General features: G+C 51.2%; 50 protein-coding genes (1 of these 50 running past the window's edge). 27 read left to right on the top strand and 23 right to left on the bottom strand.

Going from position 1 to position 57,671, the window contains the following annotated elements:
• Window positions 1-1,860 carry the 5' portion of a glycosyltransferase 87 family protein gene (locus JOD20_RS03280; RefSeq protein WP_204753890.1) on the bottom strand. It extends 249 nt beyond the left edge of the window, so the window shows 1,860 of its 2,109 coding nt (coding positions 1-1,860); it begins with the start codon at window positions 1,858-1,860; the stop codon falls past the left edge of the window.
• Between the two features lie 119 nt (window positions 1,861-1,979).
• On the opposite strand from JOD20_RS03280, the gene JOD20_RS03275 reads away from it, so the two are divergent.
• Window positions 1,980-2,687 (top strand): metallophosphoesterase, encoded by a 708-nt coding sequence (locus JOD20_RS03275; protein ID WP_204753889.1) that lies wholly within the window; start codon window positions 1,980-1,982, stop codon window positions 2,685-2,687.
• 152 nt (window positions 2,688-2,839) lie between these two features.
• On the top strand, window positions 2,840-4,696 hold the full coding sequence (locus JOD20_RS03270) for an endo-1,4-beta-xylanase (RefSeq protein WP_204753888.1): 1,857 nt from the start codon (window positions 2,840-2,842) through the stop codon (window positions 4,694-4,696).
• Window positions 4,697-5,045: 349 nt separating this feature from the next.
• Here JOD20_RS03270 and pfkB read toward each other — a convergent pair whose 3' ends face one another.
• Window positions 5,046-6,041: a 1-phosphofructokinase gene (pfkB, locus tag JOD20_RS03265; protein ID WP_204753887.1), complete on the bottom strand. Its 996-nt coding sequence runs from the start codon at window positions 6,039-6,041 to the stop codon at window positions 5,046-5,048.
• 323 nt (window positions 6,042-6,364) lie between these two features.
• On the opposite strand from pfkB, the gene JOD20_RS03260 reads away from it, so the two are divergent.
• Entirely contained in the window at window positions 6,365-7,369 is a 1,005-nt protein-coding gene (locus JOD20_RS03260; protein ID WP_204753886.1) for a LacI family DNA-binding transcriptional regulator, read from the top strand.
• A 357-nt stretch (window positions 7,370-7,726) separates the two neighbouring features.
• Window positions 7,727-8,863: an ADP-forming succinate--CoA ligase subunit beta gene (gene sucC / locus JOD20_RS03255; protein ID WP_054534862.1), complete on the top strand. Its 1,137-nt coding sequence runs from the start codon at window positions 7,727-7,729 to the stop codon at window positions 8,861-8,863.
• A gap of 1 nt (window position 8,864) precedes the next feature.
• Here the strand turns inward: sucC and JOD20_RS03250 are convergent, their stop codons facing one another.
• Window positions 8,865-9,296, bottom strand: a complete 432-nt coding sequence (locus tag JOD20_RS03250; protein WP_204753885.1) for a helix-turn-helix transcriptional regulator — start codon at window positions 9,294-9,296, stop codon at window positions 8,865-8,867.
• 140 nt (window positions 9,297-9,436) lie between these two features.
• Here JOD20_RS03250 and gmd point away from each other — a divergent pair, with 140 nt between their 5' ends.
• Complete coding sequence (gmd, locus tag JOD20_RS03245) at window positions 9,437-10,417, top strand: GDP-mannose 4,6-dehydratase (protein ID WP_204753884.1); 981 nt, start codon at window positions 9,437-9,439, stop codon at window positions 10,415-10,417.
• Window positions 10,418-10,519: 102 nt separating this feature from the next.
• Complete coding sequence (gene sucD, locus JOD20_RS03240) at window positions 10,520-11,401, top strand: succinate--CoA ligase subunit alpha (RefSeq protein WP_054534859.1); 882 nt, start codon at window positions 10,520-10,522, stop codon at window positions 11,399-11,401.
• 80 nt (window positions 11,402-11,481) lie between these two features.
• On the opposite strand, the gene JOD20_RS03235 is transcribed toward sucD, so the two are convergent.
• The 4 genes from JOD20_RS03235 to JOD20_RS03220 all read right to left on the bottom strand — a co-directional run bounded on the left by JOD20_RS03235 (window position 11,482) and on the right by JOD20_RS03220 (window position 16,487).
• A complete protein-coding gene (locus tag JOD20_RS03235; RefSeq protein ID WP_204753883.1) occupies window positions 11,482-12,615 on the bottom strand; it encodes an ABC transporter permease subunit in 1,134 nt (377 codons plus the stop codon).
• The gene (locus tag JOD20_RS03230; protein ID WP_204753882.1) at window positions 12,608-13,645 is read right to left on the bottom strand and encodes a carbohydrate ABC transporter permease; all 1,038 of its coding nucleotides are present in this window, start codon (window positions 13,643-13,645) and stop codon (window positions 12,608-12,610) included. Before JOD20_RS03230 ends, JOD20_RS03235 begins: the two co-directional genes overlap by 8 nt.
• 167 nt (window positions 13,646-13,812) lie before the next feature.
• Entirely contained in the window at window positions 13,813-15,135 is a 1,323-nt protein-coding gene (locus tag JOD20_RS03225; protein WP_204753881.1) for an extracellular solute-binding protein, read from the bottom strand.
• Between the two features lie 107 nt (window positions 15,136-15,242).
• Window positions 15,243-16,487, bottom strand: a complete 1,245-nt coding sequence (locus JOD20_RS03220) for an ROK family transcriptional regulator (RefSeq protein ID WP_054534856.1) — start codon at window positions 16,485-16,487, stop codon at window positions 15,243-15,245.
• Window positions 16,488-16,630: 143 nt separating this feature from the next.
• Here JOD20_RS03220 and JOD20_RS03215 point away from each other — a divergent pair, with 143 nt between their 5' ends.
• Window positions 16,631-17,995, top strand: coding sequence for an anaerobic glycerol-3-phosphate dehydrogenase subunit C (locus JOD20_RS03215; protein ID WP_204753880.1), 1,365 nt, complete (start codon window positions 16,631-16,633; stop codon window positions 17,993-17,995).
• Here JOD20_RS03215 and JOD20_RS03210 read toward each other — a convergent pair.
• Together JOD20_RS03210 and JOD20_RS03205 are read right to left on the bottom strand one after the other, a co-directional pair.
• The gene (locus JOD20_RS03210) at window positions 17,988-18,866 is read right to left on the bottom strand and encodes a tetratricopeptide repeat protein (RefSeq protein ID WP_054534854.1); all 879 of its coding nucleotides are present in this window, start codon (window positions 18,864-18,866) and stop codon (window positions 17,988-17,990) included. The genes JOD20_RS03215 and JOD20_RS03210 overlap by 8 nt on opposite strands.
• 89 nt (window positions 18,867-18,955) lie before the next feature.
• The gene (locus tag JOD20_RS03205) at window positions 18,956-19,651 is read right to left on the bottom strand and encodes an aspartate/glutamate racemase family protein (RefSeq protein WP_204753879.1); all 696 of its coding nucleotides are present in this window, start codon (window positions 19,649-19,651) and stop codon (window positions 18,956-18,958) included.
• Between the two features lie 200 nt (window positions 19,652-19,851).
• Between JOD20_RS03205 and JOD20_RS03200 the strand changes: the two genes are divergently transcribed.
• Window positions 19,852-20,706 carry a CPBP family glutamic-type intramembrane protease gene (locus tag JOD20_RS03200; RefSeq protein ID WP_204753878.1) on the top strand — a complete coding sequence of 285 codons (855 nt, stop codon included), beginning with the start codon at window positions 19,852-19,854 and terminating at the stop codon, window positions 20,704-20,706.
• Between the two features lie 74 nt (window positions 20,707-20,780).
• Entirely contained in the window at window positions 20,781-21,692 is a 912-nt protein-coding gene (locus tag JOD20_RS03195) for a hypothetical protein (protein WP_204753877.1), read from the top strand.
• A 38-nt stretch (window positions 21,693-21,730) separates the two neighbouring features.
• On the opposite strand, the gene JOD20_RS03190 is transcribed toward JOD20_RS03195, so the two are convergent.
• The 4 genes from JOD20_RS03190 to JOD20_RS03175 form a co-directional block, all read right to left on the bottom strand.
• On the bottom strand, window positions 21,731-22,141 hold the full coding sequence (locus JOD20_RS03190) for an ADP-ribosylation/crystallin J1 (RefSeq protein ID WP_110515570.1): 411 nt from the start codon (window positions 22,139-22,141) through the stop codon (window positions 21,731-21,733).
• Window positions 22,142-22,478: 337 nt separating this feature from the next.
• On the bottom strand, window positions 22,479-23,003 hold the full coding sequence (locus JOD20_RS03185; protein ID WP_204753876.1) for an O-acetyl-ADP-ribose deacetylase: 525 nt from the start codon (window positions 23,001-23,003) through the stop codon (window positions 22,479-22,481).
• Window positions 23,004-23,471: 468 nt separating this feature from the next.
• Window positions 23,472-24,731: a Glu/Leu/Phe/Val family dehydrogenase gene (locus JOD20_RS03180; RefSeq protein ID WP_054534845.1), complete on the bottom strand. Its 1,260-nt coding sequence runs from the start codon at window positions 24,729-24,731 to the stop codon at window positions 23,472-23,474.
• A 50-nt stretch (window positions 24,732-24,781) separates the two neighbouring features.
• Window positions 24,782-25,459, bottom strand: coding sequence for a GNAT family N-acetyltransferase (locus JOD20_RS03175; RefSeq protein WP_204753875.1), 678 nt, complete (start codon window positions 25,457-25,459; stop codon window positions 24,782-24,784).
• Window positions 25,460-25,667: 208 nt separating this feature from the next.
• On the opposite strand from JOD20_RS03175, the gene JOD20_RS03170 reads away from it, so the two are divergent.
• Window positions 25,668-25,844, top strand: coding sequence for a hypothetical protein (locus JOD20_RS03170; RefSeq protein WP_204753874.1), 177 nt, complete (start codon window positions 25,668-25,670; stop codon window positions 25,842-25,844).
• Window positions 25,845-25,912: 68 nt separating this feature from the next.
• Window positions 25,913-26,089: a hypothetical protein gene (locus tag JOD20_RS03165; RefSeq protein ID WP_204753873.1), complete on the top strand. Its 177-nt coding sequence runs from the start codon at window positions 25,913-25,915 to the stop codon at window positions 26,087-26,089.
• A gap of 196 nt (window positions 26,090-26,285) precedes the next feature.
• Here the strand turns inward: JOD20_RS03165 and JOD20_RS03160 are convergent, their stop codons facing one another.
• A complete protein-coding gene (locus JOD20_RS03160; RefSeq protein WP_204753872.1) occupies window positions 26,286-27,170 on the bottom strand; it encodes an MBL fold metallo-hydrolase in 885 nt (294 codons plus the stop codon).
• A 32-nt stretch (window positions 27,171-27,202) separates the two neighbouring features.
• On the opposite strand from JOD20_RS03160, the gene JOD20_RS03155 reads away from it, so the two are divergent.
• The gene (locus JOD20_RS03155) at window positions 27,203-27,691 is read left to right on the top strand and encodes a hypothetical protein (protein WP_204753871.1); all 489 of its coding nucleotides are present in this window, start codon (window positions 27,203-27,205) and stop codon (window positions 27,689-27,691) included.
• Here the strand turns inward: JOD20_RS03155 and JOD20_RS03150 are convergent.
• Window positions 27,672-28,100: a methyltransferase family protein gene (locus JOD20_RS03150; protein ID WP_204753870.1), complete on the bottom strand. Its 429-nt coding sequence runs from the start codon at window positions 28,098-28,100 to the stop codon at window positions 27,672-27,674. The two genes, JOD20_RS03155 and JOD20_RS03150, sit on opposite strands and share 20 nt — an antisense overlap.
• A 275-nt stretch (window positions 28,101-28,375) precedes the next feature.
• On the opposite strand from JOD20_RS03150, the gene JOD20_RS03145 reads away from it, so the two are divergent.
• Window positions 28,376-29,578, top strand: coding sequence for a hypothetical protein (locus JOD20_RS03145; protein ID WP_204753869.1), 1,203 nt, complete (start codon window positions 28,376-28,378; stop codon window positions 29,576-29,578).
• A gap of 100 nt (window positions 29,579-29,678) precedes the next feature.
• Here JOD20_RS03145 and JOD20_RS03140 read toward each other — a convergent pair whose 3' ends face one another.
• Both JOD20_RS03140 and JOD20_RS03135 read right to left on the bottom strand, forming a co-directional pair.
• The gene (locus JOD20_RS03140; protein WP_204753868.1) at window positions 29,679-30,389 is read right to left on the bottom strand and encodes a hypothetical protein; all 711 of its coding nucleotides are present in this window, start codon (window positions 30,387-30,389) and stop codon (window positions 29,679-29,681) included.
• Window positions 30,390-30,445: 56 nt separating this feature from the next.
• Window positions 30,446-30,649: a hypothetical protein gene (locus tag JOD20_RS03135; RefSeq protein WP_204753867.1), complete on the bottom strand. Its 204-nt coding sequence runs from the start codon at window positions 30,647-30,649 to the stop codon at window positions 30,446-30,448.
• Between the two features lie 211 nt (window positions 30,650-30,860).
• On the opposite strand from JOD20_RS03135, the gene JOD20_RS03130 reads away from it, so the two are divergent.
• From JOD20_RS03130 to JOD20_RS03120, 3 genes are all read left to right on the top strand, one after another.
• Complete coding sequence (locus tag JOD20_RS03130; RefSeq protein WP_204753866.1) at window positions 30,861-33,677, top strand: helix-turn-helix domain-containing protein; 2,817 nt, start codon at window positions 30,861-30,863, stop codon at window positions 33,675-33,677.
• A gap of 104 nt (window positions 33,678-33,781) precedes the next feature.
• Window positions 33,782-35,164 carry a glycogen synthase gene (locus JOD20_RS03125; protein ID WP_204753865.1) on the top strand — a complete coding sequence of 461 codons (1,383 nt, stop codon included), beginning with the start codon at window positions 33,782-33,784 and terminating at the stop codon, window positions 35,162-35,164.
• Window positions 35,165-35,181: 17 nt separating this feature from the next.
• Window positions 35,182-35,700, top strand: coding sequence for a GTP-binding protein (locus JOD20_RS03120; protein ID WP_204753864.1), 519 nt, complete (start codon window positions 35,182-35,184; stop codon window positions 35,698-35,700).
• A gap of 31 nt (window positions 35,701-35,731) precedes the next feature.
• Here the strand turns inward: JOD20_RS03120 and JOD20_RS03115 are convergent, their stop codons facing one another.
• Window positions 35,732-37,876, bottom strand: coding sequence for a hypothetical protein (locus tag JOD20_RS03115; RefSeq protein WP_204753863.1), 2,145 nt, complete (start codon window positions 37,874-37,876; stop codon window positions 35,732-35,734).
• A gap of 537 nt (window positions 37,877-38,413) precedes the next feature.
• Here JOD20_RS03115 and JOD20_RS03110 point away from each other — a divergent pair.
• The 5 genes from JOD20_RS03110 (at window position 38,414) to JOD20_RS03090 (ending at window position 44,628) form a co-directional block, all read left to right on the top strand.
• The gene (locus tag JOD20_RS03110) at window positions 38,414-39,763 is read left to right on the top strand and encodes a hypothetical protein (protein ID WP_204753862.1); all 1,350 of its coding nucleotides are present in this window, start codon (window positions 38,414-38,416) and stop codon (window positions 39,761-39,763) included.
• 104 nt (window positions 39,764-39,867) lie between these two features.
• Window positions 39,868-40,230 (top strand): DUF1294 domain-containing protein, encoded by a 363-nt coding sequence (locus JOD20_RS03105; RefSeq protein ID WP_204753861.1) that lies wholly within the window; start codon window positions 39,868-39,870, stop codon window positions 40,228-40,230.
• A gap of 454 nt (window positions 40,231-40,684) precedes the next feature.
• Window positions 40,685-41,758 (top strand): threonine synthase, encoded by a 1,074-nt coding sequence (gene thrC, locus JOD20_RS03100; protein WP_204753860.1) that lies wholly within the window; start codon window positions 40,685-40,687, stop codon window positions 41,756-41,758.
• Window positions 41,759-41,904: 146 nt separating this feature from the next.
• Window positions 41,905-43,341, top strand: a complete 1,437-nt coding sequence (locus tag JOD20_RS03095) for an aspartate kinase (RefSeq protein ID WP_204753859.1) — start codon at window positions 41,905-41,907, stop codon at window positions 43,339-43,341.
• Between the two features lie 195 nt (window positions 43,342-43,536).
• The gene (locus JOD20_RS03090; protein WP_204753858.1) at window positions 43,537-44,628 is read left to right on the top strand and encodes a prenyltransferase/squalene oxidase repeat-containing protein; all 1,092 of its coding nucleotides are present in this window, start codon (window positions 43,537-43,539) and stop codon (window positions 44,626-44,628) included.
• Window positions 44,629-44,691: 63 nt separating this feature from the next.
• On the opposite strand, the gene purQ is transcribed toward JOD20_RS03090, so the two are convergent.
• The 4 genes from purQ to purL form a co-directional block, all read right to left on the bottom strand.
• Window positions 44,692-45,462, bottom strand: a complete 771-nt coding sequence (gene purQ / locus JOD20_RS03085) for a phosphoribosylformylglycinamidine synthase I (protein ID WP_204753857.1) — start codon at window positions 45,460-45,462, stop codon at window positions 44,692-44,694.
• A 354-nt stretch (window positions 45,463-45,816) separates the two neighbouring features.
• Entirely contained in the window at window positions 45,817-46,533 is a 717-nt protein-coding gene (locus tag JOD20_RS03080; protein ID WP_204753856.1) for a hypothetical protein, read from the bottom strand.
• Between the two features lie 15 nt (window positions 46,534-46,548).
• On the bottom strand, window positions 46,549-47,382 hold the full coding sequence (locus tag JOD20_RS03075) for a DUF1444 family protein (RefSeq protein ID WP_204753855.1): 834 nt from the start codon (window positions 47,380-47,382) through the stop codon (window positions 46,549-46,551).
• A 241-nt stretch (window positions 47,383-47,623) separates the two neighbouring features.
• Window positions 47,624-50,503 carry a phosphoribosylformylglycinamidine synthase subunit PurL gene (gene purL, locus JOD20_RS03070; protein WP_204753854.1) on the bottom strand — a complete coding sequence of 960 codons (2,880 nt, stop codon included), beginning with the start codon at window positions 50,501-50,503 and terminating at the stop codon, window positions 47,624-47,626.
• A 676-nt stretch (window positions 50,504-51,179) separates the two neighbouring features.
• Between purL and JOD20_RS03065 the strand changes: the two genes are divergently transcribed.
• Window positions 51,180-52,412 (top strand): DUF11 domain-containing protein, encoded by a 1,233-nt coding sequence (locus tag JOD20_RS03065; protein ID WP_204753853.1) that lies wholly within the window; start codon window positions 51,180-51,182, stop codon window positions 52,410-52,412.
• A 7-nt stretch (window positions 52,413-52,419) separates the two neighbouring features.
• Window positions 52,420-53,460 (top strand): ABC transporter ATP-binding protein, encoded by a 1,041-nt coding sequence (locus JOD20_RS03060; protein WP_204753852.1) that lies wholly within the window; start codon window positions 52,420-52,422, stop codon window positions 53,458-53,460.
• On the opposite strand, the gene JOD20_RS03055 is transcribed toward JOD20_RS03060, so the two are convergent.
• Window positions 53,435-53,659: a hypothetical protein gene (locus JOD20_RS03055; RefSeq protein WP_204753851.1), complete on the bottom strand. Its 225-nt coding sequence runs from the start codon at window positions 53,657-53,659 to the stop codon at window positions 53,435-53,437. The genes JOD20_RS03060 and JOD20_RS03055 overlap by 26 nt on opposite strands.
• A 276-nt stretch (window positions 53,660-53,935) precedes the next feature.
• On the opposite strand from JOD20_RS03055, the gene JOD20_RS03050 reads away from it, so the two are divergent.
• The 4 genes from JOD20_RS03050 (at window position 53,936) to JOD20_RS03035 (ending at window position 57,552) form a co-directional block, all read left to right on the top strand.
• The gene (locus JOD20_RS03050; RefSeq protein WP_204753850.1) at window positions 53,936-54,439 is read left to right on the top strand and encodes a cyclic nucleotide-binding domain-containing protein; all 504 of its coding nucleotides are present in this window, start codon (window positions 53,936-53,938) and stop codon (window positions 54,437-54,439) included.
• A gap of 17 nt (window positions 54,440-54,456) precedes the next feature.
• Window positions 54,457-55,542, top strand: coding sequence for a hypothetical protein (locus tag JOD20_RS03045; protein WP_204753849.1), 1,086 nt, complete (start codon window positions 54,457-54,459; stop codon window positions 55,540-55,542).
• Window positions 55,543-55,618: 76 nt separating this feature from the next.
• On the top strand, window positions 55,619-56,590 hold the full coding sequence (locus JOD20_RS03040; RefSeq protein ID WP_204753848.1) for a type I phosphomannose isomerase catalytic subunit: 972 nt from the start codon (window positions 55,619-55,621) through the stop codon (window positions 56,588-56,590).
• Window positions 56,590-57,552 (top strand): GDP-mannose 4,6-dehydratase, encoded by a 963-nt coding sequence (locus JOD20_RS03035; RefSeq protein ID WP_204753847.1) that lies wholly within the window; start codon window positions 56,590-56,592, stop codon window positions 57,550-57,552. Before JOD20_RS03040 ends, JOD20_RS03035 begins: the two co-directional genes overlap by 1 nt.
• The last annotated feature ends 119 nt before the right edge of the window (window positions 57,553-57,671 follow it).

Below are 57,671 nucleotides of genomic sequence, written 5' to 3'. Positions count from 1 at the left end.
AAATAGCGGTATCAGCAATAGCACATGATAGTGAATCCACGTCGATGGCAAGACCATCAGCATGGTGATAATCCATAAGCCAAAGCCATTGGCCAAGGTCATTTTGCGACTAAACCACCAAGCCAAGCCGCTAAAGACCGCCGCAATCAGATAGGTCAGCAGTTTAACCGCTTGCGAGCTATCGGGAGTTAAGCCAATTGTTTGGTTGATGAGCCGATTGAGCCAGCCGTTCCAGGTTTGGTTTTCGACCCAGACCGTGCCGCCGCTGGTGGTTGGCAGCACATGCTGAACAAATTGGGCATGCACATCCCAACCTAAAACAAGCACGCTGAGAACCAGGATTGCGCTGCATGTCAGCCCGAAGGCTATGAGCGCGCGCCAACGCTTGGCAATAACTGCTTGGGCTAAGAGAAATGCAGGATACAGTTTCAGCATGGTCGGAATCGCCAGCATTGCCCCAAACCATTGCCAACGCTCCTTGAGCAACGCGACAGTCGCAATCGCCAAGGGCAAAAGCATCAGCATATCAACTTGGCCATAGCGCAGGCTATCGTTGATCGGTTGAAATACTAAGATCATCAGCCCAAGCCCGATCGCTGCCCACGAGCGCCATTGCTGACGATAACCACGTAACAACACTCCACTCGCAATCAGCATAATCACAAGGTTAAATACGCGCCACGATTGAATTGCAGGCGTAAATTTCAATAAGGTAAACGGAGCCATAAAAAAGACAAAAAATGGTGGATATTTGTAACTATTGCCAAATTGGTTGGCAGCAATTGCCGCAAAATCGTAAAGCCCAGTGCCTTGAAAATAATAGCTTGGGCCACGATATAAGGCTTTAAAATCATCAGCATAATCACGTTCAAAAACATAAATATACTTACGAATGCCATAGCCAATGATGCCAACAATTACGAAAAACGCAATAATTTTGCTATAGCGTTGCGGAATAAATGGCATGAGCAAACCAAATAGCGAACCAACAACCGCTAAATTCCACCAATCAAGCCAGTTTTCAACTCCATAAAACCACATCGAATAGCCAGATAGGATGAATATTCCAGCAATTAATAAAAAGACTATTTTCTTAACTGGTTCCCAATCTGTATCATATAGTTTCTGCATCCATGCAGTAAATACACAAAGAACAAAGCTGCCAATCGCGAGGCTCACTAAATGTGGCTCGATTAATCCCGCTTGCCAAATCCATAGGCTAATAATACTAATAATGCTGACAATACTTAGCCCTAGCATGAGATAAAATTTGCCTGAAAATAGTTTGGTTAATACATAGAGCCATAATAACGGTAATAGTAAGACAACACCAAGCAAACCCAATGGTGGTAATGACCACGCACTTTTGTTATTCCTAATCGTTAATTGATCGATCAATAAGCCCAATTCACGATTATCTGTTCGTTCTTCAGGAATTAAGCTCTTAATTCCGATGATAACATGACCCCAAGGATTTGTGTGTCGTGGAATGAGGATATGATAATTGCGAATTGCTAATGCTTCACTGCTAGAATTATTGATTTGGAGCTTTTGATTATTGGCAACCAGTAATTCAACTTGTTGCGCTTGCGGATTAACCGTGCCATTAAAGGTTAAAAGCGTTGAGCCATGCTGAAAAGGTATGGCAATTGTTGCATCGCTCTTCGTCCAACGATAAGTAAATTGCTCATTCTTTTCAGGATCATTGAAGCCGCTGAAGCCATCTTGCTGCTTGCTCGCTCCAACATCAATTACAACGTGGCTCGCTTGATTCCAGCCAATGATCATTAAGCCAATTAAGCTGCTCCAGATTGCAATTAATAGATAGCGTTGCTGTTTTTTCAGCACTGTACTCAACACGACACCATGCTCCGCTAAATCAATACTATTTGGGCTATGATACCACGTTGAATAGAATGCCTCGATCAAGCGAGCTATGCTACAATAGCTGCTTAGGACAATCTGCTAGGGCTGATATTATGCGAATCTGGGCTATTGCCGACTTGCACCTTGCTGGCGGGCAAGATAAACCAATGGATGTTTTTGGCGCTCATTGGCGCAATCATGCAGCAACCATTGCCAAGGCTTGGCACGAATGTGTTGCCGCCGATGATCTGGTCTTGATCGCTGGCGATATTTCATGGGCGATGCATCTCAACGATGTGCGCGCCGACCTCGCTTGGATCGACTCGCTGCCAGGCAAAAAAGTGCTCTGCAAGGGCAATCACGATTATTGGTGGAGCAGCAAAAATAAGGTGCGTGCAATCTTGCCTGCCTCGTTGCAGATTGTCGATTGTGATGCGGTGATCGTTGATGAGATTGTGGTTTGTGGCACGCGCGGTTGGGCCGTGCCCGGCGACCGTGATTTTGATAAAACCACCGATATGCGCATATATGAGCGCGAGCTTGGCCGCTTAGAACGTGCCTTGGCCGGAGCGCAAGTTTTGGCCGAGGATGTGCGTCCGATTTATGTGCTGCTGCATTTCCCCCCTTTCCGCGATGGCCAGCCTACCGAATTTGCCAAACGCATTGCTGCTGCCAACGCCCACGTTTGTGTTTATGGTCATTTGCATCAAGCAGAACAATGGGCCAACGCCACAACTGGCCACGTCGAGAGCGTGTTTTATCAATTAACTGCCTGTGATGCCCTCGGCTTTACCCCAATCTTGCTTAAGCCTAATCCTTAATTTCTCTAAAAATGCCTCTTGACAAGCTGATATTCCTTAACGTATCTTTACTTTGGGAGCGGTCTCAAATAAAGTTTTACCGTGATGCTGCTTAAACATTGTAGCCAAGCACCGAAGCAAAAGGCGCATCGCACCTTGATCAAGGAGGATCGATGAACAGCCGACGACGGTACTGGTGGATTGCAGTGATGCTCGGATTGATCCTTGGCCAATTCGCTTGGTCGCAATCAAGCAGTGGTCAAACGAGTGCCCAAACGCTGCGCGCAGCTGCTGGCTCATTTTTAATTGGCAGCGCTGCTGATAGCGATTTTTGGAATTTTAGCGATGCTGCGCAATATGAGGCAATTTTGGGCGGCCAGTTTAATATTTATACCCCAGGCAACCAACTCAAATGGGATGCGGTGCATCCGCAACGCACAAGCTACAATTTTACTCCGGTTGATCGCCATATTCAAATTGCCAAAAGCTATGGCCAGCAAATCCACGGCCATACGTTACTCTGGCATCAGCAAAACCCAGGTTGGGTTGCCAACCAAACCTGGACAGCCAGCGAGCTAACCAACATTTTGTATGATCATATCGACACGGTGGTTGGGCGCTACAAAAACGACATTGCAATTTGGGATGTAGCCAACGAAGTTTTTGATGATAGCGGCGTTTATCGGCGCTCGTTTTGGTATAACACCATCGGCCAAAGCTATGTAGAGTTGGCCTTCAAACGGGCGCGCCAAGTTGATTCCGATGTGGTGCTGATTTACAACGATTACAACATCGAAGAAATTAATGCCAAATCCAACGCTGTGTATGCCATGGCCAAAGACTTTTTGGCCCGTGGGATTCCGATCGATGGGATTGGTTTTCAGATGCACTTGCTTGGCTCTGGGATTAATTACAACAGTTTTGCCCAAAATATGCAGCGTTTTGCTGATTTGGGCTTGAAAATTTATGTAACTGAGGCCGATGTGCGCTTGCAATTGCCAGCAACTAGCGCCAGTTTGGCTCAACAAGCAACGGTCTATCAAAATGTGCTTGATCGCTGTTTGCGCCAGCCAGCTTGCCAAGCCTTTCAATTTTGGGGCTTTAGCGATAAATATTCGTGGGTTCCAAGTACCTTTCCTGGCTATGGCGCTGCTTTGATCTACGATGAACAGTACAATCCTAAGCCAGCCTACACGGCAATTTACAACCGCTTATTGCAAGGACGCAGCACTACGCCAACCCCAACCCCAAACGCCACGAGCACACCAACAGCTCAGCCAACCAACACCCCAACGGCGAGTGCAACGCCAACTCAAGCCGCGCCGCAACCAAAGCTGATTTTGAGCGCGCCAAGCCAAGTGACACTTGGACAAGTGTTTACCTTGACGATTCAATATGTGAATATTGGCTTGCAATATACGACTGTGACCAGCAGTCCAGCTGGCTTGGTGCAGCTTGATCCACCGTTGAGCATGCCTTGTAAATATAATCAACACCCAACTCAATGCAAAAATATCACCTTTAAAGCAACCGCCTTGGGTACAGTGCAATTGAATGCGAGCGCAACGGGCGAAGTGCCGATTGCTGGGGGCGGCTGGACGTGGGGCGGGGCGCTGGCTCAAAATCCAGTCAGTGTCACGATTGTAAATAGCACACCAACGCCAACAAATACGCCAACGCCAACTCCCAGCCCAACACCCACTAGTAATGCTTGCAGTGTCCACTACACAATTGCCAGCCAATGGAATACTGGTTTTATCGGCAATGTGATCGTGACGAATACCAGCAACACGCCAATCAATGGCTGGGCGCTGAATTGGAATTTCGCTGGTAATCAACAAATTATCAACGGCTGGAATAGCAGCTTAACCCAAACTGGCAATGCTGTGGTTGCTGGTAATCTTAGCTGGAATAGTGTGATTGCGCCGCAAGGCTCAGCCTCGTTTGGCTTCCAAGCCAGCTATAGTGGCGCAAATGCAGTTCCAGCCAGCTTTATTTTGAATGGAGTTGCCTGTAGCATCGTGCCATAATGGTAATTTCCCCTCACCCCAACCCCTCGCCCATCCGATGGGCGAGGGGCTTTAACGCGCTGGTTCTCCCGCAGTTCCTCGGTAAAAACAGGTGTTCCCCTCGCCCGCGTTTAGTGGGAGAGGGGGTCTTTCAAGGGTAGGTTGTTAAGATCCCCTCACCCCAACCCCTCTCCCATCCGATGGGCGAGGGGCTTTAACATCGTGGTTCTCCCGCAATTCCTTGGCGAAAAATGGTCGGCTCCCCCTCGCCCGCGTTTAGTGGGAGAGGGGGTTGGGGGGTGAGGGAACGCTCCACCGCCGATCAATCTCTCAAAACCTACCCTTGTAAGGTGGGGGAGTGAAGGGAATGTTAAAGCGGAACGCCTTTGAGTTGGCTGGTATTCCATTGCAAAACATCGTGTTGGGCGTTGCATGGGCGCACCACGACCTCGGCCCGAATTTGCTCAACAATCGCATTGGCAGGTAAGTTGCTGCCAAGTTGGGTGATTTTGGCGGCGGCAAAAGCGGTCGCCAAACGGGCACTCGCTGCCAGATCCAGCCCTTGGGTTTGGGCTGCAACAAGTCCTGCAACCATCGCATCGCCAGCGCCGACAGTGCTTTGCACGGCAACGCTTGGTGGAATCGCCACCAAACTTTGTTCAGCATCAAGAAACAGCGCCCCATGCTCGCCCATCGAAATCACGACGATTTTGATGCCATGATTTAATAGCTCGCGGCCTGCTTTTTCGGCTGCTTGTTCGCTGGTAAGCGGGTAGCCCACGAATTGCTCAAGCTCTGCAAGGTTGGGTTTGGCGATGGTTGGGGCAGCCGCCAGCCCATAGCGCAAGGCTTCGCCACTAGTATCCAACACCACCTGCTTGCCTGCTGCCTGAATGATTTCGATCAATTGGCCATAAATAGTGTTGGGAATGCCAGGTGGCACGTTGCCAGCCAAAATAAACCACTGGTTATTTTGAGCAGCCAAGCGAGTTATCGTCGTGTGGATTGCTGCTAATTCAGCGTTGGTTGGGGTTAGGCCAGGCAAATTGATTTCAGTTGTGCGTTGGGTTTGTTGATCGCTAATTTTGATGCCAACCCGTGGCTGACCTGGAATCCGAATAAATTGATCGTCAATCTGTTTTTCGGCAAACAAGCGATCGAAGATTTCGGCGTTTTGGTCGCCTAAGAAGCCAGTTGCGACGACTGGATGGCCGGTGGCGGCCAAAAGCGAGGCGACGTTTACGCCTTTGCCGCCAGCATGGTTTTTCAGATCGTAAGCGCGATTGACGGTTTCAAGCTGAAAATCGTTGATAAAAATCGTTTGGTCGATGGCTGGATTGAGGGTTAATGTCACAATGCTCATCATTGCTGTACCTCAGCAGCACCGCGCTATGCCTCTGCAGCTTGCGCCAGTGCTTGTAAATTGGTAGAACTCCAAATTGGCTAAATGAGCTAGCGCTGATTGGTGTAATCAAACCTCCATTCAGACGCTAAAATGAATGTAATCGATTACAAAGATTTTGTCAAAATAAATCGAATACAGCATTCATTTTCAATCAGGTTCTAGATTTTTACTCTCATTATTTATGTAATCGATTACAATATATTTCAAGAAATAGCGCTAGAATCTGCTATAATGGCGCAATCGTTTTCAGCCATGCAATCGACGACTGCCAAGGGGAGTGAGCCATGTCCAGCATCAAAGATGTTGCCAAAGCAGCGAATGTTTCGACGGCGACAGTTTCGCGGGTGCTTGCTAAGCATCCTCATGTGCGCCCAGCGGTGCGCGAACGCGTGCTGGCGGCAGTGGCCCAGCTTGACTATCGGCCTAATTTGATTGCGCGCAACTTGCGCTCGCAGCAATCGAAAACCTTGGGCTTGATCGTTTCCGATATTCGCAATCCCTTTTTTACTGCGGTTAGTCGGGCGGTTGAAGATACAGCCTATGCCAATGGCTACAATCTGCTGCTCTGCAACACCGATGAGAATCCCGAAAAAGAGCTACTGTATTTGCAATTGATGGGCGATGAACAAGTGGCTGGTGTGATATTCTCGCCCACTTTGCAAACCCTCAATCGCTGGCATGAGTTACATTTGAGCTTTCCGACGGTGTTAATTGATCGTTCGTTGCAGAGCGGCGATGTTGATGCGGTGTTGTTGGATAATCTGAGCGCAGGCTCACTACTTGCCCAACATGTGCTGAGCCAAGGCTATCGGCGGATTGGGGCAATCTTTGGTGAGGCGAGCACAACTGGACGCGAACGCCAGCGCGGGTTCGAAGCTGCGTTACACGATGCAGGGATTCCCATCCGGCCTGAATATGTGCGGTTTGTGCGCCCACAGAGCGAGGCTGGCTATCGCACAACGTTGGAATTGTTGGCCCTGCCCGCGCCACCACAAGTAATCTTGACCAGTAATAGTTTGTTGACTGCTGGTGCGTTGCAAGCCATCCGCGAACAGGGTTTGCACATTCCAGCCCAAATTGGCTTGGTTGGCTTCGATGATACTGCGTGGGCAAGCTTGGTTCAGCCTGCAATTACCGTGCTTGCCCAACCAACCGATGAAATTGGCCGCTCAGCCACCGAACTGCTCTTGCAACGGTTTGCTGATCCCCAGCGTCCAACCCGCAAAATTATTTTGCAAGGCGAGTTGATCGTGCGCGAATCGAGTGTTGAACAACGGGGAAGAACATAGAACATAGAACATAGATGGGGTTTGGTTATTGGGGCTGGGGATCGGTTTTGATCCACGAAGAACACGAAGCGCACGAAGGCTTGGAACCGCGAAGAACGCGAAGATCGCGAAGGACGTTTTAGCCACAGATTGACACAGATGACCACAGATTATGTTCCCAAAGCCCAAAGCCAATAGCCAATAGCCTACAGCCATCTCTGACCCCTACTCCTCTGCTCTATGCTCTATGCTCTATGTTCTCAACTTCATCCCTCATCCTTATCTTTGACTTCTCTTGGTGAGCCTGCTACCATGCCGAGGGGCTAAATAGCTTTGTTTAGCCATCTTGATTAATGCATTTACTCGTGCGGAGGTGCAATGAAGCTCCACGAATATCAAGCCCGTGACATCGTGGCTCGTTATGGCATTCCAGTGACAGGCGGCGGCGTTGCTGCGACGGCGGAAGAAGTTCAAAAAGTTGCCGAGCAAATTGGCGGCCCTGTGGCGGTCAAGGCGCAAGTGCATGTTGGCGGTCGGGGCAAAGCAGGTGGGATCAAGTTGGCCAACACGCCAGCAGAAGCCTTCGATGCTGGCAAAGCAATCTTGGGCATGGATATCAAAGGCCTGACGGTTGAAAAAGTATTGGTTGCCGAAGCGATCACCTTCGAAAAAGAAATTTACCTTGGGGTGATTTTGGATCGGGCGACCAAGCGGGTTGTGCTGATTGCCTCATCAGAGGGTGGCGTTGAAATTGAAGAAGTCGCCAAAACCAATCCTGATGCAATTATCAAATTAGCAGCCGACCCATTATTGGGCCTGCAACCCTACCAAGCCCAAGAATTGGCCTATAGCATTGGCTTGACCGATGCTAAGCAAGCGCGCCAATTTGCTAGCATTGCCACCGGCTTGTATCGCGCATTTGTCGAAAACGATGCTGAATTAGCCGAAATCAACCCCTTGGTGGTGTTGCCAAATGGTCAATTGCAAGCCCTCGACTCGAAGATTGTGCTTGATGACAGCGGTTTGTTCCGCCACACTGAAGTTGCAGGTATGCGCGACATTGCTGGCGAACCAGAATCGGAAATCAAGGCTCGCGAAAATGGCCTGACCTTTATCAAGCTCGATGGCAATATTGGCTGTATGGTCAATGGCGCTGGCTTGGCAATGGCAACCATGGACGTGGTAAACCTCTTCGGCGGCGAACCAGCAAACTTCCTAGACATTGGTGGCGGTGCGAATGCCCAAAAAGTGGCCGCAGCCCTCGATATTATTCTCGACGATCCCAATGTTAAAGTCGTCATGGTCAATATCTTCGGTGGGATTACCCGCTGCGATGAAGTGGCCAAAGGCATCGTCGAAGCCCAAAAGATCATCAAGCGCCAAGTCCCAATGGTCGTGCGTTTGGTTGGCACCAACGAAGAAGAAGGCCAACGGATCTTGGCTGATGCCAGCTTAACGCCTGCTTCAACCTTGGCCGATGCTGCTCAAAAAGCTGTCGATATTGCCAAACAATAAGTTAGCAGAGTTGGGCTAACATCGCCTGAATCAGCTGGCGCTCGTGCAGATCAACACAATTGCGCTGGAGCTGTTCTAAGCTGGTTTGCCAATGCAGCAGGGTTTCGGCTCTGGCGCTTGGCAAGCGTTCGCACCATGCCAAATCACGGGCACACAAGGCGAGCTGGTGCTCAACTTCGCTGTAGCGCGGCGCAACACTCGGCAAACGGAGGCTTTTGCCCTCAGGGTAAAACGTATCGGCAACCAACTCATGCGGTTCGAGCCGAAACAACCCTGCGAGCAAAATAACTGTGCGTTCCGATGGCGTGGCCAAACCCATTTCAAAGTGGGAGATCGCCACCCGCGAAAGCGCCAAGCGATCAGCGAGGGCTTGTTGGGTCCAGCCATGCAACGCCCGTAAACGGCCTAAGCGCTGGCCAAAAGATTCTGGCATTGAGCACTACTCCTACGCAGATTGAGCTTGATCATACTGCACATTCGCCATGGTGATTGCTAAGCAACTTAGCATTCGCCGCAACCATATCGATGTATGCTAGGCCGAGATTAACCTAGCGTAGATCGAATGAGGATAGCATGACCAAGAAAGTCGCATTAGTGACCGGCATTACCGGCCAAGATGGTTCGTATTTAGCTGAACATTTGCTCGCCCAAGGCTATCGTGTCGTTGGCATGTTGCGCCGTTCGAGCACAGTTAATTTCGAACGCATCAAACATATTCAAGATGATATCGAACTGGTCACGGGCGATTTGCTCGATGAAGTTTCGTTAATTAATTTGCTGCAAACCTATCGACCTTCCGAGGTTTATAACTTAGCAGCCCAAAGCTTTGTGCAAACTTCGTGGTCACAACCAGTGTTTACTGGCGAAGCTACCGCCTTGGGCGTAACCCGCATTTTGGATGCAGTGCGCACGGTCGATCCGTCGATTCGCTTTTATCAAGCAAGCTCGTCGGAGATGTTTGGCAAAGTGGTTGAAGTGCCACAAACCGAAAACACGCCCTTCTACCCACGCTCACCGTATGGCGTGGCCAAGGTCTATGGCCACTGGATCACCGTCAATTATCGTGAAAGCTACAACATGTTTGCTTGCTCAGGCATTTTGTTCAATCACGAAAGCCCACGCCGTGGCCGCGAGTTTGTGACCCGCAAAATTACCGATGCAGTGGCACGGATTAAGCTTGGCTTAGCGACTGAATTACGCTTGGGCAACCTCGAAGCCCAGCGCGATTGGGGCTTTGCTGGCGATTACGTCAAAGCCATGTATCTGATGTTGCAACAAGATCAGCCTGATGATTTTGTGGTTTCAACTGGCGAAACTCACTCGGTGCGCCGCTTCTGCGAAATCGCCTTTGGCCATGTTGGCTTGAATTACGCCGACTATGTGAAATTGGACGAACGCTTTATGCGGCCAGCCGAAGTCGATTTGTTGATTGGCGACCCAGCCAAGGCCAAGCGCGTCTTGGGCTGGCAACCAGAAACACCCTTCGAGCAACTGGTGACCATGATGGTCGAAGCCGACCTCGAATTATTGAAACATGAATACCGTATTTCATAAGGATGAAGGATGAGGGTTGAAGGATGAACCTGCTTGATTGTCAACATTTCATCCTTCATCATTCATCCCTCATCCTTGCATTTGTCAAGGAGGACATTTCCATTGAGTATTTTGGCTGATAAAAATACCCGCCTGATTGTGCAGGGGATTACAGGCCGCGAAGGTGAGTTTCATTCGCGCCAAATGCTGGAATATGGCACAAATTTGGTTGGTGGGGTTACACCAGGTCGCGGCGGCCAAAAAGCCGTTGATGGCCGCGTGCCTGTGTTCAACACCGTCAAAGAAGCTGTCAAGGAAACTGGCGCAAATGCAACCGTCATTTATGTGCCAGCCGCCTTTGCTCCCGACGCTGTGCGCGAAGCCGCCGATGCTGGCATTCCCTTGATCGTCTGTATTACCGAAGGCGTGCCAGCCCTCGATATGGTGGCAACCTACGAGTTTGTTAAGCTCAAAGGCTCACGCTTGATCGGGCCAAACTGCCCCGGTTTGCTCACTCCTGGCGAAGCCAAATTGGGGATTATCCCCGGCTCAATCGCCAAGCCTGGCCCTGTCGGCGTGGTTTCAAAATCGGGTACGTTGACCTATGAAGCAGTTGATGCTTTGACCCGCATCGGTTTGGGCCAAACCTCAATCGTTGGGATTGGCGGCGACCCCATTATCGGCACCAACTTCATCGATGTTTTGGCAATGTTCCAAGCTGACCCAGCCACCGAAGCCATCGTTTTGATTGGTGAAATTGGTGGGAACGCTGAGCAAGATGCCGCTGCCTTCATCAAGGAAAACGTCACCAAGCCAGTCGTCTCGTTCATCGCTGGCCAATCGGCACCTCCAGGCAAACGCATGGGCCACGCTGGCGCAATTATCGGCGCTGGTGGCGAAGGCACAGCCCAAGAAAAAATTGCCGCTTTGGAAGCAGTTGGCGCGAAAGTTGCCAAATTGCCCACCGATATTGCCAAATTGGTCGCCGAAAGCCTCGGCAAATAAGCCAATTTGTTGGTATAAAAAAACCACTCCAATTGCTGGAGTGGTTTTTTGTTTGCGATACCAAAAGCCCGCTGAAGGAATTAACCTTTTACCCCGCCCAAGGTTAAGCCGCCAACGATATATTTTTGCAGCGCCAAGTAGACAATCGAGACTGGCAGCGAAATCATAATCGACATCGCCGCGAAGTTCGACCATGAAACCGTGGTGTATTGGCCAGTCATGGTTTGCAAGGCAATTGCCAAGGTGTAATTTTCGGCCTTGTTGATAAAGCGCGCCGTCAAGGCAAATTCAGTCCAGCCAGCCATAAAGCCAAGGAAGGCAGTCACAGCCAGCGCTGGAGTTGCCAGCGGCAGAATTATCCGGAAGAAAATCTGGTTTGGTGAAGCGCCGTCAATAATCGCCGCTTCTTCCAATTCCTTGGGAATCGTATCCAAATAGCCTTTGAGATTCCAGATCGCAAATGGCAACGCGCCGGAGATCATCGCCAAGCCTACGCCATACAGCGAGCGGCCAAGGTCAAAAGGTTTGGCATTTTTGGGAATATCAATCCCGAGGCCACCCCATAATAATAAGCCAGCCACCGCCAAGCCCCCAAAGACCACAGCGATTGAGCCAGCCCTGAAATCGTCGGAGCGAATCCGCGAAATCGTCATCAAGATCAAGCCTGTGACAATTAAGCCTGCCAGCACAAAATAGATAATTCGCAGCACTTCAAGGCTGGTGCGAATTTTGGCCAACATCGCGAACAATGGCGCAAGCGTGGCAATCCCAGGCATCAGCAAAATAAAACCAATGCTCAAGAACAGAAACTTGCGGCCTACAAAGTTCAAGCGTGAGAAGGCATAGGCTGCGGCAACCCCAATCATTACTGAGAAGAATGAAACGCCAGCTGCCAAGAAAAAGCTATTGCCCATCAGCTTCCAAAAGGAAATATCGCCAGCAGTTTTCGAAAGCGGCTGATCAATCACCGCTTGATATGAGCTAAGCGAAATCGACGAGGGAATAATTTCGAGTCTGCTTGAACGCGGGCTGCCTGCTTCCTTGAACGAAAGCGTGACGATCCACATAATTGGGAACAACACCGAAACTGCGACGACCAAGCAAAACACTTGGAGTAACAGTTGTTGCCACCATTCCAATTGACGGCCAGCACCGCGCCCACGAGCAAACAGGCCTTTGCGGCTGGTCGATTGTGTAATAGATGAATTAGCCATCATACGACTCCGCTACTCGTGAAATCCGGGCAGTAATTGCCGAGATACAGCCAAGAATAATAAAGATAAAGACGCTAAATGCTGCGCCAATCCCAAACAGCGAGTTACCATTGATCAGCTTATAGGCTTGGGTTACCAAGATTTCGGTTTGGCCGAGCGGGCCGCCACCGCTGATGAAGTAAATCACGTGGAAGAGATTGAAGGTTTGGATAATCCCCAAGATGGTTGCTGGAACCATCGCGGGGCGCAGCAAGGGCAGCGTAATCGTCCAGAATTTATTCCAGCCAGTTGCGCCGTCGATCGAGGCTGCTTCATATAATTCTTTGGGGATACTTTGCAGCGCGCCGGTGGCCACAATCGTCATAAACGGCCAGCCCAGCCAAATATTAGCAATCAGCATGGCAAAATACGAGAGCGGCAAGCCAAAGGCAACCGGATCAACCCGTTGCAACCAATCGATTCCAGCCTCAGGAAAGGCTGGCCCAAGAAAAATCTTGAGAAACAGATTGACAGCGCCTTCTTTGGCATCGAACATATTGCGCCAAATCGTGGCAATAACCAGCTGTGGCAGCACCATCGGCAAAATATAAATTGCGCGATAGATTTTTTTAAACCACAAACCCTCGACGTTCAACATAACCGCGATGACGATCCCCAGTGAAACGTGAAAAATCACATTCGAGAATGTCCACCAGATGTTGAAGCCCAAGGTGCGCCAGAAGCGAAAACTATTCAAGTCGGCATCAACAGTTGCCAACTTATCTTGCAAAATCAAGCGATAGTTTTCGAAGCCAACATAATTGGGGGCTTTGTAGTTCGCAACGTTTGGGTTAATGCTGGAAGGGCCGAAATCGGTCAGCGACATCCAGAATTGATAGACAATCGGATAGAACGTGATGATCGCCATCACGATCAGAGCGGGAAAAAGATAGGTATACGCTGTGCGCGACGTTCTGGTGCGTGTCCACCACGATTGGCGTGGAAGGTCACTCTCACTAGCACGCTCGACGCTACTTTCTGCCGATGCCATGGCGGTGCTCCTTTGCTGACAGGGGCGGGGTCGGATTGATTGGTATCGCGTGAGCGAGGAACAGGGTGCAAGACTACGGCATCGTTTACAGCACTATCTTTGGTAAGTCCACCATAGCCTTGGCGCGGCCCATTCCCTCACGAAGAAGGAACGGGCCGCTACTTGCCTTATTTACCGTTGGCGAGGTCCATTGCAGCACAGGCATCGGTGATAGCCTTGGTTGCTTCTTCGCCGCCGTCAAGAGCCTTGGTCAATGCGTCACCAACTGGTGTCCAGAAGTTACCAAGCTCTTTGTCTTGTGGGCGAGCATAGCCGGTTGAAGCGGCTTGGCTGAAGCCCAAGACCAAAGCATCGGTTGGAACAACATTGATGTCGGTTGGCACGTGGCCAGCTTGTTCGGTGTACAATTTTTGTGATTCGGTGTTGGTCAAGTACATTGCCAAGGCAACTGCACCTTCAACATTTTGGCTGTTGATATTGACATAGAAACCGTCAACACCGGTCAACGGACCAGCAGGACCTTTTGGCCCAGCAGGCATTGGAGCTACAGCCAAGTTTTCGCCCAAATCTTTTTGGTAGTCGGCCAAAACCCATGGCCCGTTGATGATCATGTCGGCTTTGCCTTCGCGGAAAGCAGCATCAGCGCTAGGACCATCGGTGAGGAAGGTTGCGCCAGCAGCTTTGAGGTCTTGCAAATACTTGAATGCTTCGCCGCCACCGTTGGTCAAGCCACAGGCTTTATCGGCGGTGAACAAGCTAGCACCGAAGGCTTGGAAGAAGCCAAAGTTGTGGTAAGCGCTTTGGTTCAAGACCAATTTCTTGCCATCTTTGACCATTTGCAACAACTCGTCGGTGGTTGCTGGTGGGGTTGCGATGGTTGATTTGTTGTAGTACAAGGCTACAGCTTTGTATGATTCTGGAATCCCGTACAACTTGCCATCAACCGACATACCGGCAACGCCAGCTGGGCCGATGTTGGTCAAGTTTGCTTTGTAAGCATCGAGGTCGGCCAACAAGTTTTTGCGAGCCAAATCGCCCAAGCTATCGTTTGGAGCCAAGAACAAGTCTGGGCCGCTGCCAGTGGCAACGTCGTTTTCAAACTTGCTGAACACTTGGTCGAATGGAACTTGCAACACGGTGATGTTGGCATCTGGGAAAGCGGTTTTGGCGTTTTCGATCAACGTGGTTAACGTTGCATCTTCGCTGCCACCAGTGCTATAGGCGTGCCACAAGGTAATATCGCCAGTTGCTACCATTGCATCGCCACCAGTGGTTGGGGCGGTGGTTGCAGCGGCGGTTGCTTCAGCAGTTGCTTCAGCGGTTGCATCTGTAGTTGCGGCGGTTGGTGCGGCAGTTGCTTCTGCTGCGGTGGTTGGTGCGGTGGTTGGTGCGCTGGTCGCTGGGGCCGTGGTTGGGGTTGCGCTACCACAGGCTGCCAATAAACCGACCATCATCACGCTGACGAGCAGGAAGCTCATAAATCGCTTCATTGCTGTACACTCCTTTGTACCAAATTAGGAAATCTGTACCGTGCCGATTAGGGCGAACAGGTGAATATAATCTCGTGGTGTTGGCCACGATCCGTCAAGGGCAATGGTTAGCTTGCCAACGACCCAACTTCGTTGGAATGCACGCCTAAGGTGGCGGGCCGTTCCAAGGCTGGCGGCGCAAATAAGCGCTCGGTGGCAAGGGCTGCGGCTCCCAAGGCTGCGACGTTGCGGCCTAGTGCGCCGGGCACAATCGAGGTATTATTCACAGCAATCGATAATGCGCGGCGCGCAACCGTTGCCCGAATAGTCTCGATCAATAATGGTGAGGTTTCCGGAATAACCCCGCCAATGACAACCCGATCGGGGTTGAAGATATTAATGATACTGGCGATTGCTACCCCAAGATAGTGGGCAGTGCGCCGCAAAATAGCTTGAATTTCGGGGCTGCTCTCTGCTTTGCGCACCAAGGCATGCACATCATCATCGGCATTAATCAGCTTTTGCTCACGCGCTAGCCGTAAAACCGTAATTTGTGATGCCAAGGCTTCCAGCGAGCCAGCATTGATTGGCCCAAATGATTCGTCGTTTTCGACGCTGAGCGTGGTATGACCAACCTCGCCTGCACTGCCAATCGAGCCACGGAATAGATGACTATCAATAATCAGGCCAGCGCCAATCCCAGCGCTACTCATATATAAATAGACCATGTTTTGCGCGCCTTGGCCAGCGCCCCAGCGATATTCGGCCATGGCTGCCAAGTTGGCATCGTTATCAATTGAGACGGGTAAGCGGAAGGTTTGGCTTAACTCTTCGCGAATTGGCACGTTATCCCAGCCAGGCATAACTGGCGGCGCAATTGTGCGACCATTGCGAAAATCGAGTGGGCCAGGCACGCCAACCCCAATCGCACTAATGCGGCCCCGACCAACTGGCGATTCGGTCAGCATCGTGCTAATTAATTGTTTGATCAGCGGCATGCCAACCGTGGGGCCATCATTGACATTAAAGGAGATTTGGCGACGTGAACAGATGCGAGCGTTCAAATCGGTAATAACGGCGCTAACCGCGTTGCGCGAAACATCAAGCCCAATAATATAATTAGCTTGATAATTGAATTCGAGGATGATTGGCCGACGGCCACCTTTTGAAGTCCCAATCCCAGTTTCAGTCACGAGGCTGGCATCAATCAGATCGTTGATGATGCTCGAAACCGTTGAACGACTTAACTTGGTATGCTTAGCAATATCGGCTCGCGAAATTCGTCCTTCACGCCGAATTAACTGGAGTACCAGGGCGCGGTTGAGTTCTCGCATCAAACTCAGATCAGCTGTCAGTGCCGAAGGACGATTCATTTGGAAGCTCCTACTTGGTAAGTGGCTCCGATTTTAGCAACTATTTGGTACTTTGTCAAGACAACAAACAAACATAAGCGTTTTATTATAGAATGCGATTTAGGCTATTCCAAGGCTTTAAATCGTAACTGAGGCTAGGCGTTATGGATGATCGATTATCAATCCGCTTGGAGCAATCGCTCGATTTTTGTATTAAATGTAATATCTGCACCACGGCATGTCCGGTTGCAGCGGTGACTGATCTCTTTCCTGGCCCGAAATATGTTGGCCCGCAAGCAGCCCGCTTCCGCCACGATCAGGCTGAACACTCGCCCGATCATTCGGTCGATTATTGCTCTGGCTGTCGGGTTTGCAACGAAGTTTGCCCAACTGGCGTGCCAATTGCCGAACTCAACGCTCGTGCCCGCGCGCAGATGGTGCGTGAAAATGGCTTGCCCTTGCGTAATCGCATGCTTGGGCGCTCGGAGTTGCTGGGCATGCTTGGCACGCCCTTCGCGCCGCTCGCCAACTGGACAATGAACAATCGGCCAATTCGTTGGTTGATCGAAAAACTATTTAAGATTGATCGGCGTGCGCCGCTGCCACAGTGGGCTGGCTATACGTTGCGTGGTTGGGCGCGCAAACATCTGCCTCGGGCTGCTACGCCCTTGCGTTGGACGTATGGCCTGCGTTCGTGGCTTAGCAGCACTGCGCTTGTGCCGCTCGAACAACGCCGCTTGATCCAAAATCAAGCCCAACAGCAAACAGCTGTGCCAACAATTTCGCGTAAAGTGGTCTATTTTCATGGCTGCTCAACCAATTATTACGAGCCACACGTTGGCAAAGCTGCGCTTGAGGTTTTGAACCGCAATGGCTGCGAGGTGGTTTTGGCCAATCAAGGCTGTTGTGGCTTGCCCATGCTTTCGAATGGCGAGTTTAATGCGGCGCGACGCTATCATGCCGCCAATGTGCGTTCGCTGTTGCCATGGATTCGCCAAGGCTATGTGGTGGTCGGAACCTCGACTAGCTGTACCTTGACGCTCAAAGATGAAGCGCCCGAATTATTGGGTTGGCACGATCCCGAGGTTAAGTTGGTGGCCGAACAAACCTACGATATTTTCGAATATTTGCGTTTGCTTGACCAAGCAGGGGAATTTGATCGCAACTTGGGGGCGATTGAAGAAACGTTGCCTTATCATCCGCCATGTCAATTAAAAGCGCATCGCATTGGCCTGCCAGCCCGTGATATTTTGGCCCATATTCCAAGCTTGAAGATTGATCGCAGCCAAGCTGCTTGTTGTGGCATCGCCGGAACCTATGGCCTAAAAACCGAAAAATATGGCATTGCAATGGATGTGGGCAAGCCCTTGTTTGAGTGGGCCAACGCCCATGCTGCTGATACCGTGCTCTGCGATAGCGAAACTTGTCGCTGGCAAATTAGCCACGGGACGGGGTTGGAAACCCGCCATCCCGTGGAGTTGCTAGCCGAGGCCTATCGACGCTTTGATCAACAGCGCCAACTTAAATGACGCTGGTTTCAACTTTGGCCCGCCATGCTGCATGGACATAGCCACCTTCACGGTCGGAATGTTCGATGCGTTCAAAACTAGCGCGAGCGGCATCAACTTGGCCTAACGAGCGTTGGAGTTGGCCAATACGATAAAGTAATTCTGCTTGTTGCGGGATTGGGCAACCATTCAAGAGCAATTCTGCTTGATCCAAGGCCAATTGAACTTGGCGCTCCTCGTTGGCCAAGAATGCCAATTCGGCGCGCGCAACATACAGGCTGGCTTTGGCGGCAACATGCGGAGCCAAGGCCAAGCCTGCTTCGATCCATTGTTTGGTGGTTTGGCTGGCTTCGTCAAAATGCAAGCTCAACAAGGCATTGTGGCTATAGCTCAAGGCCAATTGCTCATCCAACACCAAGGCCATGCTGGCATAATGGCGGGCTTCGTTCCAATCGCCATGCGCAGCCAGCGCCCGGCTCATTTCTAAATAAATTGGCGCATGGAAGGGATACAATTGATCGGCCCGTTCGATGGCTTTGATCGCGGCTTCGGTTTCGCCTTGGGCCAATTGAATCGAACCCATGGCCAACCAAGCGTCAGCCGAATCGGGATAAATGCGCAGTGACCACAAGACTAAGCGTTCTGCTTGGGCATACGAACCATGCGACCAAGCCCGGCCTGCGTACCAAACTAAGGCGATGCGAGCAACGAATAAGCCAATCAACAATTCGCTGAGCAAAGCCACGCCAACTGCTTGATTGGTTAAAAAGTACAAGCCACAGAGCGCTGGAAACACCACCAATTCTGGCATGAGCATCACCGCCCGACCAACCCGTATTCCCGTGGTTAGATGTCGTCGTTCCTGCCGTTGCGCCGTCATGATTGTTGCCATAGCTCAACCCCTTATTACATATACTCGTATCGGGGTTAAGTATCGCTCAAGGTTGTGACAATCAGTGTCACAACCTTGAAAAATTTGTGCTATTTTTCTAGGCTCCAGGCCACTGCTGCTTGGCCATGCAACAGCGTTGTATCGAAGAGTGGTACAGCGCAATCAGCTTGGTTAATCAACAAGCCAATTTCGGTACAGCCCAAAATAATGCCTTCTGCGCCAGCTGCCACCAAATCGTTGATGACTGCCAAATAATAGGCTTTTGAGCGCGCTTCGATTTTGCCAAGGCACAATTCATCGAAAATAATCCGATGCACTTCGTCGCGTTGTTCTAAGCCAGGCGTGACGACTCCCAAACCATAGCGTTCGCGCAAGCGCCCAGCATAAAAATCGTGCTCCATGGTGAAGCGCGTGCCAAGCAAACCAATTGTGCGCAATTGTTGGGCTTGAATCGCCGCTGCGGTTGGATCGACGATATGAATAAATGGCACTTCAACTGCTTGCTCAATCGCCGTGGCCACTAAGTGCATCGTATTGGTACAAAGCACAATACATTCTGCGCCAGCAGCAACCAAATTGCGGGCAGCTTGGGCCAAAATCTCACCAGCGGTTTCCCATTGATCGGCTTTTTGCAAGGCGGCAATTTCGGCAAAATCGACCGAATAGAGCACACATTTGGCCGAATGTAAGCCCCCAAAGCGCTGCTTGATTGTGTTGTTGAGCACCTGATAATAGCTGACACTCGATTCCCAGCTCATCCCACCGATCAGGCCAATCGTTTTCATACAATGCTCCTTCGCACTAGGTTCAAACACAATTGGAGCAATGGTTGGTTGGCCATATGCTACGCCGCCTATCATACGCGCTTTTTGCTCAGCGTTGGCAGCCTGGCTTTTGCGACAGTTCTACAACAAACTTGGGATTGGTTTATGACAGCTCACATCTATGCTCAAATTATGCATTTTTTGAACGTAGGAGCATTGCTGTGAACCAGCTTCAATCAGCCCAAGCAGCCAAATCAGGCCCGAAAGTCATCACATTTTTACTCATAACCACCGTTCTGACCACGATTTGTTACGCTTTTTTAGTTGGCCCCAATCCGCAAGCGGCGTTTGGCTTAGGCGTAATTTTTAGCCCAGCCTTGGCCGCAATCGTCACCCAATTAGGCTTTGAACGCAGTTTAAAAGGCTTAGGTTGGCAAATCGCCCCCGCCAAAGATTTATTGTTGAGTTATGGTTTGCCGTTGGGTTATGGCTTGCTGGTGTATGGTGTGGTCTGGCTGAGCGGCATTGGCGGGTTTTCGCTGCAAGCCTTGGCAACCCACGTTGGTTTAGCCACGCCACTAACAATTGGCGCATTCTGGGCTTATCTGGGCGAGACGGCAACCGTGGGCATTTTGCGCTCGGCCTTGCTAGCCTTTGGCGAAGAACTTGGCTGGCGTGGTTTTTTGGTGCCTGAGTTGCTAAAACGCTATTCGTTCGCCGCAACTGCTACTATCAGCGGCATTATTTGGGCAATTTGGCATTATCCAGCAATTTTGCTGGTCGAATATAATAATGCTGGCGCACCGTTGTGGTTTGGCTTGCTCTGTTTTACTGGTTTGGTCATCGGCCTGAGTTTTGTGCTGACGTGGCTGCGCATGAAAACGGCCAGTGTTTGGCCCGCAGTGCTCTTGCATGCCAGCCATAACATTTTTATTCAAACCGTTTTCAATCCACTGACCAGCAAAAATAGCGTCACGCCGTATATAATCGACGAATTTGGGCTAGGTTTGGTACTGGTGGTGAGTGGTTTGGTCTTAGGATTTTGGCGACGAGACGAGCAATATATTAAAAACTAAATACTTTTGTTGGGTAAATAACCCAAAGCTATAGTATTATCGTCACAAGATATGCTTATGCTGAGGAGAACGCCATGATTTTCAAACGAGGATTAGGTCGATTAATCCAGTGTATCGCGTTGCTAGTTTTGCTTAGTGGTTGTGCAACCCAAGCATCAAACGACGCTTGGTATAGATCTGGGCGCTATGCAGTGCAATTTATTGGATTAATCAGTGCGAAAGCCCATGAAGTTGTGCCAATTCAGCTCACATTTATTGATGTTGGCGAACCGCGCCGGAGCAGCGAAATTCAATTCAATCACTTAACCTTGTTGAGTGATAAAGGCGAATTATCCACCGAATCAGTTACGCTTACTCCATCGCCAGCCACAACCAACTATCGCTTTTTCTCAGTGTTGGCGATGCTCGATGGGCTTGAGCCAGGTGTTTATCGCTTTAGCCAAGTGCGCTATGTTGATGCACAGCAACGTGAGCAAACACTCAGCGTTGGCGATTGGGAGCTAAGCATCCTTGATTTGCCAACTGCGCCGCTCAAAATCGGCAGCCATAGCGTGCTGACGGTTGGCAAACCAGAGCGTTTTGAGGTTGAATTGATTAATCCAACTGATCAATCGATTCGAGTGTTTGATAGCACGATCAACAGCTCGACCTATCCGCTTTCTGCAAGCCTACATTTGGCGCAACATGGAGCGGTTGCGCTGCAACCAGTGCTTGGTGATGCTCGACCACAGCCGATTCAACCTTTAGCCAGTGCAACAATTGAGCTTCAACCGCAACAAACCCAAACCATTTTTTTCCAACTGCATGGAATTGAGCAATTACCAACCGAGTTTTTAGTCATTCAACCGCTGCTGAGCTATCAACAAGCGCAAAACCCGCGCCAACAATTCATTTTGCCGCTCCAAGTTTTCTCGCCGCCATTTCTTGATGATGGAGCAGTGCTGAAATACCTTGATTTCTTACCAGTTGGCGCTTTTCATGAGTGAAGGATGGCTCCTACCTAACGAGATAGGAGCCTTATTCGTTATAAAACAGGCGAGATAAAGGTTGGTAGCTCGGTTGTGGGGTTGACCATGCCGCGAAAGAGTTTGCCATAGAATGCGGCAACAACTTTGATGTGGCCCAGAATGCGGGTATTGAAATTGTGGAATTCTTCGCTTGGCACTAAAAGCTCGCGATGACGGCGGCGCAGGCCAACCGATTTAACCGCAAATTGGCGCGCATATTGCTCGCTAATTTCAAATTCGGCCACAAAACCTGCATAGCCAGCATCAACCTCGCGGGTTTTAATATCTTTAGCGATGTGACTCGCATAATCCAAGTTGAGAATTGGATAAGCAATTGGTGGCTCGGCCAATTGTGCTGGGAATGAACGATAGCCCGCTTGTGCAATTAACGTTAATTCTTGTAACCCAACAGGTCGATACAGGATCATTTGCTTGTCCTTTCCCTTGTGCCACCAAGGCATGCTTGTCAGAAGCTATAACGTAGTCTCAAAAGGTCTTTCTGGCTGAAATTTATTCCACATCTATTTAGATACAGATTAGGCTTTAATTTTGCATGAGAAACGCTGATAAATCAAGGGATTTTTGGCCCCAATTTGGGTTAGGTCAGTACTACAAGAATGACGGGAACGCTATTTCGAAAGCTTCCTAGCTGTCCATATCCCGGGGTCTCGTACTACGTCTGGTACTTGTTTGGGTTGAGGAATCTGGCTGTACGCTATAACTCGGTACCATGGCTTGTATGCTTTTGGATGCAGTTAAATTTGCTTAGTGGTTTGCTTGATAGGCAGCCCACGCGGCGCAGTAGGCATGATAAATTGCCGATTCAAAGCAGATGAAGGTGACTTTTTCGGGGATGGCATTGGTTGTAAGGAAGTTGGCGACGGTCTGAATGGCAATCGGCGCGGCTAATTCGACCGGATAGCCATAAATGCCACAGCTAATTGCGGGAAAGGCGATAGTTTCGAGCTGGTGCTTGGCGGCAAGTTCAAGGCTATTTTGATAGCAGGCGCTCAATAATTCGGCTTCGTGTTTGCTGCCACCCTGCCAAACTGGCCCAACTGTGTGGATGATGGCGCGGACGGGTAAGCGATAGCCTTTGGTGATTTTGGCCTGGCCTATTTCGCAACCACCTAATTGATCGCATTCGGCCTGTAATTCGTCGCCAGCAGCATGGTGAATTGCGCCATCTACGCCGCCGCCTGCAAGCAACCATTCATTGGCAGCATTCACAATCGCTGCGCCGCTAAATTTTGTAATATCGCCTTGGAGAATCTCGATCCGTGAAGTCATTGGTAGCTCCTTCTCAATTTAATATTGATCCACGAAGCCCACGAGGCTATATGCTATAGAAACCACGAAGAGCACGAAGGACGCGAAGGTTAAGTTTTTTCGCACAGATCGGCACAGATTTTTAGGATTATGTTCTTGCCAGCCCAAAGTCTACTGCCAATAGCCCTCGTTCTCTGTGCCTCTGCGTTAAGATTGATCCACGAAGAGCACGAAGGGCACGAAGTTGGAACCACGAAGACCGCGAAGAGCGCGAAGGTTAAGTTTTTTAACCACAGATTCGCACAGATTTACTTGATTGCGTTCGTGTCAGCCCATAGCCTTTCATTCTGACTTTTGCCTTTTGATTTTTGCCTTTTGATTTTTGCCTTCTGACTTTTGACTTTTGCCTTCCTCCCTCATAATTCATCCTTCATCCTTAAACAAAAAGCTCCTCGCCCATGTGTATGAGCGAGGAGCTGCCAGCATTGCTTATGGGTAGATGCCACGGATTTGAGTTGCTTCGGCAACGCGGGCCACCGCAACCATATAGCCACCCATGCGCATTGAAACTTTGTGTTTCAGCGTTTGGGCCAACACCGATTCAAAGCTGTGCTGCATGATCCGTTCAAGCTTGTTGTTAATTTCTTCTTCGGTCCAGAAAAATTCTTGCAGGCCTTGGACCCATTCGAAGTAGGAAACGGTCACACCGCCAGCGTTAGCCAAGATGTCGGGCACGACGAAAATGCCGCGTTCAAACAAAATATCATCAGCTTCGGGCGTGGTTGGGCCGTTTGCGCCTTCGACCAGCAATTTACAGTTGATGCGGCCAGCATTTTCCTCGGTAATTTGGTTTTCCAAGGCACATGGAGCCAGAATATCGCACTCAAGCTCGAGAATTTGCTGGTTGCTGACCCGTTCGATACCAGCTGCTTGATAGCCTTCGAGCGAGCGGTTTTGCTTGGTGTAGGCAATCATTTCGGGGATATTCAGGCCATTGCGGTTGTAGTAGCCACCAGAAACATCGCTGACTGCAATTACTTTGCTGCCCATGCGCTGCATCATATCGGCGGTAACGCTACCCACGTTGCCAAAGCCTTGAATAACCACGGTTGCGCCTTCGATGCGCAAGCCAAGGTGTTTGGCGGCTTCGCGGGCCACAATACTGACCCCGCGTCCAGTGGCTTCGACCCGACCCAACGAACCGCCAACTTCAACCGGCTTGCCAGTAATCACGGCAGGCACAGTGTAGCCACGGTGCATCGAGATCGTATCCATAAACCAAGCCATCACTTGACCGTTGGTGCCAACATCGGGAGCTGGAATATCTTTTTCAGCGCCAACCAAAATGCTAATTTCGGTTGCAAAACGCCGCGTTAGCCGTTCTAATTCACTTTGGGATAATTTTGTTGGGTCGACGATGACCCCACCTTTTGCGCCGCCATAGGGAATATTAACCAGCGCACATTTCCACGTCATCCACATTGCGAGCGCGCGCACTTCATCGATATCGACTGCTGGGTGATAGCGAATCCCGCCTTTGGCTGGGCCACGTGAGACATTGTGTTGGACGCGATAGCCGCTAAACACTTGAATCTCACCATTGTCCATCTTGACTGGGAAATTGACGCTTAATTCACGTTGAGGGACGCGAAGAACTCGACGCAAGCTTTGGTCGAGATTCAGCTTTTCAGCAGCGAGATCGAATTGACGCTGAGCGTTCTCGAATGCGTTGCGATGAGAGTCAGCCATTGACTTGTTCCTTTCTAATTGATCGCCTTTGATCAAAAGAGGCTCCTCGGTTATGCGGAAGTCTCTCTAAGATTATACGACATATAAATCCAGCGGCGTTCACCGAGAAACAGGGCGTTCCACCATGAGCGGCGCACCTCGCCCTCGCTAAAGCCCAAATTACGGTATAAAGCGCGCGCGTTATGATTGGAGGCACTGACGTATAAGCCGAGTTTGCGTTTGCCAAGCTCACGCGCAATGGTCATGCTATGCTGCATCATGGCTTGGGCAATGCCTCGGCGGCGATAACGTTCAGCAACCGCAACGTCGCTAATAAAACCTTCATCCCGCCCAATCCGATGGTCAATTTGGGAAAGCGCATGCACGGCGCGAAACGCACCCCAAGCGCCAAGCTCGCGTAAAAACGCTTGCTCAACTAAGCCAACATCGTCTGGGCGCATCTCGATTGTGCGCAACGTAATTGTGCCTACAATTTCGCTGCCAGCTAACATGACATACATTCCCTGTAAGCTGCTTGGCCCTTGCATTTGATGCGATTGATGTAAGGCCGCAACGCCGCGTTGCACTCCACGCTTACCAAAAGCCGAGCTAAATTTATCGGCAAATGCCAGCGCCTGCAATTGCAGCATTGGCCCAAGATCATCCATCATGGCCGGACGAATCGTCAAAGCCAAGTCGCCTATTTGGAAAGGCACCGTTGCACGGATTTGCGGTGATGGTACAATCATTGATATTTTCCAAACAAAAAAACCGTGCAACCTGCACGGATGATTGGAGCGTACCACAATCAACGTTGATCCGGCACGTTAGCTAGGCGCATTCTACACCCGCTCGGATCGCTCGTCAAGCACTATTGGTCGGATTGGCGGGCTAGGGCGTGGCTGAGTTCTGCCGCTTAGACCACGAATTGACCGGAATACTATAGGAGGATTGTGTATGTCACTGTTTTGGATTGGCTGTTTCGTTATTTTGGGTTTGATTACGATTAGTGGCTTAATTGTTTTCTTGCTCCAAATTGGGGTGATTGTGCAAAAAGCTGGCGAAGCACCCCACATCGATCAGGGCAATTATTCGATGGATCAAGGCCGCGAAGTGAAGGCCGAAGACCAATAAATTTGCAACAGCGTACTGGAGTTTTTTTCAGTACGCTGTTTATTTAATTGTAGGCTGGAGGGTGCGCAATGCCAATTATTATCGCGATTGTCGCTGGGCTAGGCTTGGTGGGCTTGGCCAAAGCAATTTCAAAATTGTGGCAACGGGCTAGCATCGTGGTTCAAAAAGCCAAAGAGCCACCGCATAGCGATCAATTGGATTATTCGCTCAACGATGTCCATGAGGTTAAATCTGAACAATCATGATCCCCTCACCCCAACCCCTCTCCCGTCCGACGGGCTCAATCTGATGGTTTTGCCGCAATATGTTGGTAAAAACGTCTGCTCCCCCTCGCCCGCGTTTTCGTGGGAGAGGGGGCTGGGGGGTGAGGGGACGTTTAATCACCACGCTTTTTAAAACCTACCCTTGAAAGGGCTGGGGGTGAGGGAAGGTACTCCGTTTTCAGTAAATCGACGCAACCTCGGGCAGGGCCAAGCCTGCCAAAAAGGCCGCCATAATTGCATGGTGGTCGTCGGTTAATAGGCCATTGAATTGTTGGCTCATTTGGGCCAAAATTGCCTCAGGATTCGCCCCAAACTGCATCACAATTGTGCCAATTTGGCGTAAAAGCTGGGCTTCGGCCTCAAATTCAGCCCGAGTTAGCGGCTGGCCATGGTGGCTTGCACAATAATATTCGGCTGGCAAGGCCAATAAACGCTCCAACAAAGGGAAAAGTTGGCTGCTGGTTAAGCGTCTTGCTCCATGATAGAGGTCGTCGTAGATGCAATCGCCCAAAAAGACCACTGATTGGCTTGGAACAAACACAATCATTGAATCGTGGGCATGATCGCCACCAACAACGATTAATTCGGCAGCACAATTACCTAAATCAAGGCTTAATTGCTGGGCGATGGTGCTGGTTGCGGGCACAACCTGCAACTGGCTGCGCTCGGGCATTTCGGCCTTGATCATATCGCGGCAAAAGGCGATTTCTAGGCCAGCCTCAACCCGTTGATCCAAGGCTGCATCGCTCCAATCGAGGGTGGCCAACACGCGCAAAATGCGGTCGGTTTCCTGCGAGGCGTAGCTTGGCAAGTCGAGGGTGGCCATGCCAAACACATGATCCCAATGCCAGTGGGTGATGGCGAGTCTGGTTGGTTGCGGCAAGCCGTGGGCCTGAATCGCTTGGCGTAATAAGCCAACGTGGGCGGGCGAATTGCCAGCATCAATTAATAAACACTCACGATCGCCCACCACCAAGCCCAACATTGGGCGATCGGTGCGGCTATCGGCGGGTAACCAAAAAATCCGTTCAGTCAGCGGTTGTAATTGATCGAGCGCAACCATTGAGTTTCATTCTCCAACAAGTGAGGCTAAAGATGGGTTCGTCACAAACGTCAGGGCGGTTGATGTTGGCGCTGCTTGGTACGATTATTGGGTATTTAATTCTCAACATTGGCTCAATTTTTTTAATCGATCCCAAGCAATACACGACTTTGTTTGTGGTTGTAACATTGCTTGGCTGTATTGGTTTTGGAATAGGGATTTATTTGACGACGCGCTGGGCACTCAAGCCGCCACGCTATCGCGAAGCAGAAAAAATCGGCCTGCTAGTGCAAGGTCGCATCGTCGATGTTGCACCAACTGGCTGGAAACATAAGCGTTCGCGGGGCTTTTCCAACCGAATTACCGAACGCGAATATCGCTTGCAGGTTGAAATTAATCAGCCCAATCAGCCAAGTCGCCAAGTAACGCTCTATCGCTATTTTGATATTGCCCAAACGCCACGCCGCAACCAATATCTCAGCCTGAAGGTTCACCCGCGCTATCCCGATGTGGTTGTGTTGGCTACACCAACCAAGGAATAAAGCGCTTGGTGCGTTGTTGATAGGCGGCATAATTGGGAAAACGCTGGATGAGCAATTGCTCTTCGTAGCGTGCCTTGAGCCACAAATCCATTAGCAACATTGCTAAAACCAACCAGCGCCAAAGCCGAGGATCAACCATGACCCACGCCAAACTACAGATCGCCAAAGCAGTGTACATGGGGTGGCGAATCCAGCGATAGGGACCATGGACGGTTAATTGGGCTGTCGCAAGCAATTCGGGCATAATCGATAAATTGTTGAGTCGCATGCTGATCATTGCCCAGATGCCTAAAGCAAATCCCAAGCCAAACACAATAAACCACAGCGTTGGTACATTGTGCAATGGCGTGCTGACCGCCAACAATCCCAAGCAAATAAATTGCAAGGCCACGTACATTTTCGATTGCATACAGTTCCTTTGCTGCGTAGGTTTCGCATTTCAGCACAGCTTAGCATGAATGTTGATTCATTAGGTTGGCAATCCGAAGCATGCCCTCACACCCAGCCCCTCTCCCACGGAACGCGGGCGAGGGGAGCACTGAACGCGCGGTTCCCCCTCGCCTCGCGGGCGGGAGAGGGGGCTAGGGGGTGAGGGGATCAGGCCATGGTTAACGCAATGAACTATTACATGAATGCGCTAGACTAGGCACTGACTCCAATTCCCAATAACCCAGCGAGGTAATTATGACCGATGATCTTGACCAAATTCCATGGAGCACAATCTACCATGCCTATGGTAAAGGGCTTGATACTCCACAGCATCTGCGCAATCTGAGTCATCCCGATCCAAAAGTGATTGCCGAAGCCCATCAAGCATTAGTTGATACGACCTTGTATATTCAGTGGGTCTCACCTGCTGCATTGGCGGCCTTTCCCTATCTGCTGAGTAAGCTGTTTAAGGCTAAGGGCTACTCGCGAACTTACATTAGCGACTTGGTGATGCAGATTATTGAAAGACTCGCTCCAGCCCACCCATCACGCATTCCTTGGTTCTATTTTGTCTACGATAATTGGACATTTAGAGATCAGTATGGTGCTGATACCAAGCGCGCAATGCCCTACGCATTAGTTATTGAGGAATTTCCCAACCTGCTGCGATTGTTGCATGACCCTGATGAACAGTTTGCCCAAATGATTTTGCGGATTGTTGCTTGTTGTGTAGCATCTGATGGCGGGTTGTGGGCAGAGGTTTTGCCATTTGCGCTGGCAGAGAAGCGTCCGCTGTTGCGAGCGAGCTATCAGTTTGTTGCTTGGGCGAGCGCCGATCCGGCGGCGCTGGCGTGGGTGGCCGAGAACGTTGCGCAAACACGAGAGCCGTTGGTGAAGCTTGCAGCGGTATTCATTATGACCCAAACCGTGCAGCAACTGCCTGAATCAATGTATGCATGGCTGATTGCCACCATCAGCGTCAATAATCTGAGCCTGATTGAAACCTATAATGCGCTTAAACTAACCCATAGCTATTGGTTCGATTGTGCCTTGATGCTGTATCGGCGACCATTGAGTGAGCGCATTCCGCTTGCTGAGCAATGCCTTGCCTACCTTCAAGGCCAAGACGCAGCCTTGAACGATTACGATGTTGCAGCACTCTTAATGTTGGCCTTGGGCACTCTGCGCTATAAGAAATCGACGATTGAGCGTGCCGCTATTCACTCAAAAGTGGTGCTCTGGATTGGCCAGCAGCTATTCACAACCACCAAGCATGATCGCGAGGCTATCGAACGAGTTCTGCGCACTTTTCGGCTGCCATGGCTTAGGTCTGATCGATGTGGAAGATGTGGATGCCGAAATCGAACGAGTTCTGCGCACTTTTCGGCTGCCATGGCGACCAGCAGATGTCAATGGCTTTTTAGGCCTGCCCAATGTCGAGCATGCTGGGTTTGCTGAAAAGACCAAGGCGTGAATTGCTTAAATAAATGCCCCAGCCATGCTGCAAACGCTTGGCTGGGGCACACGATTAATTCGATCGATTAAACGCTATTGAGGGTTATTCGCGATTTTGCTGCATCATCCAGCCGCCAGCCGTGGCTGCACCCAAGGCCAAAATTGCCAAATAGAAGCCAAAACTGAAGCCAGCCTCAATTTCTGCAAAGCCACCATTATCTGGCTTCGCGATTAAGCCGCCAATTAAGGCCATAACAAGCACTGCTGCATTGGCAAGAAAAACTGCTTTACCGAATGTTAGATTAAGAGTGCGTTGGATCAGCGGATAAATATGTTTGCCAAAAAGCGGCGCAATTAAGCTAGCGAGAATAACACTGAGCAATAGAAAGCCGAGCGATGGTAAGAAATCAGTTATCCCATTCACTGTTTCATTAACATTAACAAGGGTTGAGCGCACATGATACCACGGCAAGAAATAGCTAATCCAGGCCACGAGGCCGCCGCCAATTGCCAAACGTCGACCTTGCGATAAGCCCTTAAAGCCACTTACCAATTGATCGCTACTAGGCACAACAAATTGGCCTTGGGGTTGGGTTTGTGGCCCTTGATTGTAGGGCTGATAAGGTTGATACGGTTGTTGTTGGCCGGGTGGTGGTTGATTATACGGCTGATAGGGTTGATAGGGCTGTTGCTGCTGGTTGGGCGGCGCTTGATTATACGGTTGCTGCTGATTCGGCGGCGTTTGATTATACGGTTGATACGGTTGTTGACTGGGATCAACAGGTGGTTGGTTGGAATATTGATCGTTGCTCATGGAATGTTCTCCATCGATAGCGTCTAGTTGCTCAATTGACTAGACCTTGCTGCGAATTACCCAATTGGGTTTGGCTCAGCCTCAAGCGGGCCAAATGAATCTGCGTGATTGCTTGCAGCTTGAATGCTCTGCTCATCATTGGGCGGCTGGTCAGGGCTTGTTTCAGGCTGGTTGGCTTGATCGGTCGCGGTTTCTTGCCATGTGATAGTTGTGGTAATTGTTGTAACCGTCGTTACTGTGCGGCGCACAATTCGGCGCATTGGGCAACTCCTTTGGTTTAGCTGCTCAAGCTCGTTTGCGTGCTAGCATAGCAAACCTCAGGCTGCAAAATATGACAATTCTTACCAAATAGCTGCCCTTTATTGAAGCAAGTAACGAGCAATGCTCGTAGTACGTACTCCTCATGCGCAATATCATCTGAATGACGATTTTGTGACCAGGCCACTTTCCCCGCTATTGAGGAGGCTTCTCATGCCAGCAGTTAAGCTCGATTCGTTTGTGACGTTCGGTGCGTTGCTCCATTTTCTGCGGCGCAGAGCGCGAATCACTCAGCGCGATTTGGCAATTGCAACGGGCTATAGCGAGGCCCATATCTCGCGCTTGGAAAATAATCAACGCCTGCCCGACCTGACCAGCGTGGTAGCATTAATAGTGCCAGCCCTCGATCTGAATGATGATGCAACGAGTGTGGCACGTTTGTTGGAGCTTGCAGCGGCAGCGCGCGGAGAAACCTTGGTTGGCGCAAATGTCTCGCTGAGCAAAAAAATCGAGCACCAGCAGAGCGAGTTGGGCTTGCTTGAGTTGCCACCACCGTTGCCGCTTTGCTTGATTGAACGCAAGGCCACGAGCCAACTTCAACAACGTTTAGCCAGCGAACGCTATTTGCTTGTCAATGGCCTAGCTGGGGTTGGCAAAACGGTGCTCGCTAGCCAACTGGCTCAAGGCTGGGGCGAGCGCTGTTTTTGGTTTAGTTTTACTGCCACAATTAACCTTACAAGCGAGATTTTGCTGCGCCAACTAGCGCTGTTTTTGCTGACCCACGGCGCTGATCAGGTTGAACCATTGCTACATCTGCCCAATGATGGTGAGCCTGGCTTGAGTTTCGAGCGCCAGCTAGCGCTATTAATTCATGGCTTGCAGCAAATTCCGGCCTTGCTGTGTTTTGATAATGCGCAACTGTTAATCGACCAGCCCCGACTGCGGCTGATGCTTGAGCAGCTAGCCCAAAAAACCAACAGCCATATGCTGGTGTTGAGCCGTGAGCAATTCAATCTGCAAGGGTTTAGTTATTGGGCTTTGCATGGATTTGAGCCTAGCGAAGCCCAAGCGTTGCTTGCCCATTATGGCGTTGAAGCAGGCCAGCATGTGATCGAACGCACCCACGCAAACCCTGCGTTATTGCGGTTAACAATTGGCTTATTGGCCGATCGTGATGCTGACGCTGCTGGATTGCAGCATTTGATTGATGAGCCACAGATCGCTAGTTTTGTGCTTGAACAGTTGCTGCGCCAATTGCCACGTAGTAGCGAACGCTTGCTAACGCTGTTGGCAGTTGCCTCCCAGCCATTGAATTTGCACGCCGAATGGCCAATGGAGTGTAGCTTTGCGGTCGATGGGCCATATCAATGGCACCAAGCGCTGAGCGATTTGACCCGCCGCCAATTGATTGATACCCCAAGCCATGCCACTGTTTTGCCATTGGTCCAAGACTATTTGTATGCCCAATTACGCAGCCAACCTGCGCGGCGCAAAGGTTTGCACCGTCAATTAGCCAATGCCTTACATCAGCTTGATCCAATTCGATCTGCCCAGCATTCGATCGCTGCCGCTGAGCTTCCAGCCGCCTTAGATTGTTTGTACCAACAACGCGATCGCTTGATTGATCGCGGTTTGGCGAGCGCTGCTGCGCTGATATTGCAGACTATGCGTCCAACCATTGAGCAGCAACATCCAAGCTGTTTATTGCAATGGCTGCAAACCTATGGCGAGTTTCTGATGGCAACCAGCCAAGCCAGCGCCGCCGAGGCGATCTTTCGCGAGGCCTTGGTTGTGGCATGGCAGCCAACCCAACGCGCAGATTTGGTTTGGCGTTTGGCGGGCGCAATGCTCCATCTCAATCAAGCAAATGCAGCCCAAAGCTTGCTCGAACAAACAATTGCCAACCTTGATCGCAATGAAATTCGTTTGCATGGCTTGTTGCAGATGGCGCTCAGCAAGGCATTGTTGTTGCAATCGCAATTTGGCCCTGCCCGGGCAGCTGCAGAACAAGCGATTGGTTTAGCCAACCAGCTCGATGCAAACCACCTTCCGACGCTGGCCGAAATTCGGGCGCGGGCTGGCGGAACCATAGCCATTGTGCAGCAATACACTGGCGAAATTGAGGCCAGTATTCAAACTTGGCACGACGTGTTGGCCCAAACCAAGCTTGGCCGCTTGGAGCGAGTGCGCCCGCGGGCCTTGGCCAATCTCGCCAATTTATACTACACCCAAGGCGATTTGCAGCAGGCAGAAATGACGATTGAGCAGGCCGTAACTGGTTTGCGCCAAATTGGCGATCTGTATGCGCAAGCGCGGCTGCAACACACCCAAGCCATTATTCAGTTGATGCGTGGCCAGCCTCAGCTTGCCTTAACAACCCTCGAACAAACCTGTGCGCTCAAACAACAGATCGCTGATCAACAAGGCTGGTTCAATTCGCGCAACCAAATGGCGATCACCTTGCTTGCTTTAGGCCAAACTGACCAAGCAAAACAAATGAGTAGCCAACATTTGCAGCTGCTTGGGGATACTGGCGAGCCACTGTTTCGTGGGGCAATGCTCGATACGGCGGTGCTCTGTCAGCTTTTACAGGCTGATTTTGCCGCAGCGCGCCAAGGCCTTGAGCAGCTTGCAGCCTTAGCAAATGCCCAAAATAATAGCGGCCTGCACATGGCTTGGCAACGCCACAACTTGCTGTTGAGTTTGCTCGCTGAAGGTGCTGCGCAGGCTCACAGCCTTTTGAGCCAAAGCGTGCCGCCAACAGGCAATGGCGAAGCTGCACTAGATTATGCAGCGTTGGCGGCGCTAATTAGCCATGCCAGCGGTGATCAATCAACTGCTCAGCATGAATGGCAGCAACTGGCTCAGCGAGCCGCGATCACTGGCTATGAATATTATCGAATTGTGGCCGAAACCCAATTGAACGCACCCAACACTGCGAGCGTGCAGCAACGGGTATGGCACATGCATCAACCATTTGCTGTTGTTCGTTGGGATCATCCGTCATTAGTCCAGGCGGTTAATTGCTAAGTTCCAACCGTCAACAAACGCGATCTTCTATCAAGCCAACTGAACGAGTATAATGCAGGCAAGCACAGGATGCCCTTTCCTGTTGCGAGCGCAAAGGGGCAACCATGAAGGTCTTGTTTCTGGCAGCGGAAAGCGTTCCATTTGTTAAGGTCGGGGGGTTGGGCGATGTGGCGGGTGCATTGCCAGAGGCACTTCGCCGCCGGGGGCTGGATGTTCGGCTGGTGATCCCACGCTATGGTACGATTGACCCTTTGCGCTGGAATTTGGGGCAGCTACGCGATAATTTCCCAGTTCGTTTGGATTGGCGCACGGAAGAATGTCAACTTTGGGCCACGGCTGATCAACACACGTGGTTTATTGAAAATCAATATTTCTTTGGCTCGCGCACCACGATTTATGGCCATGGCGATGATGATGTGCGTTTTGGCCTCTTTTGCCACGCTGCCCTCGAAGCTTGCCGCCAGATGGATTGGTGGCCCGATGTGATTCATGCCCACGATTGGCATGCAGCCGCCGCCATTCGAATTGCTTGGGGCAATGCTGCTCGGCCTGCCTTGGTCTTTACGATTCACAATTTGGCCCATCAAGGGCGCTTTGCCAACGACGCTTGGCCCTTGGTTGGAGTTTACGATGCCTTTGGCGAACTCAATTTGATGGAGCAAGCGCTCTATACCAGCGATGTGATTACCACCGTCAGCCCAACTTATGCCGAGGAAATTAAGCGGTCTGAATATGGCTTTGGGCTTGACCATATGCTGCGCGAGCGTTCCGATCGCCTAATTGGCATTTTGAATGGGATCGATCCACGCCACTTTGATCCTGCAACCGACCAGCATATTGCCCAACCATTTAGCCTTGATGATTTGGCGGGCAAGGCGGTGTGCAAGGCAGCGCTGCAACGTGAGGTTGGCCTACCAGAGCGGGCTGATGTGCCGTTGGTGGCGGTTGTTTCGCGGCTCGATAGCCAAAAAGGCATCGATTTAATTGTGCAAGGCCTCGGCCAAATTATTGCTGACACTGATGCTCAACTGATGGTGCTTGGCTCGGGCTATGGCCCCTACGAAGATGCCTTTCGCGATGCCAGCCGCGCTGCGCCCGACCGAGTTGCAAATTATATTGGATTTAATGCGCCCTTAGCACAACGGGTGTATGCTGGGGCTGATATTTTTCTCATGCCCTCGGCCTTTGAGCCATGCGGCTTGAGCCAAATGATCTCTATGCGCTATGGCACGATTCCGGTGGTGCGGGCAACGGGCGGCTTGGTTGATACCGTGCCCGATATGAGCCAACCAGAAGGCATTGGAGTGGTCTTTAGCGATTACAACGTCGAGGCCATGCTGCATGCCTTGGGCCGCGCCTTGGCCGCCTATCGCTACCCAAATGATTGGAGCTATTTTATGCGGCGCGCTATGAGCCACGATTTTAGCTGGGATACCGCCGCAACGCGTTATGAAGATGTGTACCGTTGGGCGCTGAGCTTGCGCTAAATGAAAGGAGCATTCCTGTGGAACCATTTAAGCTCGTGATCACCGGAGCCTTTAACACGGGCAAAAGCACCTTTATTCGATCATTATCGGATATTAATGCTGTTAATACCGATAAAGCTACCTCATCGCCCGACGAGCAGCGGATTAAAGCTAATACGACTGTTGCGATGGATTATGGCCGCGTGAGGCTCGACGATTATACGTTGCAATTATTTGGTACGCCCGGCCAAACCCGTTTCGACTTTATGCGCGATATTTTGGCCAGAAACATGGACGGATTTTTGGTGCTCGTTGATCTTTCACAGCCTGCAACGATCGACGAGGCAGCAACAATTTTGGCCCAATTCCGCGACCATGGCGAGGTGCCCTATGCGGTTGTGGCCAATAAAAGCGATTTGAACACCGTCATCAGCCAAACTGAGCTACGCCAACAATTGAATCTTTCGCCAGAAATTCATATTTATTTGTGCACGGCAACCGATAAAAATTCCGTGCGCGAAGTGGTGCGGCGCTTTCTGCGCGATGCCCACAAATAGCTCAATCTTCCAAGCCAACTCACTCAGGTTCTTAATTGAGGCTGGGCGAGTTGGCCCGCCCCAACCAACGCCCAAGTGCCAATACTCCCGCTAAACTGCCCAACAACCCCAAGAATATCCACAAACTGCGCGCTTGGAAATTGCTCACTTGGCTGCTAAACCAGCCGTTGCCAAGCAGCATGCCCAGCCGCGATAGTTCTAATGGCTCGTTGGAGAGCAAAATTGCGCTCAGTGGTAGCTCGGCAATCGCCGGATAGCCCCGCGGAATCGCATAGGTGATATAACGCGCCATCAGGGCTAGATTCCAGCAGGCTAAACTTGCAAGCAGGCCAATTGCTGCGCTCGGCCAGCGTCGCCAGCGTTGGAGTAAGGCCGCCACACCCCACGCCAAACATGGCGCGATTGTGGTCAAGCGGCGCAAACCAAAGGCTCCGCTGCCATGCCAATCGGGCAAGCGCGAAATATAGATTAAATAGATAATTACCGCTGCCAGATACGGCCAGGCTTGGCGCTGGCGGAGGCTTAATCCAAGCCCCAGCAAACCAAGCACATAGATTGGGGTCCACCAAAGCATGCCATACAGCGAGCCAACTAACATCGGCCCAAGCTGGCTACTGCGTGGCGTGGCAAAATTTCCACCCTGCGGAATCGTCAGCCACGAGCCATAGAGCAGCTTCCACATTGCCAACTGCGGCAACACGATCAGCAGCCCAGCCAGCGCTGCAAGCAATAAGCCTTTGAGCAAATCTGGCCATGCGCGGCGGTGTTTGCCAACCAGCAAGGGCCAAATAATCAGCGCTGGCAAAATCAGCACCAACGCGCCAATCCAATAGCTGACGATGGTTGCGCCCATAGTTAGGCCAAGTTGTGCCCAACGCCCAAGGCTTGGTTGCTCGCGCAAACGCACGCTCGCTAGCGCCATCAGGCTCACGCAGGCAGCCGAAAGGCTGTGGGCGTAGGCTCCTTGCAATAAGCTGTAGTAGAGCAAATTGCTGGCCAGATAGACACTGATGGTTGCCAAGGCGGCAATCTTGGGGCTAAATTGGCGGCGCAGCAGGGCCTCGCAACTCAAGATAAAGATCAAGCCCGCCAAGGCACTGCCCCAAGTGGTAAGGGCCAAATAGGGCTGACTATAGCCATCGCTTGGCCAACCGCCGAGCAGCGCACTGCCATGACCCAGCCACCACAGCGGCGCAAAAGCCATAGCTGGCCCAACGCTCCACGGGTTGGCGGCATAGCCAGTTTTGGTAATTTTTACGCCTGTGTTGAGTTCGAGCGGCGTTTGGCTGAATTCATTGCTAAAATCAAAATCGTGGTCAATCCCCGCTGAGTGCAGATAGGCGTAATAGCCCACGCCATCATATTGCACAGTTGGAGTCCACAGACAAACGGTTGTAATCAGCCAAATTGCCACCAGCAGCCAACGCCAATTGACGTGCCGTTGCCAGCGCTGCCAGCCATACCATGCTCCTGCCGCGAGGGCTGCGACCAACACCAATTGGCTCAAACTACTAATTGCTGCCCGATGCAGCCAATTGCCCGACCATGCCAAAAGTGCTAAGCCAAGGCTTAATGCCGTACCAGCCAACGCGATCCAATGGCGTGCCAGCCCAAGGCTCAGCAGGATTGCTACGGCGCTGAGCAGCAACAAATTACTGGGATTAAATGGAGTTGCCGCCCGCAAACCTGACCAGCCTGTTGCGCCTAGTTCTTGCCAATTAAGATTGCTCAATAATAAACCCAAAGGCCGGCCATTTTGCGCGCTTGGCTGATTGATCATGTTAATATGCTTGATTGCTGCTGGCACAAATACGCTGAGTTGGCGTAGCTCAGGCTGCATTGGCAAGCTCAAGGCTTGGGTTTGCTCAAATTGCAGCATCGTGGGGCTGAATGGGGCCAAATATTCAAACTGAACTACACGTGCATGCTCGCTAGCAGGCCAGAGTGGTACCTGCAAATTGCCATTGCTCCAACGATAGCTGCGGCTGGTTGGGCCGCTTGCGCCTGGTAACGTGCTCGATTGTTCAAGGCCATACAAGCCGCCAACGCTGGTTGAGCTATGCTGCAACACATCTGCTTGGCGGGTTGGTTGAGCATTGGCCCACCAGCCAATAATCAGCCACAACAGCAACAATGGCAACAGACTTCCCCAGCGCGAGCGCAAACCAAGCAGCATAATCCACCTATCAACAAATCGAGCTTGTAGCATCAAGTTGCCAATTATAGAGCATTCCCCAGAAGTTTTGGAACCTAACGCTTAATCGTTAACCGGGCTGATGTAGAGCAAACCGTTGTTACCAACTCCTAGCAAAAGGGTGAGTAACAGCGGTTTTTTTGATTAGTACTTGTTGCGTAATTAAATCAAGTCCATGGTGCTTAGATTAATACGTTTAATCAATAAATATTTACATGATTTAATGAATATATGAGGATAAATGAAATTTTATTACAGTAAAAACGGAAATAAATGTTTTAAATATTAATTTCATGACTATTCTATCATTAGAATAGGTTTTTTAATTAATTGAACCTTACGAAGAACCTTACGAGCAAAAATAACACAAGTACTGCTTAAACATAGTCCCTTTACCACAAAAAGATCACGCTCATGTTGAACTAGCTATTACAAATTGATGACATTATACTAGCTAGTAGCATATTATTTGGGTTAATTTATTATTTTTTTAACTATTTTTTATTGTAAGGAGTTCCTATGACCCCGACACTGCGACGATGGACAACCAGGGTTGTACTACTTGCAACAATTTTGGCTGTTGGTGGGCCAAGCGCCACGTTTGCTAACGTGAGCAAAGTCGACACCGCAAGCGTTGATACGGTAACTGAGCCAACGCTTGAGCCAACCGCCGAACCTACAGCAGAGCCAACCGCCGAGCCAACAGTAGCTCCAACGGTTGCGCCAACCGCAACCACGGCCCCAACTGCTGTGCCAGTCTGTAACCCAAAAGTTGATCTTTCGGGCTGGTTCTCAAGCAATTCAGTTGGCAAAATTCAGAATAAATCAACGACATGTTCCTACAATGTAGGCATGGCTTCATATGAAAAAATGGATGAAGTGATTGATCATCAAGTGATTTATTCGTGGGCTACTGGCCAAGTTGGGCCAAACTCGATTTTGGCCTTGAGTGTTGGTGTACCTGCATGTGCCGCCCAAATCGATTTGTTCTATGGCGGAGTCTTGCACTCACTCGATGGCCAGCGCTATGGCGATCGCTTGATCACTGCTCGCCACACTGGTGGCACCAACTATTGTGGTGTCATTCCAACGGTTGAGCCAACGCCAGAACCAACCGTAGAGCCAACCACGGTTCCAACCGTTGAGCCAACGCTTGAGCCAACGCCAGAACCAACCGTAGAGCCAACCACGGTTCCAACCGTTGAGCCAACGCTTGAGCCAACGCCAGAACCAACCACGGTTCCAACTGTTGAACCAACCGTAGAGCCAACCACGGTTCCAACCGTTGAACCAACCGTAGAGCCAACTACGGTTCCAACCGTTGAACCAACCGCAACCGCAGTGCCAACCAATACGCCTGCACCAACGGCAACCAGCACGCCTGCACCAACGGCAACTAACACGCCTGCACCAACGGCAACTAACACGCCTGCACCAACCGCGACCAAAACACCAGTGCCAACGGCGACCAAAACACCTGCTCCTAGCCCAACCAGCACACCTGTTGGCAAGGATTGTAGCTATACCCAAGGCTATTGGAAGAACCACCCAAGTGCTTGGCCAGTAACGACCTTGGTTGTTGGCGGCGTAACCTACAACCAAAGCCAATTGATGGCTATCTTCAACACGTCACCACGTGGCGACACAACCTATATCTTGATCCATCAATTGATTGCTGCCAAGTTGAACACCGCTCAAGGTGCCAATGGTAGCGCGATCAATGCAACGATTGCCGCCGCCGATGCTTGGTTACAACAATATCCATTAGGCAGCAAGCCAAGCGGCGCAGCCGCCAGCACTGGCAACAGCTATGCTACCCAATTGGATCGCTATAACAACGGTTTGATTGGCCCAGGCCACTGTAACTAATTCACAATCCGCTAGTTGTTTCAAAGGTGGTGCTTCAGGTATTTCCCGAAGCACCACCTTTTTTCGTTATAATAGCCTGCATCGTTTGTGATTGAGGTTGAACAATGGCGCAACGTGGGCGAATTCCAGCAGGTTTAGGTCATTTTCTGGTGGCCTTTGGGGTGGGTGCTGCATTTAATTTGGGCTATAGTTATGGCTTAATTGGGCTAATCGTTATTTCATTTATCACCCTGATTGCCTTTATCCTTGATAAACAAAAATCGCAAGGCCGCAGTCGCCGAATTGCCGAGCGCACGTTGCTGTGGTTTGTGGCGGTTGGCGGAACTTTGGGAGCGGTGGTTGGGATTTGGTTTTTTCGGCATAAATCGCAAAAAACCACTTTTTTGCAAGGCTTTTGGCTGATTGTTGGCTGCCAAGTTGTTGGTTTATTGGCCGTCGGGCTGGTGCGCAATTTCTTGGTAAATTGAGCCGTAACCACGAAGAACGCGAAGCCGCACTAAACTTGTAACGCAGAGAGATGAACATAGAGCATAGAACATAGAGTATTTATGAAGATTAGTCGTCTAATTCATTCATGAAATTCATAGCTAAAAACGTGCTTCGTACTCTTTGTGTCCTTTGTGGATCAAGCTTTTAACGCAGCGGCGCAGAGAAGATATGGCTCTCGGCTTTGGGCTATCGGAAGTTTATTCGTGAAATTCGTGGAATTCGTGGCTAAAAATTCGTGCTTCGCGATCTTCGCGTCCTTCGCGGTTCCTATCCTTCGTGCTCTTCGTGGATCAAAAATCAATTCGTGGGTATAAAACTGCTAATCTTCAGTAACTAACTCAACAATAATCTAAATATGCTATAATCAGCGCTATCGGCGATGATGCCCTTTTCCTCCTTGGGAAGGGGCTTTTTTTGTAGGATACACCAGCTATGAGTCAGCTAACCACCCATGCTTCGGCGGTGCCGTTACTCGAACGCTACCGTCAATTTTTGCCGATCACCGCCCAAACTCCGATTGTTACCTTGCACGAAGGCAACACTCCGTTGATCAATGTGCCTCGTTTGGCCGCCCACTTGGGTGTGCGCGAATTGTGGCTCAAACTCGAATCCATGAATCCAACTGGTTCGTTCAAGGATCGCGGCATGGTGATGGCAATTGCCAAGGCTTTAGAAGCTGGCAGCAAAGCTGTTGTTTGTGCCTCGACCGGCAATACCAGTGCTGCCGCCGCTGCCTATGCTGCCCGTATGGGCATGGAATGCGTGGTGGTCGTGCCAGCAGGCAAAATCGCCTTGGGTAAATTGGCTCAAGCCTTGATGTACGGAGCCAAATTGCTGGTCATCGAAGGCAATTTCGACCAAGCCCTCGATATGGTGCGCGTTTTGGCCGACCAACACCCAATTACGTTGGTCAATTCAGTCAATCCCTATCGCTTGGAAGGCCAAGCGACCGCTGCCTACGAAATTTGCGATGTGCTCGGCGATGCACCCGATTACTTGGCCTTGCCCGTGGGCAATGCAGGCAATATTTCGGCTTATTGGATGGGCTTCAAACGCTATTACGAAGCGCATCGCTCCGAAAGCTTGCCCAAGATTTTGGGTTTCGAAGCTACTGGCTCTGCGGCAATCGTGCGCGGCGAGCCAATTGCCTATCCCGAAACCGTGGCAACCGCGATTCGGATTGGCAATCCAGCTTCGTGGCATTTGGCAGTCAATGCTCGCGACGAATCAGAAGGCACGATCGATCATGTCAGCGATGAAGAAATTTTGGCGGCATGGCGCGACCTTTCAGCGCTCGAAGGTGTTTTCTGCGAGCCAGCTTCGGCTGCGGGTGTTGCAGGCATTCGCAAGCTCTTGGCGAGTGGCAGCATCGATCCCAATGGGCGGTTTGTGGCGGTGATTACTGGCCACGGCTTGAAAGATCCACAATTGGCCGTCGAGCAGTTCTCGGTTCCGCAGGCCATTCCTGCTGAATTGAGCGCTGTGGTGGCAGCCTTAAATTTGTAATGGCGCGGCGAGAGTGAGTTGGTTTTGATGCTATTGATTTAGCCACATGCTGGCATTTGAGCAGCAACTGAATTGCTGGGGGCAAAAAGTTGTTGAGTTGCTGCTCGCCTGCACGGTGGATTCAATTTTTTCATTTGGAGCATGTTATGCGTTTGTTAGTGACGAAATTTGGTGGTACGTCGGTCGGTTCAGCCGAAGCTATTCGTGGCTTAACTGCAATCACTACCACTAATCGCACTACATGGGATCATGTTGTTGTGGTGGTGTCGGCCCTCAGCGGTGTCACCGATAAATTGTTGAATATTGTGCGCGTTGCCCAAACGACGGGCGATGCGGTGGCGGTCGCTGCCTTGCACGACGAGTTGCGCCAACGTCATCATACGGTTATTGGCGAATTACTTGATGCAGAACAAGCTGCCATCCAAGCCGAAATTGATGGCTTGCTGGCTGAGTGTGCTCGTTTGTGCGAAGGCGTGCGGGTTTTGGGCGAATTAACGCCGCGCACGCTCGATGCAATTGCTGGTTTAGGCGAGCGCATGAGTGCCCGCATCGTCGCTGCAACCTTGCGCAACCAAGGCGTGCCAGCCCAGCATTTTGATGCAAGCGATTTGATTGTGACCGATGATCGCTATCAAGATGCTTCGCCGTTGATGGCCGAAACCACCGAGCGCACCACCGCAACCCTTGGCCCAATCTTGGAACAAAACATCACGCCAGTTGTGACTGGTTTTATTGGCGCGACCTTGGCTGGAGTCAAAACCACGCTTGGCCGTGGTGGCTCCGATTGGAGCGCGGCAATTTTGGGTGCAGCCCTCGAAGCCAGCGAAGTCTGGATCTACACCGATGTTGATGGCGTGATGACCGCCGACCCACGAATTGCCCCAGATGCCCATGTGATCAGCACACTTTCCTACAATGAAATCAGCGAATTGGCCTACTATGGCGCGAAGGTGCTGCACCCCAAAACGATTCGGCCTGTGGTAGAGCGCGGCATTCCCTTGCGAGTCAAAAATACCTTCAATCCTAGCCATGCTGGCACGGTGATTGTCGGCAAAACTGCGCCAATTGTCGGCGCAATCAAAGCGGTCACGGCAATTCACAACCTGACCATGATTACCGTGGCGGGGCGCGGGATGTTGGGCGTGCCTGGCATCGCTGCCCGTACCTTTGGCGCTGTGGCGCGCGAAGATGCCAGCATTTTGATGATTTCACAAGCTTCTTCCGAGCAAAGCATCTGTTTTGTGATTCCCGATGGCGGCGCAAAACGGGTGGTTGCCTCGCTCAATCAAGAGCTGGCAGTGGAATTAGAGCGGCGTGACATCGACACAATTGCGCTTGAAGAAGGCGTTTCGATCATCACGGCGGTTGGCGCTGGCATGCGCGGCACAACTGGCGTGGCCAAACGGGTATTTAGTGCAATCGGCGATGCAGAAATTAATGTGATTGCGATTGCCCAAGGCTCGTCAGAATGTGCAATTAGCTTGGTGGTTTCTGGCGATAGCGCCAAAGCTGGGGTGCGAGCAATTCACGCCCTAACGTATCGTGAAACGATCAATGCCCAACATCGCGCTCCCTGCGAATAAACATTGCGCCTGCTAAAGCTTGCCCCTCGATGCCCAGAAGCATCGAGGGGCTTTTTATTTCGCTTAGTTCAAAACCATGACCTTAGTTCTATATCTAGATAGCCATTAATTTTTGATAATGTTTGTACCAGCCCAAGAATTAATTAATAAATCTAGCCCTGCTTGGGCTGAACTATTGTTCTAGGAGGTACTGGCATGCTTCAAACGATGGTTCGTTATCGCTGGTTGTTGGTCTTAATTGCCTGCTTGGTAGCGGTCCCAATTGCTGCTCAAACGCGAGAAAAGAATCGCGGCGCAGATTGGTTACAGCGCCAACAGCAGGCAGATGGTAGTTTTGCGTCGTATTATTTCTATCCCGTTGACCCAACGGCATGCTCAGTGTATGCCTTAAACGCCGCAGGCTACCAAATTGACCCAGCAACCCAAAAGTTTATTGAACAAAATGCAGCAACCTATGCTCAAAATCCGCGTCAAGCAGCTGCATTTGTGCTGGCTCAATTACTCACTGGCCATAATCCGCGCTCGGTTGGCGGAGTCGATTTAGTAGCTGCGATGATGCAAAGCTACAATTCGGCGACTGGGATGTATGGCGAAGACTTAACCGCTCATGGCTTAGCAATCTTGGCTTTGAACGCTGCTGGTGAGCCGATCGAACCTCAAGCAATCCAAACAATCTTCGATCAGCAGGCTGCCGACGGAGCGTGGGCTACAAATACCCAAACCACATCCTTGCTGATTCAAGCCCTCGTTGCGGCAGATCAACAGCAATCCGCTGCGATTACCCGTGCTTTGGCCTACTTACAAACCCAACAAGATAGTGATCGTGGGTTTATGCAGAATCGCAACTTTCCACCAGTGGCGTTTAAAGATGCTGTTTCAACCGCTTTGGCCATCCAAGCGATTTTGGCGACCGGTGGCAACCCCAATGAAGCACCATGGGCCGATGCGAACTCGAATCCATTCAAAGCCTTGAGTCGCTTGCAGATGGGAGATGGTGGCTTTGTGCATGATTCAGCGACTCCACAGCCAGATACCATGTCAACCTGCTCGGCTGTGCCAGCTTTACTGCATATAACCTATCCATTGATCGAGCTTGCGCAGGTTGGAATTACAATTACGCCAACCTTGGCTCCCAGCGACGGTGCAACGGCTACTCCCATTCCCCAGCCTAGGCTGCCAGTTGTGCTGCCAGATGCTGGTACAAACACAAATCTGACTCTGCCAATTATCCTTGGCGTGCTTGCTACCTGTGTCTTAGTTGGCCTGCGCCTGCGCAAATTGGCCTAAATTGCCAAACGGCCTTGATCAATCAGAGTGATCAAGGCCGTTTTTTTAGGGTTAATACTTGATTTAAACTAAAGCCATTGCCCGCACGCCATTGCGGAAAATTGCCATGCCTGGGCCTTCTTTATCGAGGCCGCGTCGCCGCCATTGCGGGTGATGTTGGGGCAAGAAGGCACGGTCGGGGTGCGGCATCAAACCAAACACATTGCCCGCAGGGTTACAAATGCCCGCAATTCCATGCAACGCGCCATTGGGATTGGCAGGATATTCCATGGTTGGTTGGTCTGCTTGATCAAGATATTGCACCACGATTTGGTTGTTGGCTTGGAGTTTTTCAAAGGTGGCTTGGTCGGTCAGGAAGCGCCCTTCGCCATGGCCAACTGGCAAATCGAGCGTGCCACTCAGGCCTTGGGTAAAGATACACGGGCTGGCGCTGTTGAGGCCCAATTTAATCCAGCGACATTCATAATTGCCGCTGGCATTATCGATCAAGGTTGCTTGACCAACGTTATCGCTGGGCAAGAGGCCAGTTTTGACCAACACTTGAAAGCCGTTGCAAATACCAAGCACTGGCCGACCATCGGCCACAAAGCGGCTCAAATCTTCGCGCAAACGATAGATCAAATCGACCGCCAGCATGCGCCCAGCGCCCAGATGATCGCCATAGGCAAAACCGCCAGGAATCAGCAACATGCCATAATCGGCCAATTGAACACTGCCCTCGGCCAAGCGATTAACGTGAACCCGCTCAGCTGTAGCTCCCGCTAATTCGAGGGCTTCGGCGGCCTCGGCATCGCAGTTAATCCCCGGTGCACGCAGCACCAATACCTTTGTCATAATCAGAGTTCCTTATCGTGAAGGTCGATTATTCAAATGTTTATGTTCTAAGTGTAATGGTTCGTAGCATTAACAATACGCTTTCCATACCATCCAAAGATTCGTTGTTCATCTATGGATTGCTCACCACCCTTCCGTCCCGCCTCTAGGCGGGAGACGCAGGGGGCTTTAATCCCCCTGCACCCCCTCAAGGACAAGCCGCGACCAGACCGCATGCGTTGATGAACCTGCGGATGCGTGGTGCGCAGTGAAAACCGATCCATAGAAGCGGCTGGGATGCGGGAATGCCACGATTGATAACCTAATGAACCATTATATCTAATCTATGTTCTATGTTCTTTGTTCTTTGTTCTGCTAGCGTTCAATCACATGGTGTTGGCGTGAAGCATGAATGCCAGCGCTGGCCAAATGCACCACCCACAGCACCAAACCTGCAATCACCACCAAGGCTGGCTTGGTGAAATTGCTGCTACTGCCAATCAGCCGTGGCAGCCAAAACGGCGCGCCGAGCACGCCAAAGCAAACCAACGGCGAGAGCACCGTGGCCGCCAATAAGGTTGGCACGGCGATTTCTGCTGCATAGTAGCGGGTGGCAACCATGGCATAGAACAACAATAATGAGCTTAGCCCAGCAAAAATCGCCATCAACAGATAGAAATTAATGCCCCAAGCCCCGACAGTTTGGCTATAACGCCACAAACCGGTGCGCGCCGCCAAGCCCTGCACGATGATGTGATACAGCACCAGCGCAATATAGGCCACCAATCCAGTTAGATAATGGCGCGTCCACCAATGTTGCTGTTGGCCAAAATACATCAACAACACCGGCAATGCGCCAATCCAACTAGCGGCAAGCAGGCTATAAATTGGCACAGGATTGCCAAAAATGCTGAGTGCCGCCACCTCAGCAGGGTAAGTCAAGCTATAGAAACGTTGTAAAATCGGCTCGGCTACAATGGTGCAATGGCCTGCAATCAACACCAGCAAATAGCGGTATGAGCGAAAGCGCAGCCACAATAACATCGCGACGGCATAACAAATGACCGTAATTCCAATGAAGATTGTTGCCATGCACCAAACCTCGCACTAATTTTTACGTTCGCTCGATGACCAATCGTACTCGTAAATTAAAATTTGGCCTTGTTTGACCGTCCAAAGCTGATCGCTCAGGCCATAATCGAGTTTATAGGCATCTTGGGCAATTTGCATGGCAATTCGCTGCAAAATTTCGGCGTTGGCATCGCTAAAGCCAATCAGGAAATCGCGGTTGGGAATCCCCAGCACCAAATTACCAGGCAACAAATCGGCCCATTCGTTCAAAACATCGGTCAGCAAAATCCGCGACGCATCGTAGCCATCGCTGGTTGAGTAGATAAACAGCATCTGATTGCCCTCGCCGACCACTTGGGCCATGCCAGGCTTGAGGGTTTTGATCCGCAAGTTATCGACGGCTTTGGTGTAGATCGTCGTTTCGAGCACACCCCAGGTTTTGAGATGTTCTTCGTTGATGTAGGCCACGCTCTCTGGCTCGTCGATCACATAGCAAATGATCAAATCGGCCAGAAACGGGCGATACACCAGTTGAGGCAAATTGCGCTCGGCAACTTCCAGCAACATCGTGGCGGGCTTGATCATTGGGTAAATGCGATCTTCGAGTTCATCCCAAAGTTCTTGGCCGCGATCGGGAGCGAACGAACGCACCGCTGCTTCAAGCGATTGCAAAATTGATTCGAGTTGGGCTGGCGAGCGGCGATAGGCATTGTAAAAATGTTCTAGCTCCGAAACGACCGCCCGTCCATGCCAGCGAAAGCGAATTTCCATGCCTTCGCGGCTAAGCTCTTCGATGCCGCCAAGTTGCTCGAGGCGTTCCTCAACAACATCGCCAAATTCTTCTTGATCTAAAAGTGGCCGTTCTTCCATAGCCTTGTCCTTATTGTAGGTTAAAAGCCAAAGGCCTAGCGCCCAAAAACGTAATGGTTCACTGGATTGGCAACGAGGAGCATGCCTTCACCCCCAACCCCTCGCCCACTAAATGCGGGCGAGGGGAGCTTCGACCTAGTGGTTCCCCATCGCCCGTTCGACGGGAGAGGGGGCTAGGGGGTGAGGGGGCAAGTCGTGGTTAACCTTACCATTACGCCCAAAACGCTAAGCCTTTGAATCATTACGCTTGCCATGCAGCCTTGAGTGCTGCCAAATCGCTATCGATCAGCGCTTGACCAGCAAGATCGTTGATGATCAAGCGTGGTTCAGCAATCACATGACCGATTTTGGCATAAGCAATCGTGCCGAGTTGGGCTTCAAAATTGGCTGCTTGCTCTGGCGCAACTTCGACCAAGAAACGGGTGGCCGATTCGCTCCACAACAAGGCATCAGCGCTCAGGGCGGTTGATGTTGGTACGGCGCTTAATTCTAAGCTCAAGCCAAAACCGCCAGCAAACGCCATTTCGGCAGCAGCAACCGCCAAGCCACCTTCGCTCAAATCGTGGCAGGCACGCACGCTGTTGGCGCGAATTGCCGCATGCATCGCTTTATGCACGCTTGGGGCGGTGGCTAAATTGACTTTGGGCACAGCGCCATTATCAATCCCGCCAACTAAGCCACTGACCGCGCCACCACGTTCGTCGTGGGTCAAACCAACCAAATAGATCGCATTGCCAGCGGCTTTGGCATCCATCGAGATCGTTTGCAAAACATCGGGAACCAAGGCCATGGCCGAAATCAGCAAGGTTGGCGGAATCGCCACCCGCTTGCCTTCTGCATCACGATATTCGTTGTTCAGCGAATCTTTGCCCGAAATGAAGGGCGTGCGATAAGCCAAGGCTGCATCGTGACAACCAGCCGAAGCCCGCACCAAGCCCGCCAAACGGTCAGGCAATTTGGGGTCGCCCCAGCAGAAGTTATCCAGAATCCAGGTTTGTTCTGGGTCGCCGCCAGCAGCCACGATGTTGCGCAAGGCCTCATCAACCGCTGCCAAGGCCATCCAATAGGGGTCAATTTTGCCATACAGCGGATTTAGGCCACAGCCAAGCACCACGCCACGGCGTGAATCAACCAGCGGTTGCAAAACCCCTGCATCGCCTGGGCCATCTTCATCTACGCCAACCAAGGGCTTGAGCACGGTCGCTGCTTGTACTTCGTGGTCGTAGGTGCGCACAATATTTTCGTTGCTGGCCACAATTGGCTGGCCCAAGGTTGCCTTGAGCAAGGCATTGTGATCAACATTGGCTGGCTTTGCTGCTGGCTTTGCTGCTGGCTGCCAAGCAGCATTCAGCTTAAATTGCACCCCGCCGCTATGCAAAAACGCCATATCCAGCTCGACCACGGTTAGTTGGTTGTGTTTGACGGTTAGCACGCCATCGGCAGTAAAGTGGCCGATAACGGTGGCTTCAACATCTTCGCCACGGCAAAGATCAAGCAGGGTTTGGACATTTTGCGGCGGTACGGAGACAACCATGCGCTCTTGCGCTTCAGAGATCCAAATTTCCCAAGGTTGCAGGCCAGCATATTTGAGCGGCACGTCGCGCAATTCGACAACTGCGCCCGTTTCTTCGCCCATTTCGCCAACCGCCGAGGAAAGCCCGCCCGCGCCACAATCGGTAATTGCGCTATACAAGCCCAAATCGCGGGCTTGCAACAACACATCGATCACGGTTTTTTCGGTGACGGGATCGCCAATTTGCACCGCAGCGCCAACGGTTTCGGCGGTGTCGTGGGTCAATTCTACCGAAGAGAACGTTGCGCCGTGAATGCCATCACGGCCAGTGCGCCCGCCGATCACCACAATTGCATCGCCAGGCTGAACACCGCGTGGGTGGCTGCCGCGTGGCGCAATGCCCAATGTGCCACAGAAGACTAACGGGTTGGCGGTGTAGCCATGATCATACCAAACTGCCCCGTTGACATTCGGGATACCAAGTTTGTTGCCATAATCGCGCACGCCAGCCACCACGCCTTCGCGAATCCGTCGTGGGTGCAACACACCCTGTGAAAGCTCGCTTTCAGGCAAGTCGGGGTAGCCAAAACAAAGCACATCGGTCACGGCGATTGGCTTGGCAGAAACCCCCAACACATCGCGTACAACCCCACCAACCCCAGTATTTGCGCCGCCAAACGGCTCAAGCGCTGAAGGGTGATTGTGGGTTTCGACCTTGAAGGAAATTTCATAATTCTCGTCGAAGGCGACGATGCCTGCATTATCGACAAATGCCGAGAGCAAGGCTGCATTGCTGACCGCATCGGTGGCGCTGCGCAAATAATGATTAAGCAGGCCATTGATCGTCGCGCCGTTGGCGGCGTTGAGTTCAGCCAAGGCGGGGTGCAAAGCTGGGTCAATCGCACCATCCGAGCCAGTTTGTTGGTAGCTGATTGTGGCGCGGAAGGTTTTGTGGCGGCAGTGTTCTGACCACGTTTGAGCAAGGGTTTCAAGCTCACCATCGGTTGGGTCGCGGCCCAAATCTTCAAAATAATCGCGAACTGCCTGCATTTCGGCCAAACTCAAGGCCAAAATACCTTCACGGCTAATCCGTTCGAGTTCGCTATCGCTAACGCCACGCAAGGCCACGCGGGTGACAGTAGGCGTGTGTGGCGCAGGAAGTTGCAATAGGTGTTGATAAAACTGCAAGCGTTCAGCGCTACGAGCTTCAAGCGTTATATAAGCAGTTTCAATCAAATCATTTAACAGATGTTCACCAGCGTATTGACGCAAAACAGCTTCGTCTTGGCCAGCGGACACATAGACGCGGCGCAGGGTTTTGGCCTGTTTCAAGCCAGTAATCCCAATATGGCGCGCGCCAACTAAAATCGTCTCAGCTTCGTTATCGGTCACGCCTGGGCGAAAGGCAATCTCCACCAATGCTCCAGCTTTGGGCGCAGCAAGCTCAGCGTCGAGCGCTTGCCAAGTAGCAGTATGAGCAACGGGGTCATGCAATAATTCGAGGGTCAGGCGTTGGACATCTTCTGAGGAAAGATCGCCAGCGAGAAGGTACAGCCGTTCGTGGTTGTCGGCCTCGCGTGGGCAAACAGTGACCAAATATGCGGACACAATTGACTCCTGTTCGAGTGAACTCGTAGGCTATCGCGATTCTACCCGTCTCACGGATGAATGTCAAAAAGGGCAGTAAGAACATAGAGCAATAGAACATACAGAGTAGAGGTCAGGGGTCAGGGATCAGGCTATGGGCTAGCGGAAGAATTATTGGTTGCAAAAATAATCATTCGGGAAATTCGTGGCAAAAAAGTTTATGGCTCACATTTTAACGCAGAGGCGCAGAGCAAATATTGTCTCATTGGGACAAACACAGATAATCCAAAAAGTAAATATTTGGGGGTGCAGGGGGCTGAAAACCCCCTGCGTCTCCCGCCTGGAGGCGGGACGGAAGGGTGGTGAAAATAATCATTTGTGGAATCTGTGCAATCTGTGGCGAAAAAACTTCATTATTCACGTTTTAACGCAGCGGCGCATGGCTCTTGGCTATTGGCTATGGGTTGGCAAGAAGATAATCAGAAAAATCTGTGCCAATCTGTGGCGAAAAACTTAACCTTCGCGCTCTTCGTGTCCTTCGCGGTTTCCGTGCTTCCTGCTCTTCGTCTCCTTCATTAATCATATTTCCAACCAAATCTCCGCCAGCCAACAGCCAAAAACCTATAGCCTCTACAACGCTTGATACGTTCTATGGTAGTATTTAACCACTTTTTAATTCTCGCCAAGGAGCAAAACGATGCTTCGTTCGCGCATGTTTGGATTATTGTTGGCCATAACGACCGCACTTTTTCTGTTGGTAGTCGGAGTTCTATTTTTTGGCCATTCAATTCGGCCTGCTGCTGCCCAAAGCAATGGCTTGCGAGTTGAAAAAACCTTGCTCAAATCGAGCAATGTGGTAATGGTTGGCGAAACCCTGACCTTTGCAATTACCATCACCAATAACTGGCATACCACCGTGATCACCTTGCCAGTCGTCGATACCTACGATCGCTCGGTTTTGGCCTATATCAACGCTACGCCAGCAGAAGATAGCCACAACGCCAGCACTGGCGTGATCAATTGGGATAATATTCTGGCAACCACAGGGCCGCTCGCGCCAGGCGAGCAAGTGGTGATTTTGGTGCGCTTTACTGCTGAACACCCCTCGCCACGGGTGGTTAACCACGCTGCAACCCACGATGCCTACGATTCATTAGGCAATTTGGTGGGCGATGGCGAGGCCGAGCACGATAATGAAGCAGTTGGCGGCAATACGCCACTCGAAAAAACCCTCGATGCCGGCGTGTTGCCCCAAGCTGGTCAACGTATCACCTTCACGATTCGCGTGCAAAATGCTGGCCTCGTGGATGTGGTGAGTTTGCCGTTGGAAGATACGTTTGATCCAACTGCGTTGCAATTTATCGCCTCGGAGCCAATGCCCGATACGATTGAGCCAGGCAAATTAACCTGGGCCAATCTGCTTACGCCGCCGCGCCCAGTTCGCCTACCACCCAACGAATTTATCTCAATCACGACAGTCTTTACGGCGCTCAAAGGCATCGAGCAAACCACCAACAGCGCGCGAGTCGTGGGTGCTGGCGATAGCTTTGGCAATAATCTTGCGCCTGCTGCCGACGATGTGCCAATTCGGATTATTGCTGGGCCTGCTACCGCAACGCCAACCCGCACGCCGCGCCCAACCCCAGCGGCAACCGCAATTAATCAAGCAACGGCGACCAGTGTGGTCAGCGCCACCGAAGTGATAATTACAACTCCCACGATTGCAATTAGCAGCACCGCCACGATTGAGGCAATTGCCACGCTTACCCCAGAACAAGGTAGCGGCAGCACCGCCACGCCAACGGTTATTCCCGCAGTCTTGCCCGATACCAGCACTGGCTCAAATTCGCAAAACACGTGGTGGCTTGGTGCGGCGATTCTTGCTATACTGCTGCTCGGCATTGGCCTTACTCAACGCAGTCGTGGATAAACAAACTATGTTGCATATGCAAGGCATTCGTAAGCAATTTGAACAAACACTTGTCTTACGTGATATTGACCTAACGCTCAATCGGGGTGAAATTCTGGCCTTGCTTGGCCCCAGTGGTTGTGGTAAATCAACCCTCTTACGGATTATTGCTGGCCTTGAATCTGCGGATCAAGGCCAGTTGTTGTTGCATGGTCAGCCGCTCAATCCCATTCCGATTCATCGGCGCAATTTTGGCCTGATGTTTCAAGATTGGGCGCTCTTTCCCCATCGCAATGTTGGCGAGAATATTGAATTTGGCTTGCGGATGGAAGGCATGGCCAAAGCCCAGCGCCAACAGCGGCTGGCCGAAATGCTGGAACTAGTAGGCTTAGTGGGCTATCAACAGCGGTCAGTGCAGGAATTATCTGGTGGCGAGCGCCAGCGGGTTGCCTTGGCGCGCTCGTTAGCGCCCCGCCCGCAATTATTGATGCTCGATGAACCACTGGGATCGTTGGATCGAACCTTGCGCGAACGCTTAACCGAGGAATTGCGCCAGATTATCAAGGCAGCAGAAGTTACGGCGATCTACGTGACCCATGATCAGAATGAGGCCTTTGTGGTTGCTGATCGCTTGGCGGTAATGAATGCAGGTCAGATCATCCAACTTGCCACGCCCCAAGCGATCTATCAGCAACCCAAAACCGCCTTTGTTGCCCGTTTTCTGAGCTTGACCAATTTGTTGCCAATTGAGCAGCAAACCAGCCTCAGCCCTGAATTGCAAGCAGTAGAAACCAATTTAGGCCCATTCCAAATTCAAAGCTCGCAAACCAATGCCGCTTATCTGTTGATTCGGCCTGAAGCAGCCCAAATCGCCCAAACGGCTAACCAAAGTTTTCAGGGCATTGTGGTCGAGCAGAGCTTCCGTGGCAGTTATCAACGAATCGCTTGGCGCTATCAGCATGGATTGCTCCAGCTTGATCTCCCAAGCAGCTATCAATTGAGCCAAGGCCAAACGCTCGATCTAACATTTGATGCCCAGCAACTTAGTCTCGTGCAGAGCGACCACTAACGACGGTTGTTTTGGTTTGTTGCTGCGAGGAAAGCGTGCCAACTGCTGGAATCGGAGTATCCTCATCCACCAATTGGCTTAATGTTGAACCACAGGCAACACACGTCCACAACAACATCTTCCGGCCACGACTATATTTTTCTGCGCCCCGTTGCTCACCTATGTAGCGACAGGGTGCGTTACAATGAGGACAGTGCACCCTGTGACCTCCTATTTTTAGTTGTTTGTACTGTGTCTCTTTAAATCCAATTGTGTGTATGGCTAGCTATAAAGCACAGACTATGCCATAATCGCGCCGCATGATATAGTTCCAGAGTCCCACCAAAATCGGCAGTATGGGGATATTAACATATTTTGTTGCCAATTTGGGGGGATGAACAATGGTCTATCAGCATTGTACGCCAAAATTGGCGCAATGTTGCTGATCGCTGCAAGAACCGCTAGAATACAGGCATGAACCTAGTTTGGAGGCCATATGGCACTGCCCCCAGATTCAGCTGAGCAACCAACCCCAGCCGAAATCGCCCAGCGTTTAGCCGATGTTCCATTATTTGAACAAATGCGCCCCGCTGATCTCGATTTTTTGGCCAATCACGCCCAGATTCAGCAATGCGACCCTGCGGTTGTGCTTTCGGCGCAACAAGCCAGCGAAAACGATCTGTATGTGGTAATTCGGGGCCATTTGGAAGTTTGGCTCGACCCAAAAACGATTGGGTCGGAAGGGCCAGAGCGTAAATTGGCAACCTTGTTTGCTGATGAAATTGCTGGCGAATTGGCGCTGGTCGATGGCGGGGTGCGTTCGGCCCGCCTCCAAGCAGGCGATGCAGGCGTGCGAGTGATTTGCATCTCGCAAGCTGCGATTCTGAATCATTGTGAGCACGATCCAATTTTTGGCTATCGTTTGATGCGCAATTTAGCGGCAATGCTGGCCTTACGCGCCCGCCTGACAACATTAAGTGTTCAAACAAGCCAACCATAGTTGAGGGGGATTGACGTATGCACCGTTGGCGGCTCGCCTTTGGTCTAGGCTTGATGATCATCTGTATCAGTGTGGCAAGTTGGCGCTGGCAGCCAGTTGCCGCCCAAAATCCCGAAGATGATAATCCGCCTGCAGTTGAACAACCGCTCTGTTTTTCAACAACCAGCTTTTGTATCAACGGGGCATTTCGGCGCTATTGGGAGACCAACGGCGGTCTGAGTCAATTCGGCTATCCAATTACTGCTGAAATTCGCGAAACAACCAGCAATGGCATTTTTACAGCGCAATATTTTGAGCGGGCGCGCTTTGAATATCATCCTGAGCACTCGCGCCAATTCGAAGTAGAGCTTGGCCGTTTAGGCGCAGAGCTGTATCTTGTGCGCAATGAACGGGAAACAGCACGCGCTGGGTGTCGCTATTTCGAGCGCACTGGCTTTAATGTGTGTGAGCCGTTTCGCACCAAATGGGAAACGGTTGGCACAACCCCAGGCGCAACCAGCCTCGAAATTTTTGGCTTGCCGATTAGTCCACTCTTGATTGGGCGCGATCCGGCGGGCAATCCTATTTCGTTTCAATGGTTTGAGCGCGGGCGTATGGAATTGCACCAAAGCAACTTGATTGTTTTGGGTTTGGTGGGGTCTGAGTATCGCAATCGCGAGCAACCACCACGCCCAACCGCTACGCCAATTATTCCAGTCTCGCCCACGCCAGAGCCAATTCAACCAACCGCGATTCCAACAGCGGTCTTGCCAATTCCGATCAATGTGCCATTCCCTGATCGGCCTTGCCATATCAATGTGCCAGCGCCAGTCGAAGGCATTCAAGCTTGGGCGACGTTGCCCGTGGTCAGCCCGCCAGAAGATGAAGTTATTTGTGTGCGCTTGATTGTCAATGGCGAGGCTGCGCACCCAGCGTTTGTCAATATCTACCGCTATATTGGCAACGAACGCATTCCAGGCACTGGCCATACAACCGGGCTTGATGGAACTGCCAGTTTTGTGTTCCATGTGCGCGATCTGCCAATTGGCACGATTCCAGTTGAAATTGTTGCAACCTTTGAAGGCCGCGAATATCGCACTTGGACAAGTTTTATTCATCGCTAGCGTTATCACGATTGATCTCAGGAGCGGCGCTGGGGTGATCCTCAGCGTCGTTGCGATCGCGAAGAAGTATTAAATTATGGAAGCCAAAACCTTACCACCTCTCCAACTTGAAGCCCGCTACGATAGCCGTGTTTGGGGCGGCAATCGCTTAGCTCAATGGCTGAATCTGCCCGCTGCCCCAAGCCCACTCGGCGAAATTTGGCTGGTCTATGCCGAAAATCGCATCGCTGATGGCCCACTACAAGGCCAAACCTTGGCCGCTGTGGCCGAACAATACGGCGCATTGTTGCTTGGCAGCGTCTCATTTGAGCGCTCAGGCAGCCAGTTTCCGCTCTTGGCCAAATTTATCGATGCCGCCGATCATCTGTCGGTGCAAGTGCATCCCGACGATGACTATGCCCATACGGTCGAGGCCGCGAGTGGCTTCAACGGCAAAACCGAAGCCTGGTATTTGCTGCAAACCGAAGTCAATGCTCAATTGATTCATGGCTTTAAGCGTGCAACCAGCCGCGAAGAATGTAGGGAATTGATTGAAGCCGAGCGCTTGCCCGAATTATTGCGCTCCGTGCCAGCCCATGCTGGAACCACAATTTTTGTGCCTGCTGGCACGATCCACGCCATTAACGCTGGCGTGATGCTGTTTGAAATTCAGCAAACTTCCGACCTGACCTATCGAATTTACGATTATGGCCGACCACGGGAAATGCACATCGAACAGGCGCTTGATGTGTTGGATTATCGGGCTGCTGAGCCAGCCGAAACGCCACCAACCCAGCTTGATTCGCGTCGCACCCTGTTGGTTAAATGCCGCTACTTTGCCATGGAGCGTTGGCAATTGCATGGGCGGGCCGATTCGGCAACCCTGCCCACCAGCTTCGAAATTATCACCGTAATCGATGGTGCGGCCACATTGCGCTCATTCCATGGGGTTTGGGAGCTAACGCTGGGCACAACCTTGGTTTTGCCAGCAAGTTTGGGCGCATACACCTACGAAGTCGCCAACTCAGTGACCTTGCTGCGCTGTTACGTCCCTACTGAGGAACTCTGATGCGTGTTTTAATTACTGGCATTACTGGGCCAGTTGGTAGTTTTCTGGCCGATTATTTATTAACCTTGCCCGATCTTGAGATTCATGCGCTCAAGCGTTGGCGCTCTGATCCACGCCCGATTGAGCATTTGCAGGGCAACGTAACCTTGCACGAAGGCGATATTGAAGATAGCTTCTCGATGGCAACCTTGATGCGCCGCGTTCAGCCAGATCGGGTGTTTCACCTTGCGGCGCAAAGCTACCCCAGCGCCTCGTGGGATGCGCCAGTTACCACCTTGCGCGCCAACACCGAAGGCACGTTGAACATTTTAGAGGCCTTGCGCACCAACGTACCCCAAGCTCGGTTGCACATTGCCTGCACCAGCGCCCAATATGGCATCGTTAATCCTGCTGATGTGCCAATTAAAGAGAGCCACCCGTTGCGCCCAGGCAGCCCGTATGGCGTGAGCAAAGCCGCCGCCGAAATGTTGGGCTTGCAATATCATCAATCGTATGGCTTGCATGTGGTCGTCACCCGCTCATTCAATCACGTTGGGCCACGCCAAGGTGATCGCTGTTCGATTCAGACCTTTTGCCAGCAAATGGCAGCAATCGAGGCAGGCCAGAGCGAGCCAGTGATGCACGTTGGCAATTTGGAGCCACAGCGCGATTTTAGCCATTTTAGCGATGTGGCGCGGGCCTTGTGGTTGCTGCTCGAAAAAGCGCCAGCGGGCGAGGTCTATAATCTTTGTTCTGGCGTAGCGACACGCATCAGCGATATTGTTGATTTAGTGCAGCGCTTTGGCCGCGTGCCAATCGAAGTTAGGCTCGATCCAAGCCGTTTGCGGCCTGTCGATGAGCCAATTTTGCAGGGCGATAATAGCAAGTTGCGCCAAGCCACTGGCTGGGAGCCACAAATCGGCATGGAGCAAATTGTCCAAGAAGTGTTGGATTTTTGGCGCGCCCGCTACGGAATTTTGTAATCGACAATTCCCTCACCCCCCAACCCCCTTACTGCATGACATCCAGCCCAAGAACGGGCAATGGGACGACAACCCGTTCATAGTCAAGCGTCCGAAAGGCAGGGAGTTTCCACGTGATG

The sequence above is a fragment of the Herpetosiphon giganteus genome (genome assembly GCF_016907925.1).
Classification (GTDB): Bacteria; Chloroflexota; Chloroflexia; order Chloroflexales; family Herpetosiphonaceae; genus Herpetosiphon; species Herpetosiphon giganteus.
This window is presented reverse-complemented; position numbering and strand designations above follow the sequence as displayed.

What these genes read in the sequence shown, in the direction of transcription:
- JOD20_RS03150 (WP_204753870.1), bottom strand. Translation starts at nt 28,100, where the DNA reads ATGCAATCGAAAATGTACGTGGCCTTGCAATTTATTTGCTTGGGATTG.
- JOD20_RS03275 (WP_204753889.1), top strand. Translation starts at nt 1,980, where the DNA reads ATGCGAATCTGGGCTATTGCCGACTTGCACCTTGCTGGCGGGCAAGAT.
- JOD20_RS03235 (WP_204753883.1), bottom strand. Translation starts at nt 12,615, where the DNA reads ATGGCTAATTCATCTATTACACAATCGACCAGCCGCAAAGGCCTGTTT.
- JOD20_RS03185 (WP_204753876.1), bottom strand. Translation starts at nt 23,003, where the DNA reads ATGACTTCACGGATCGAGATTCTCCAAGGCGATATTACAAAATTTAGC.
- JOD20_RS03050 (WP_204753850.1), top strand. Translation starts at nt 53,936, where the DNA reads ATGGCACTGCCCCCAGATTCAGCTGAGCAACCAACCCCAGCCGAAATC.
- JOD20_RS03225 (WP_204753881.1), bottom strand. Translation starts at nt 15,135, where the DNA reads ATGAAGCGATTTATGAGCTTCCTGCTCGTCAGCGTGATGATGGTCGGT.
- JOD20_RS03220 (WP_054534856.1), bottom strand. Translation starts at nt 16,487, where the DNA reads ATGAATCGTCCTTCGGCACTGACAGCTGATCTGAGTTTGATGCGAGAA.
- JOD20_RS03190 (WP_110515570.1), bottom strand. Translation starts at nt 22,141, where the DNA reads ATGATCCTGTATCGACCTGTTGGGTTACAAGAATTAACGTTAATTGCA.
- JOD20_RS03035 (WP_204753847.1), top strand. Translation starts at nt 56,590, where the DNA reads ATGCGTGTTTTAATTACTGGCATTACTGGGCCAGTTGGTAGTTTTCTG.
- JOD20_RS03065 (WP_204753853.1), top strand. Translation starts at nt 51,180, where the DNA reads ATGCTTCGTTCGCGCATGTTTGGATTATTGTTGGCCATAACGACCGCA.
- JOD20_RS03160 (WP_204753872.1), bottom strand. Translation starts at nt 27,170, where the DNA reads ATGGTTGCGCTCGATCAATTACAACCGCTGACTGAACGGATTTTTTGG.
- JOD20_RS03105 (WP_204753861.1), top strand. Translation starts at nt 39,868, where the DNA reads ATGGCGCAACGTGGGCGAATTCCAGCAGGTTTAGGTCATTTTCTGGTG.
- JOD20_RS03270 (WP_204753888.1), top strand. Translation starts at nt 2,840, where the DNA reads ATGAACAGCCGACGACGGTACTGGTGGATTGCAGTGATGCTCGGATTG.
- JOD20_RS03135 (WP_204753867.1), bottom strand. Translation starts at nt 30,649, where the DNA reads ATGCGCCGAATTGTGCGCCGCACAGTAACGACGGTTACAACAATTACC.
- JOD20_RS03250 (WP_204753885.1), bottom strand. Translation starts at nt 9,296, where the DNA reads ATGCCAGAATCTTTTGGCCAGCGCTTAGGCCGTTTACGGGCGTTGCAT.
- JOD20_RS03210 (WP_054534854.1), bottom strand. Translation starts at nt 18,866, where the DNA reads ATGGCAACAATCATGACGGCGCAACGGCAGGAACGACGACATCTAACC.
- pfkB (WP_204753887.1), bottom strand. Translation starts at nt 6,041, where the DNA reads ATGATGAGCATTGTGACATTAACCCTCAATCCAGCCATCGACCAAACG.
- JOD20_RS03125 (WP_204753865.1), top strand. Translation starts at nt 33,782, where the DNA reads ATGAAGGTCTTGTTTCTGGCAGCGGAAAGCGTTCCATTTGTTAAGGTC.
- JOD20_RS03110 (WP_204753862.1), top strand. Translation starts at nt 38,414, where the DNA reads ATGACCCCGACACTGCGACGATGGACAACCAGGGTTGTACTACTTGCA.
- purQ (WP_204753857.1), bottom strand. Translation starts at nt 45,462, where the DNA reads ATGACAAAGGTATTGGTGCTGCGTGCACCGGGGATTAACTGCGATGCC.
- JOD20_RS03095 (WP_204753859.1), top strand. Translation starts at nt 41,905, where the DNA reads ATGCGTTTGTTAGTGACGAAATTTGGTGGTACGTCGGTCGGTTCAGCC.
- JOD20_RS03045 (WP_204753849.1), top strand. Translation starts at nt 54,457, where the DNA reads ATGCACCGTTGGCGGCTCGCCTTTGGTCTAGGCTTGATGATCATCTGT.
- JOD20_RS03230 (WP_204753882.1), bottom strand. Translation starts at nt 13,645, where the DNA reads ATGGCATCGGCAGAAAGTAGCGTCGAGCGTGCTAGTGAGAGTGACCTT.
- sucC (WP_054534862.1), top strand. Translation starts at nt 7,727, where the DNA reads ATGAAGCTCCACGAATATCAAGCCCGTGACATCGTGGCTCGTTATGGC.
- JOD20_RS03205 (WP_204753879.1), bottom strand. Translation starts at nt 19,651, where the DNA reads ATGAAAACGATTGGCCTGATCGGTGGGATGAGCTGGGAATCGAGTGTC.
- JOD20_RS03155 (WP_204753871.1), top strand. Translation starts at nt 27,203, where the DNA reads ATGGGTTCGTCACAAACGTCAGGGCGGTTGATGTTGGCGCTGCTTGGT.
- JOD20_RS03170 (WP_204753874.1), top strand. Translation starts at nt 25,668, where the DNA reads ATGTCACTGTTTTGGATTGGCTGTTTCGTTATTTTGGGTTTGATTACG.
- JOD20_RS03195 (WP_204753877.1), top strand. Translation starts at nt 20,781, where the DNA reads ATGATTTTCAAACGAGGATTAGGTCGATTAATCCAGTGTATCGCGTTG.
- JOD20_RS03140 (WP_204753868.1), bottom strand. Translation starts at nt 30,389, where the DNA reads ATGAGCAACGATCAATATTCCAACCAACCACCTGTTGATCCCAGTCAA.
- JOD20_RS03165 (WP_204753873.1), top strand. Translation starts at nt 25,913, where the DNA reads ATGCCAATTATTATCGCGATTGTCGCTGGGCTAGGCTTGGTGGGCTTG.
- gmd (WP_204753884.1), top strand. Translation starts at nt 9,437, where the DNA reads ATGACCAAGAAAGTCGCATTAGTGACCGGCATTACCGGCCAAGATGGT.
- JOD20_RS03075 (WP_204753855.1), bottom strand. Translation starts at nt 47,382, where the DNA reads ATGGAAGAACGGCCACTTTTAGATCAAGAAGAATTTGGCGATGTTGTT.
- thrC (WP_204753860.1), top strand. Translation starts at nt 40,685, where the DNA reads ATGAGTCAGCTAACCACCCATGCTTCGGCGGTGCCGTTACTCGAACGC.
- JOD20_RS03080 (WP_204753856.1), bottom strand. Translation starts at nt 46,533, where the DNA reads ATGGCAACAATCTTCATTGGAATTACGGTCATTTGTTATGCCGTCGCG.
- JOD20_RS03260 (WP_204753886.1), top strand. Translation starts at nt 6,365, where the DNA reads ATGTCCAGCATCAAAGATGTTGCCAAAGCAGCGAATGTTTCGACGGCG.
- JOD20_RS03215 (WP_204753880.1), top strand. Translation starts at nt 16,631, where the DNA reads ATGGATGATCGATTATCAATCCGCTTGGAGCAATCGCTCGATTTTTGT.
- JOD20_RS03145 (WP_204753869.1), top strand. Translation starts at nt 28,376, where the DNA reads ATGACCGATGATCTTGACCAAATTCCATGGAGCACAATCTACCATGCC.
- JOD20_RS03040 (WP_204753848.1), top strand. Translation starts at nt 55,619, where the DNA reads ATGGAAGCCAAAACCTTACCACCTCTCCAACTTGAAGCCCGCTACGAT.
- JOD20_RS03060 (WP_204753852.1), top strand. Translation starts at nt 52,420, where the DNA reads ATGTTGCATATGCAAGGCATTCGTAAGCAATTTGAACAAACACTTGTC.
- JOD20_RS03130 (WP_204753866.1), top strand. Translation starts at nt 30,861, where the DNA reads ATGCCAGCAGTTAAGCTCGATTCGTTTGTGACGTTCGGTGCGTTGCTC.
- JOD20_RS03180 (WP_054534845.1), bottom strand. Translation starts at nt 24,731, where the DNA reads ATGGCTGACTCTCATCGCAACGCATTCGAGAACGCTCAGCGTCAATTC.
- JOD20_RS03090 (WP_204753858.1), top strand. Translation starts at nt 43,537, where the DNA reads ATGCTTCAAACGATGGTTCGTTATCGCTGGTTGTTGGTCTTAATTGCC.
- JOD20_RS03115 (WP_204753863.1), bottom strand. Translation starts at nt 37,876, where the DNA reads ATGCTGCTTGGTTTGCGCTCGCGCTGGGGAAGTCTGTTGCCATTGTTG.
- JOD20_RS03175 (WP_204753875.1), bottom strand. Translation starts at nt 25,459, where the DNA reads ATGATTGTACCATCACCGCAAATCCGTGCAACGGTGCCTTTCCAAATA.